Here is a 56,219-nt window from a genome sequence, read left to right as displayed (position 1 = left end):
CTTCCCACCACTGGGTGGCGGCCTCGAACGTCTGGAAGCCGCCTTCGCGCAGCGTGTGTGTCCATGCGTCGCTGTCGACCTCTTCGAGCAGCACGCGGAAGGGCAGCGCCGCCTTCTCGTCGAGGGCCCGCAGCAGCACGGTGGTCTCGATCGGTTCGCTGTCGTACGTGTAGCTGGTGAGCAGCGCGAAGTGGTCGCCGTCACTGCGCAGGCGCTTCTCCAGCGCGCGGGTGGCGTCGTTCGCGGGGGCGGTGCCCATACCGTCGGGCAGGAGGATCTCCTCCTCGGGGCAGCCGCGGGCGACGAGCCAGGACTGTGCCATGGACGGCAGCGGCAGCATCTCGCTGGCGAAACGGAAGGTGCGGGTCACCGGGTCTCGCTTGAGGTGCAGGGCGGCGATCTGGGGTTCCCCCGGGATACCCCAGGTGACGGCCCGGTTGTGCATGACGAAGAAGCTGTGCTCTCCGTCCGCGCTGTGTTGCTCGGCGAGCACGGTCATGTCGTCCTGCTCGATGCCGATGCTCCCCCAGAACTGTTCGGCGACGTTGTTGTTGACGGCTTCGTATCCGTCGAGACGGAAGTCGGGTTCGTAGCTGGGCATCGCGGCTTTCGTTCGATGACGCCTGGGCGCCGTGCGCGTGGCGTGCACGGCGCCGTTCAGCGGCGGGGACGGGAAACAGCTGGAAGGGCCGGTGGCGGAGAGGGCGCGGCACTGGGTGGGCCGGCGCGGCGGGGAGCGGTCAGGGCGGCTCGGCCGGCGTCGGTGAGGGTGACGGGCTGTCCGGCCTGCATCGGTTGCGAGCTGTCGCGCTGCACGAGGCCGTTCGCCTCCAGGCGCTGCAGCTGGGCGTAGGAAATTCGGGTGCGCGTGGGCGTCGCCACGGCCAGCCGGTGGGTGACGAGGTGTTCGTGGAGCTTGGCGCCCTGGGCGATGGCCAGCAGGGCCGCGACGTCCTTGGTCGGGATCTGTCGGGGCACCTGCCGGGGAGCGCCGGCCTCGATCGGCTCCAGCGCCGCGGCTGCCGTGGTCTGCTTCGCATCTCGCAGGCGGGCGGCCTGGGCCAGCTGGTCGAGGGTGCGGTCGATCCGGGCGAACAGTGCCTGGTCCACGGGCAAATCGCTGGAGGCAAGGCGGGCGATCCGGACGCGGTAGAAGCCGACGTCCCGCTCGGCCGCCACGAGGTCGCGGTGAGCATCTGCCAAGGCGGCATGCGGTGCGTCGAGGAGACCGTCGTCGCGGTGCTGCCGCAGCTCCTCGACGCTCCGGCCCACTGCGGTCTCGATCCGGTGATCGAGAGCGGTGCGGGCGGGCCGGTCGGGAGGGGATGAGGTCATGGCGGAGGGATTTCTGGATCCGGAGCAGACGCGTCCAGAGCGACGCGGACCTCGACGTACGCGCCGTCGCGGGTGTGCCGGGCCGGGCCCAGCCTGTCCATGAGGCGGAGCATCGCTGTGTTGGACGCCTGCGTGAACGCGGCGAGGGTGTGCGCTCCGCTCGCGCGGGCGTCGGCCGATGCCTGCCAGGCAAGGGCCGTGCCGATGCCCTGACGGTGCCGGTCGTCGGCGACTTGCAGTCCCAGGTCGGCGACGCCTGGCTCCCGGCTGACGGGCCCGACGCAGACGAGGGCCAGTGGCCGCCCGTCGGCGCCGAGCCCGATCCAGCATCTGGCCTGGTCGAGTAGTCGTGTCAGGTCACGAGGCAGGAGGCGAGTTCGGCCCCAGCGGCGCAGCAGGTTCGCCTCGGAGCACTGCGCGTGGAAGGCGGCGACCAGGTCCCAGTCCGCCGCCGTCACCAGGCGGGTCTGCGCAAGGGCGGGGGGCGTCAGCAGGGTCAGTCCGCGAGGGCGGCCAGCAGGTCCGCGCGCCGGAACGCCCGGTAGCGACTGCCGTCGGCCGCCCGCGGCCTGTGGGACTGGACTCCGTAGGTGCGCCGCAGGATCAAGGACAGCCGCAACGCGTTGAGGTCGGCGTAGCGCCAGCGCGTATCGGCGTGGCCGGGCAGTTCACGCAGGCGCTCGACCAGCTCCGCGGAGCTGACGTACTCCGGGGAGCCGTGGGCGTCGAAGACATCGAGGCAGGCGTGGACGATGGTCTGCGGGCGGCTGGGACAGGACAGGAAGTCCTCGACCGCCTCCTCGTGGAGGTCGTCGAATTCGTCCATGCCCTCCAGGTCCTCGAAGTCGTCGAAGCCCTCGAAGTCCGGGTCGAAGTCGGGCTCGTCGTCCTCCGCCGGGTCGTACTCGCCCGGCGGGTCGGGCTCGAACGCGGCGGCGCAGCAGCAGGAGGTGGACAGCAGTGCGCTCAGCTCGGCCCCCGCTGCCATGCGCTCGACGAGCAGGTCGGTCAGCGTGTCCAGCTGCTCGCCGGCGCTGACCCCGGGCAGGTCGGCGGCGGCCAGCTCGGCGAGCTGCCGGTCGAGTTCCTGGATCTCGACGAACACGTTGAGGATGGCGCGGTGCTGCGGGTTCTCGGTGACCTCGGCCGGCGCCAGTACGGCGGCGGCGATCTGGTCGATCAGGGTGGGGAACTGCGTCAACGAACAGGGCCCTTCAGGGGTGGGGAGGCGGGTCGGGGAAGGCCGGGCACCGCATAGGGCGGTGGACCGGGCTTGGGTACGGGCTGCCGCGTGGTCAGCTGCGGTGAGCGGGTGCGAGCGGCATGGGGGCGCTCTCCGAGCGGGCGCCGCCTGATGCCCAGGCGGGCACGGGCGGTGTCGTACACGTCGTGGGCCTCGCGCGGACGTACGGCCACGACGTGGATCTCGGTGGTGTGCGTGGAATTCGCGGGCGCCGGCCGCTGGGCGTAGACGATGCGCCAGGCGTTGCGGTGATCGACGTAGACCTTGCGGCATCCGACGAGATCGCGAGTGAGCTTGGTGCCGAAGAGGCGTGCGTCGACCACGTCCTGGAGCTGGGCGAGGGCCAGGTCCCGGATGTCGCTGGGGGCTTGGAGCAGGTCGGTCAGGGCGCGGGGGTCGAAGGAGAGGCCGAAGGCCGGCCGGTCCTCGCGGCCCGTCATCCGTCGGCCTGGCCGAGTTCGCTGTTCTCCTCGGGCTCCTCGGGCTCCTCGGTCGTGTTGGTGGTCCGGTTCGAAGGCGGCGGGCCGGGCAGCAGGCGGTGCGCGGGCCGGTCCGGGTCGGTCATGCACGCGGACAGCGGACCGCCGGCCGCCCGCACGGTGGCCATGGCGTGGGTGAGGAAGTCCCGGTGCCAGACGAACAGACCGGCTGGCCCCGCCTCCGGGTCCTTGTGCTGCTGGTAAGCGAGCCATAGTGCGTGGAGCCAGGCGACGACATCGGCGTGTTCCTGCCACTGCTCGCACCACGGGGCGGCGGTCGTGACCTCCGCCCCGTAGACCCGGACGAGGAAGTCATCCACCCAGTCGGACAAGGAGTCCAGTTCGTCTTCGTACTCCTCGCCCTCCAGCTCAAGGATCGGGCGGGGCTCGGGCGGGGCTGCCGGAGACGGCAGGCCCGCGAACCCCGACATGCCCGGCATCCCGAAGGCGCCGAACGGCGAGTCCGCAGGCGGTGGCGCGGAGGCGAGGCTGTCGAGCTGGCGGGCCTGCTCCGCGGACTGGTCCAGCAGTTTGCGGACGCTCGCCTCGATGCTTTCCAGGTCGGAGTCCGGAAGCCGGACCGGTTCCATCTCCCCGTCGTCCGGGGGGTTTATGGATTCAGGCACGAAAAAGGGCCTCCTTGAGCCGCAGCCATAGGGCGTGAATTACGGCTCCTACCATCCGGAGAATCCCCGGTTTCGGTAACCGGGACTTGGCTGCTATAACTCTGCGCGCGGCACGAGCGGGCACATGCAGAGCGCGCTCCGAGCTGCGCCGCCCGAGCAGAAGACGCCTCAGACCGTGAGAGTCAAGTCGTCCTGGGTAAGGGTCTTTTGCTGCGCCTCGGTGAGCCGGTCGGCAGCGATCTCGGCATAGGTCTTGCTCTTCTCGACACCGATGAAATCGCGGCCCTCCAGCAGGGCCGCGACGCCGGTCGAGCCGGATCCGCAGGTGAAGTCGAGCACCGTGCCTCCCGGCGGAGCGATTTGCACCAGCTCACGCATGACGGAGACGGGCTTCTGTGTGATGTGCTGCCGAGCCTTACCGCTGGGCTGCGAGGCACTGTAGAGGCCAGGCAGGTAGACGGGGTTGCGGGCTGCGTCGATCTGCCCGTTGCTGGCCCAGATGATGAATTCGCAGTTCTGGGTGAAGCGTCCCTTCTGCGGCCTGGCCTGCGGCTTGTGCCAGGCGAGCACGCCGCGCCAGAGCCATCCGGCGGCCTGGATGGCATCCGTGGTGATGGGCAGCTGCCGCCAGTCGGTGAACAGCAGCGCCGTGCCGCCGACCTTGGTGAGCCGGTGCGCCTCGGTCATGATCTGGGTCAGCCAGAAGCCGTAGCTCCTCTGGTCCATGTTCTCGCCTGTGAAGTCCGGCAGCTCGTGCCCGGCGTCGGCGGAGGTGTACTTCTGCTTCGCGGACCGGGAGGTCCTCTCCTTCGCCGTCCGCCCGCCGCTGTTGTACGGCGGGTCGGTGATCACGGAGTCGACGCAGTTGTCCGGCAGCTCGGCGAGGACGCCGAGTGCGTCGCCCTGGTGCAGGGAAAAAGGCAAAGAGATACCCCAATTCGGTTCGGGTGGGGGGATAGACGCTCCGGCTCGCCTGGATGAGACCCGTTGAACTGAATGCGGGCAGGAAGGCTCCGCGGTCCGCGCAGCGGGGAGGCGAGGGGAGGAGCCAAAACTGTAGGGCACGATCCCCGGTTGAGGGCTATCGACGCCGAAAACCCCGAGACAGGGCCTCGATCAGAGGCGATTTCGGCAACCGGGGATCCGCCCTTACTGTTTTGGAACTGCCCGACGAACACCGTCGATGGCACATCCCCGTCCCTGCCTTCACGGAGATTTCCCATGTCCTGGCACACCTGACCCGACGCCCCGTGCCGGTGCGAGCGGCAACTCGCACCCGTGCACCCGGGCCCCGATCTACCCACCACCCCGGCCGTCGCGCCCTTTCCTCAACGACGCACGCGCCGCCGGGACTTCACCAAGGAACTCGCTTGTGACATCGCTCTACCCTCCCCTGCCCGCTCCCCGTGACCGTCTGCCGGGAGGCAGGCCGGATTGAAGGGCATAGCCGCCGGCCTCGGCGTCGTCGTCCTCACCCCGCTTCTGCTCTCTGGCACCGCCATGGTGATGGCGTCCTCCAGCGAAGCCGCGACCACCGCTTCGTTCAGCGGATGCCTGACCGGCCTCGACACCGCCGAGGTGACCAAGGAGGTCACCAAACTCCTCGACGGTGCCTCCGGTAAGGACATCCACATCCAGGGCCTGGACCTTCCGGCCGAGCAGATCCCCAACGCACAGACCATCGTGGCCACCGGTCTGAGCCTCGACGTGCCCAAGAAGGGCCAGATCGTCGCCATCGCCACCGCGATGCAGGAGTCGCGGCTGCGCAACCTCAACTCCGGAGACCGGGACAGCCTCGGCCTCTTCCAGCAGCGCCCCAGCCAGGGGTGGGGCACCGCGCAGCAGATCCGTGACCCGGTGTACGCGTCCGAGCAGTTCTACAAGCATCTGCTCAAGGTCGACGGCTGGCAGCAGATGAAGGTCACCCAGGCCGCGCAGGCCGTGCAGCGGTCCGGTTACCCGGACGCGTACGCGCAGTGGGAGGACCTCGCCACCGCGTTGCAGAAGGCCATCGCCACCACGTTCCCCAACGCCGGCAAGGACGAGCCCGTCAAGGGCAAGGACAAGGAGTCCGCGTCCAGCACCGACACCTGCAAACCCGACAAGGACGGCACGTCCTTCGGACGGATCCCCGAGGGCAAAGTCCCGAAGGGATACAAGATCCCCAAGGACGCCGATCCCAAGGCACGCGCAGCCATCGAGTGGGCCATGCACCAGCTCGGCACGCTCTACCAGTGGGGCGGGTCGTGCACCGACTCCCACGGCCCTGACCCGATGAAGCGCTGCGACTGCAGCTCGCTGATGCAGCAGGCGTACGCGCACGCCGACGTGAAGCTCACCCGCACCACGTACACGCAGGTCAACGAGGGCAAAGCCGTCTCGGCAAAGAACCTCAAGCCCGGAGACCTGATCTTCAGCCGCGGCACCGCCGCCCGGCCTGAGCATGTCGGGATGTACATGGGCGAGGGCCTCGTCATCGAGGCACCACGCACATCAAAGCCCACCCGGATCGCTCCGATCAAGGACTGGGACATCCTCGCCGCGCGCCGCGTCCTCTGACGCCGCACGCCGCCCGGACACCACCCGGGCGGCCCCGCCGGGCCTACCTCTCGCGCCCCGCGCGCCACTCCCCCCTTCGCTCATCTCTCTCGCCGGCCCCTGCCCGGCCCGCGTACGCAAGGAGCCCTGCCACACCCATGCCCATACCTCTTGCAGACCGCGCCGTCGTCTTCCTCGCCTACGACCCAGGCATCTCCCCCAAGGGCGGCGGCCTGCCCGGCCTGGCCGTGCTGAAGAACGTCGTCAACAGCATCAACATGTTCGGGATCATCGCCGTCGTGGGCGCGTTGGCCGTGTCCCTCGGCGTATGGGCCTGGGGCCACCACACTGGCGGCCACCAGGCCGAAGCCAACGGCAAAAAGGGCGCCGTCGTAGCCGCGGGCGCCGCGCTCGGCCTCGGCGCCGCTAACGGCATCGTGGCCTTCTTCTCCAGCCTGGGGTCGCAGGTCCACTGATGCAGAAACGATTCCCCTCCCTGTCCGGGTACGGCGTGACCTGGTCGGCCAACAAGCGCGTCGCGATCGTCGCCCTGGTCATCACCGCGCTGCTCATCATCGCCGCCACCACCGCCTGGTTCACCGGCCGCGGCGAGCACGACCAGAGCACCGGCGCACCGTCCCCGTCGAGCAGTTCCTCACCCTCCGAGGCCGCCCCGAAGCCCGCGGCCGGGTCGGGTTCGGTTCCCAAGCCACCGCAGATCAGCGAACCGGTCGCCTTCGCCAAGGCGGCAGCGGCGATGCTCTGGTCGTACGACACCCGCGACACCGACCGTGACCAGCAGCTCGCGGGCATGGGCGCGTGGATGACCAAGGAGGCCAAGTACGCCGACTGGGCGTCGGTCTCCGGCCAGGTGCCCGACCCGCTGCTGTGGTCACGCATGGCCGACCAGAACCAGCACGCCACCGGCACGGTCACCGAAGGCCACTACCCCGGCGCGTTCAAGCAGGCACTCGCAGAGGACCCCTCCGCGATCACTGAGGCGTACATCTACGTGGTCACCGTCAACGGGCGGCAGCAGATCGAGTGGAAGAAGGGCGGCGGCGGAGCCGAGGAGCGCGCCGTGACCCTCGCCGTGCAGTGCCGGCCCAGCCACGACTGCCGCCTGGCCGCCATCGCCCCCAGCGTCACGCAGTGACCCACCCCGCCGATAAGTAAGGAGGCCAACTTCTTTTGGGTTTCTGCGACTTCCCTCTCGCGGACAAACTGTGCGCCGTCGGCGAAGCCGTCGACTTCGCGAGCGATCCCATCAAAGCTGTCGGCGACTGGATGGCCAAGAGCGTCGGCGAACTCGCCGCCGCGGCAGCCGACCTGGCAGCCGAGGCCGTCAACCGCACTACCAAGGTCGACCTGCGGGCCGGATGGTTCGTCGACAACTACGAGATGCTGCTGCCGATCGGCCTGATCATCCTGGTCGGGACATTCTGCGCGCAGCTCATCCGGGCCGCCGTCAAACGCGACGGACAGGCCCTTGCCCAGGCATTCACCGGCACCATGTCCGGCGTCCTGTTCGCCTTCTGCGCCATCGCCCTGACCACGGTCGCCATCGAAGTCGTCGACGCCCTGTCCGACGGCCTGTTCGCCTCATCGCACCTGAACATCGAAACAGCCGTCCGCCGCATCGTGAAGGTGTCCCAGATCGGAGCCCTGTCCGGCCTGGGCTGGCTGGTCCCGACGTTCGCCGGACTCGGCGCCGCCTGCGGAGCCTTCCTCTACTGGTGCGTCATGATGGTCAGAAAAGTGGGCATTCTGGTCATGGTCACGCTCGCAGTCTTCGCCGGCGCGGGTGGCGGCTGGGAAGTCGCCCGCCGGTGGCGCCGCGGCTGGATCGAAGCCACGGCCACCCTCGTCGTCAGCAAACTGCTGATGACCATCATCTTCGTGCTCGGCATCGCCGCCATGGGCAAGACCGAAGCCAAGGACGGCCTCGGAGCGCTCGCCGACGTCATGGCGGGCATCGTGATCATGGTTCTGGTCCTCCTCTGCCCGTACGCCACGTTCAAATTTGTGCACTGGGCGGCCGAGGGCACGGACGGAGAATCGATTCACCGCGCTGGTGGCGCCGGCGCGCAGCTCGCCCGGCAGCACGCCGAGAAGGCCGGCCGCAAGGCCGCTGCCGCTGCGGCCACCGCCGGAACGGGCGGCGCGGCAGCAGGAGCGGGAGCGGGCGGCGCCCCGCAGGGCCCGGATGCCGCCGGAGGCGGCGGGTTCCCGGGCGATATCGCCGCCAACCCCACCGGAGGCGACAGCGGCAAGGAAGGCCAAGGCTCGCAGGGTTCTTCCGGGGCCGAAGGGCTCAAGAACGGCCTGGAGAAGGCCGTCCAGCCGCCCCCGACCAGTCCCAGCGACGACACAAGCGGTCAGGTAGGCGGTGCCCCCGGAGGGGGCGGCGGTTCCGGATCGCCCTCCGGGGGAAGCAGTGGCTTCATGTCGCAGCCCGGCGCCGGAGCGTCCTCGCCCCCGCCCCAGGGCGCTCCACCGGCACCGGACTCAGGCAGTACCTCCAGCGGGGCCGGCGCGCCGCCGCCCCCGCCCGCCGGCCTGTAGCCCCTGCCCGACTCCGGGGCGGCACGCGCCGCGCACATGCCGCCGCGTGCCGCCCCGGCCACCTCCCGCCCACCCTCGGAACGGCCCTTGTCTGATCTCACCGTCACACCGCTCACCGTCAAATTCCCCCACCGGTCGAAGCGCGGCATCCTGCTCGGCCTGTCACTGCCCCAACTCGTCTTGGTTTCCTGCACGTTGGCGCTTCTGCTGGCCACCGTGGTCTCCACCGGCCTGCTCGGCGCCATCGCCCTGGCACCGCTGTGGGCCGTGGTCGCCGCCTTGGTCGCCATCCGTCGACATGGCCGCTCGCTGATCGACTGGGCGCCGATCGTCCTGCGTTTCGCCCAGCGGCGCTGCACCGGCCAGACCCTGTGGCTCGCCCGACCAGTCACCCGGCCCCGCCAGGACGGTGTCCTGCATCTGCCCGGCACCGCCGCCTCGCTGCGCGTGGTCACCCCGGGCGACTCCGCCAACGGTGCCGCTGCCGTCCACGACCCGCACCACCAAACCCTGACCGCCGTCGCCCGGATCTCCAGCAGGGCCTTCGCACTCCTGGATCCGGCGACGCAGAACCACAACGTCGCGGGGTGGGGACGATCGCTCGCGGGCATCGCCCGTACCGGACACGTCGCCACCGTGCAGGTCCTGGAGCGCACCGTGCCCGACAGCGGCGACACCCTCTCCCGCCACTGGAGCCAACAGGGCCACCCCGAAACGCCGGTCGCCGGACAGGTCTACAGCGAACTGGTTGCCTCCGCAGGGCCCGCCGCCGCCCCGCACGAGGCGTACGTGGCGATCTCCCTCGACCTCAAGGCCGCCAAGCGACTCATCAGCCAGGCCGGCGGCGGGCTACCCGGCGCCTTCACCGTGCTGGAACAGACCACCAGCTCCATCGCTCAGGCCGCGCGCAGCGCCGGACTCATGGTGACCGGCTGGCTCTCTGCGCGCGAGATCGCCGCCGTCATCCGCACCGCCTACGACCCCAAGGCACTGTCCGCACTGCAGCAGTGGTCGGAGTCCGGACGGGCAGAAGCCGACCCGGCCGCCGCCGGGCCCGTGGTCCAGGTCGAGGAGTACGACCGGCTCGCCACCGACTCCGCCCGGCACGCCACCTACTGGGTCGAGGACTGGCCCCGCACCGAAACGAGCGCCGGCTTCCTGCACGGCCTGATGTTCACCGCCGGAGTCCGGCGCACCCTCTCCCTTATATACGTGCCCCAAGGGCTCGAGTCCGCGATGCGCGACGTCCAGCGCAAGAAGGCCGCCATCGTCGCGGACGCGAACGAAAGGTCGCGGCGCGGACAGGTCGACTCCGAGGCTGACAGCGTGGAGTACGCGGACGTCAAGACCCGCGAACGCCAGCTGATCGCCGGACACGCCGATGTGGCCCTGACCGGGCTGCTCACCGTCTCCGCCGAGACCGACGCCCTGCTCGACGCCGCCTGCGCGCAGATCGAGACCGCTGCCGTCACCGCCCAGGTCGACCTGCGGCGCTTGAACTTCCAGCAGCCCGATGCCTTCACCCTCGGCGCCCTGCCGCTCGCCCGCACGTCCCTGTAGCCCCCGCCCGGCCACCCGCCGACGTCCTGCCACCACGGCAGGAAGGAACTCTTCCCCTTTGACCTCTGCCACCCCCGTCGGCGACGCGTACCCGTACCTACGGGCCGCCAGCGCCGGCATCCGCCACCACACACGCGCCCACGCCCCGCGCGCTGAACACCCCGCCTCGCCCGCAGACCGCGTGCACCTCGACGTGCTGCACGCCCATCTGACCTCGCTGCACCAACTGCTCGACCAGCTCGCCGACACCACCCGGCCGCCGCATCCCGCCACCAGCCGACATCTGGCCACCGCGCACACCCGACTGTGGCAGGCCACCGCCGCCGTGCACGACGCCTTCCACCTCCTGCCCGTGGCGGACGCGGCCCCAACGGAAGCCGAGTGCCACCCGGAGCGGCTCCCCGAGGGACCGCCCGTCCTGACCATCTGCCAGCGCCACCTCGCCGTCGGCCACGCCGTCCGCCGCAAGACCACTCCGGCAGACCTCAACGCCCCGGCACCCGGCCACACCACCACCTGCGCCCAGTAACCCGCTCCACCGAAAGGCCCCGCATGCGCAAGCTCAAGCGCTCCACCTCCACCGCCGCCCTCCTCGCCACCCTCGCCGGCACGGCCGCGCTGGCCACCGCCACGCCCGCGTCCGCCGCCAGCTACCACTGCACGACCAGCAGCTACACCGTCGACGACCCGTCGTACACCGGCCCCGACTCCGACAACTGGGACTTCGACGTGCGGCTCTGCGCCAAGCGGAGCGGCGGCTACATCTACACCACCGCCACGGTCAACTGGGACGGCCCCTACGCGGCCAACCAGCACAGCAGCCTCACCTTCAACAAGGCGCGCTTCCACCTGCAGACCAAGAAGTCCACCGCCGGCACGGACCCGGTCGTGAAGTACGCCAACTACACCGGCTTGGAGCACGCGCTCGAACACAGCAGCGGCAACGGCAACGGGAGCTACAAGACCGGAACCCTCAAGACCAAGGCCAGCGGCCGGTACCAGTACCTCGCCGACGGCTACATCGAGCTGGACTGGTCGGGCGACGGCACGGGCTACCGCGAGCCGCTCCTGTTCAGCGCCTCCCCCCGCGTCTGACCCCCGCACCGCCACAGACCGCCACCTTGTGAAAGCCGCCCTGCCATGAGTCACCGGCCCGCGCGCCGAGCCCGCCGCGCCAGCGCCAGCCCCCTGTTCACCCCGCATGGCACCGACCGCGCCGCCCGCAAGGCCGCCCGCCGGCAACTCGCCGAGGCCGCCGCGAAGGCCCGCGTCGAAGCAGCCGCCCACACCACCGGAGCCGGGGCGGAGGAGCAGAATATGCCGTCACCGCTCTTCCCGGCCACAGGCCGCCCCGGCCCGGCGTCCTCCCGCAACAACAAGATCAAGCTGCCCGCCCACCGCATGACCACAGCCACCGCGAGCGGGGCGTACCCCTTCCTCGCCGAGGGCGGGCTGGGGGCCGAGGGCATCTACATCGGCCGCGACGTGCACGCCGAAGCCTCCTTCTGTTTCGATCCGTTCGCGCTGTACGGCAAGATCGACGGCTTCACCAACCCCAACGTGCTGATGGCCGGGGTCATCGGACAGGGCAAGTCCGCGCTCGCCAAGAGCTTCGCGCTGCGCTCCATCGCCTTCGGATACCGCGTCTACGTTCCATGTGATCCCAAGGGAGAGTGGACGCCCGTGGCGCAGGCGCTGGGCGGCACCTCCATCGCGCTCGGGCCGGGGCTGCCAGGCAAGCTGAACCCGTTGGACGCAGCGCCGCGGCCCAACAGCGTCTCCGAGGCCGACTGGGCAGGTGAGATCCGCAAAAGGCGTCTGCTGCTGCTCGGCTCCCTGGCCCGTACCGTGCTCGGGCGGGACCTGCTGCCGATGGAGCACACCGGCCTCGACGTCGCCCTGGACGCCGTCGTCACCCGCGCCGCCGCGAGCGAACGCACCCCGCTGCTCGGCGACATCGCCGCCACCCTCAACAGCCCCGACGTACTCGACACGGCGGGCGGCGTCATGTCCGGCCGCCTCGGCGACGCCTCCCGCGATCTCGCTCACGCCATGCGTCGCCTCGTCCACGGCGACCTCGCCGGAATGTTCGACGCCCCCAGCACCGTGGCCTTCGACCCCAACTCGCCCATGCTGACGATCGACCTGTCACGCCTCGGCGGCTCCGGCGACGACACCGCACTCGTCCTCGCCATGACCTGCGCCTCCGCGTGGATGGAATCCGCGCTGTCCGACCCGAACGGCGGTCGGCGCTGGATCGTCTACGACGAAGCATGGCGGCTGATGCGCCACCCCGGCCTGCTCGCGAGGATGCAGTCCCAGTGGAAGCTGAGCCGCGGCCTGGGCATCGCCAACCTGATGGTCATCCACCGACTGTCCGACCTGCTCACCGCCGGCGACGCCGGATCCCGCGGACGCGCCTTGGCTGAGGGCCTGCTCGCCGACTGCTCCACCCGCATCATTTACCGGCAGGAAACCGACCAACTCCACGCTGCCGCAGCCCTATTGGGACTCACGTCAGTGGAGACGGACGCCATCTCTCACCTCAACCGCGGACGCGGCCTCTGGAAGGTCGCCGGACGATCCTTCATCGTTCAACATCTGCTACATCCGCACGAATTGGCACTTTTCGACACTGATGCCCGAATGCATTGAAGCCACCGCCTCGCGAAGGACGTGTCCATCATGACCGGTCCGCCGGACTACTACGAGTACGACGGCTCTCGCCGCGTGCCCCGTTGGCTGCCGAAGAAGACACCCACCAAAGAAGTCGGCTACGAACAGCCGCCCGACTCGGGGATCTCCGTCAGCGCCGCGACGGACGCCCTCCAGGCTGCTCCCGATCTTGACCGGTTCACCGAGGTGTTCGACCACACCGTGGACGACGGGCACGGGGCCTTTGCCCAGATGCACCAGTTCCTGGAAAGCGCGGCCAACTGGTGCCACAGCCACGGCGCTTTCGGCGCCGCGGACGAACTGGGCCTGTGGGCGATCCGTCTGGAAGAGCTGATCGAGGACGTCCGACTGCTACCGGAAAGCCTGTCTGTCGAGTTCGCCGAGGCAGCCACCCGGCCCCCGCCCGCCGCAGCCACCCGTAGCCCGGCGACGACCCAGCCCGCTGCCGCCAACGTGGCGAAACCAGCCAGCAAGCCAGCCACAAGGACCGGTCATGGATTCCCCCCCCCACCTCCCCTGCCCTCCCCGGATCCCGCCACCGCTGACCCCATGCTGTGGCGGCAGCACATCCCGGCCCTGGCCGCTGCCGCCGACGGCATCAAGCAGGCGTCCGACGCCTGGGACGCGGTCTCGGACTCCTTCTGCGACCACTACAGCTGGCCCATCGACGAGAAGGGCTACGCGGACGGCAAAGTGAAACGCGACGCAGAAGCGTGGAAATACGTCGAGGTCTTCCTCGCCCACGGCCCCGAGGTGCTCGCCGGTGTCCGCGCCGCCGCCAGCGGTGCCGACTACGTCGAAGGGCCGGTCAGCGAGGACCTCCGGAGGCTGCGCGGAATCGACACCACCCTGGAACGAGCAGGCCAAATCCGGCACGAGTGGGACCAGGTCATGGAGCTCATGGACTACTCGCTCCCTGGCTCACGAGACATCTACGCGAGCCAGGCCCAGGAGATCCGCAACTCCGAAGGCTGGTACTACGCGGACGAGTTGGCCTTCCAGGGCCCGGCGCTAGCCCGAGCAGCTGGCTACCTGGCCAACCGGGCAGGCCCCGACCGGCCCTCGCAGACCGAACGTGCCCAGGTAGCTCACGCCCGCTCCACTGCCAGCAACCGCGGGACCTCACTGGCTTCGCCTCCCGCGCCACCGGCATCGAGTCCGACGCCCTCACGTCGTTCCCGCTGACGCCTTAGCACCGGCTTGCGGCACGTCCAAACCGGCCGATCGCCGGATCCTCGTCGAACGTCACACCCCGCTACCAGCAGCACACGGCCCAGGCCCGTGCCACCGACCGCCGGGACACACGGCCACGGAGGAATCCCATGCGCCACGATCAAGTTCCGGTCCCTCTTCAGCAGGAGGACACGCACGTCACCGCTCGGAGCCGGGCATCGGCGTGAACCTGCGCCACGCCGCACCGACCACGGCCACGGTGCCACCGGCCGCGCCACCCACGGCTGCACGCGGCGGCGTCCGCTGACCGCACCGTCCCGTTGCCCCCGTTCAGGAGCTCGGCGCAGGACTCCTACGCCGAGCTGGAAGAAGGGGCGCGAGTCTTCGCCCACGGTTTTGGTGCCAGCCTGCACGCACCCTTCCCGCGATACCGCCTCCTCCCTCGCGTAGTTGAGGCCCGTTTCGCCACCCGCTCCCCGATCCCACCGGAAGAACCATGCCCAACGACCCCGGCCAGGACAGGCCCGGGGAGGAGATCCTCATCTCTCCCCGCTATCTGGCCGCCAGCCTCCCCACCGACCACCAGCAGCTCCTCGACATCTTCGCCGAGGAAACCGCGTGGAGCGCACACACCGACGCGTCGTCGTTGACCGTCACCAGCCCCTGCCGGCGCATCACGATCCGCCACGACCAAGCAGCCGTGGGCCGAGGCCCTCACATGGTGATCACGGCACGTACCGACGAAGAAGCGGTTGAGCGCTGGCGTGCGGATATCGGGGGTTTCGTGCCGATCGAATGTGTCGCCAGGCTCCTCGGCACCCTGGCCAGCGAACTGGCCGCCGATCCGGATCACGTCGTCTACGGCATCGGCGCCGAGCCCGGCCTGCTGGAGCTCTACGTCGACGCCGACTCCTGGATCCACTTCGACGACTTCGGACTCTCCGGATTCATCTCGCACGACGGACACGCTGCCGTGGTCAGCCGCCCCGTGGACTCGTCGGCGCCGCCCATCCACGGAGACACATCCGTCACCTGGCACCTGGCCGCCTCCCCAGAAGACCTCGGTCACCTGTGGGACATCTCGTTCACGGACAAGACGCCGCCCTTGCTCCTGCACGCGGTCGCCGCCGAAACGCTCGATCCCCGGCCCACTCTGCGCTCCACGTCCTTCCCGTTCCCCGCCGCCGTCGCCCCGCTGGTGACCATCGAACGCCTCTCATCGCCATCCCTGCGTTCCTTGGCACAGCCTCCCCACGGCGGGCCGCCACGCAGCCCCGAGCCCAAGCGCGCCCCGAAGACCCTCTGAGCCCTGCCCCTCTGGACGAACACGCTCCTGGGGACTCGACCCACCAGGACCTTGATGCCCAACCCCACCGCTGAGATCACCCTCACCACCAGCCGCCACCTGGGCCTGGTCGCCATCACGCACGGCGAGAAGCACCAGCAGGCCAAACGCGCGCTAGAAGAAGCCGGATTCGCACGCCTTCCCAACGGCGCATTCACGGCCCCGCTGATCGATCCGCAGGCCGCCCGACGCACCGCCAGCGCTCTGGTGCACCACGCCCACGCACATGGCGCCACCATCACGACCAGCACCCGGCCCTACCTCGGCGACATCGGCACCGAGATCGCCGCACTACTGCCCGGCACCTGGAGTGCCGAACTGGAGATCTACTCCCACCCGCTGTGGCAGGAAGACCTCTGGCCCATGTTGTGGGAGGCCGGCGAGATGTACCTGGCCCTCGAAGACCACCGCATCCCGTTCGCGTCCGTCCTGAAGAACGGCTCGGGCACCGAGCTGCTGCTGATCGAACGCCCAGGCCACCACAGCGGCTACCTCCTGGGCGCGCTCACCGACCGGGAGCAGAAGGATCCGCACGATGACCCGACCACGCCGCACAGCATCGTGCTGCCCGCCGATCCCGGTCTCGCCGCCCGGGCCGTCGCAGACACGTTCCTGCCCGCCCACCGGCGCGCCCTGCACCATCAGGACCTGAACACCGTCCTGCGTGCGCTGGAAGGCATCCGGGAAGAACACCAGACCCTCCAGGTGATCAAGGAATCCGGCCGGTACAGCGATGGCGTCCCGCTCCGCGACTCCCGCCTGATTGCGGGAATGGAAAGGGACTTCGCCGACCACGCCTGGCTGTCCTACCGCATCGTGCTCGAACACGCGCCGCTCCTGCTCACCCGCTGCCGTCCCGACGCCACGCCCTGGCCCGAAGACACGGCGGCCCTGACCCGTCTGCGCCAGGCTCTCGCCTTCAGCCAGGACGCCTGGGACGAGTGGAACGACCTGCGTCAGGAGTTGTACTCGATTCCCCGCACACTGCCGGCCCATGAATGGAGTCAGGTCCGCGGGCAACTCGGCCTCGCCGTCCTGCCCGCGATCGAGACGTGGCTCGCCAACAGCGAAGCGTTCGAGCGCCAGGCCCGCGCCGCCGTACCGGGTGGGCCGGCCGCGCTGTCCGCGCCCACCCCGCGACTCCTTACCGCCCGCCCCGCGCCGCTGCCCGCCCCGCGCTCCGCGCCGGCGCACCGCTGACCGCTCACAGAATGGATTCGCCCCTGTCTGACCACTTCCGCTTCGGCGCCCATCCCGACCACGGCTTCGTGGCCGCCGCGACCGCGAACATCCCCGCGCACCTCGCCGACTGGTTCCTGGTCCGTGAACAGTTCGAGCCCGTCCCCGACACCCCGGGCCTGTACCGGCTCGCCCACCCCGAGCAGGACGGTATCCGCCGAACCCGCCAGGCCGTGCACGACCTTCGTCGGCACGGTTACGAGGTCCAGGCCGACTACTCCCTCGACCCGGGCCGCAGCACCAGCCCACCGCAGCCCGCTGTACGCAACGGGCTGATGGAGCGCCGCAACCGCATCGCGCATGCCGCAGCCACCCGGTCCCCGCAGCGACTCACCGCTCCGACCACGATGCCCGGGGCTGCGCCGCAACCCGCCTCCGTCCCCATCAACGGCCACGCCCAGACGGCCGGGAAGGGGCGAGGCCGATGAGCGGCGACGCGATCCGCATCATCCGCGGCCGGGGCGGCCAAGTCGAAGTCGAAGGTGCGGTCGACGCCTTCGGCGCGAGTGTCCTGGCCCGCGCCGGGTTCGACACCTACCCCACGCTGCGGGGTGTGTGGATCCGGTTGCCCTTCGACCTGGGCCGTACCTGGGAGAACGAGCACGCCAGCTGGGCGGCCGAGATGCTCACCGCCGCCCGCTACCACGTCGACCTCGACCAAGACCTGCGCGTCGCCCCGCCCTCGGCGAGCGCACCGTCGGCGCAGCGCCGCACGAGGGCCGCCATGACCGTGCAGACCGCGCCTCCGGGCGCCTCGTGGCGGCAGCGCCGCTGATCCGACGCCCCCGACACGAAAGCCCGCCGTCCTGACTTCCTCCGCCGCCATCACCCTCCATCTCGCCGCAGGCGACACCATCGTCGCGCTCCCCAGCGGCGAGCGGCACCGGTGGGCCACCACCGCCCTGGATCTGGCCGGGTTCACCCGGCACCAGGACGAGGCTCATCGGCTGCCCCTCGGCGACTATGCCCAAGCACGTGCAGCGCTCACCCAGCTCCACGAGACGGCCTGGGACTGCCAGGCCAAGGTCATCACCAGTGAGCGTCCCTATCTCGGCGACATCGAGCACGTCGTCGCCGAGGGCCTGCCCGGCCCGTGGAAGGTGGACATCGAGCACTCCCCGGACGGATCCATCCCGGCGCACCTGCTGGACTGGGTGTGGGAGGCCAGCCCCGTGCTGTCCGCGCTGCCGAAGTACCGCACCTCCAGTGCGGCGATCCTGCGCGACGGCGGCGGCACCGAACTCCTCCTGACCGAACGTCCCAGGGACGGCAGCTACTTGGTCGGCACCCTGCCGCCCTCCCCGGACCACGTCCACGTAGTCGGAACCGGCGCTCCGCGCACCATCATCGTCACCACCGCCCACGGGGCCGCTGCCGACGCGCGCTCGCGCCTCCTGCCGGAACTCGAGCAACTGGTGCTCCTGACGCGGCTGCCGCGAAGTGCAGGAGGACCTGCACTGGGTGCGAAATGCCGAGCCGGGGACCGTGCCCGCCTTGGGCCCCGGCCCGCTCGCCGCGACCGCGTTCACGGCGCTGCCGGACCTCCTCCTCACCGCTCTGATCACCAGCGCGTTCCTGACCCTGGACGCGCTCGCCCCCGCCGGCACCCGCACCGAGGCGTACGCCTGGCTGATCGCCGCGGTCGGCACCGGTCATGCCGCAGGCACGGCCCTCGCAGGCGTCCTGCCAACCGGCCCGTCCGGCGCCGCACTCCCGGCCGCCGGAGCCGTCGCCTGCCTGGGAGTACTGCTCGGCGCCCGCCATCGCTTCGCCGCCCCGGGCAAACCGCGTCCCCGTGGACGACACCGCCGCGCCCCGGCCCACGCCGCGCATCGCTGACCCTCGCGGGAATGGAAGCTCCGGGCCCGCCTCGCCTTCGCCCAACACCCCACCGCTTTCCCGCCACCACCGATAGGAGATCCGCCTTGCCCGAAGCACCAGCAGAGCCGTTCATGACGATCCGGCACACCATCACCGGCGAGATCACCACCACCGGCTACAACGCCGCCGCCCGGCGGATCCTGCTCCAGTCCGGCTTCGAAGAGACGCCAGGCTGCGCCTGCCGATCGACGGAACCCCGTACGGAGCAGACGCACGGGCCTGCTCGGCAGCCAGCGAGCTGCTCGTCGCCGACCATCCCCTGCACCTGGACCGAGCCCTCGGTCGGCCGGTGAGCGCCGACGGTACGCCCCGGTTGGCCCGGTCGCCGATGTCGGCACAGTCCGCGATCCGCTCCGAGAGCGGCCAGCCTCTCCAGTGCATCGCCAACCCCGCCCGCACCCCCACCTGTTGAAGGGGCCTCGTTTTGACCACACCCGGGACGCCTACCAGTCCAGCGCGCACCAAGGGCGGCGAACTACGGGCCAAGGTGGCCCGACTGCTGGCCGACCAGCCGGCGGACACGCTCACCATCGGGGACATGGCCAGGCAGCTGGGCCACTCCCACGGCGCCGTCCGCAACGCCGCCCTCACCCTGGTGCGACGCGGCGAGGCCGACCAAGGCGGAACCGGACAACCGGAGTTCCGTGCGAACGCGAAAACCGCCGCAGCCGCGCAGACCGCTGTGATCAGCCCACCGGGCACCCACTCCCCCCGCGCCCAGGCGGCCACGGCCCGCACGACCACTCCCGCGGCAACCACGCCCAGGCAGACCGGCCCGATCCGCCGCGCGGGGGGCCAGCTCTACCACCCCCGGGAGCTGGCCGATCTGCCCGACGTCGAGGCGCTGAATCGCCTGCGCGACGCCGACGTGCCGGTACTGCTCTACGGCCCTCCGGGCACCGGAAAAACGAGTCTGGTCGAAGCGGCGTTCCCGGACCTGCTCACCGTCGCCGGCGACGGCGACACCACGGTCGGCGACCTGATCGGCGAGTACACACAGGCCGACAGCGGAGGCTACGTCTTCCAGTACGGTCCGCTGGTCACCGCGATGACCGAGGGCCGCGCCCTGCTGATCGACGATGCCACCTTGATCTCACCGAAGGTCCTGGCGGCGCTGTATCCCGCGATGGACGGGCGCAGGCAGATCCAAGTCAAGGCCCACCGGGGCGAGACCATCAAGGCCGAGCCGGGCTTCTACGTGGTGGCGGGCCACAATCCCGGCGTCCACGGGGCGGTTCTGACGGAGGCGCTGTCGTCCCGGTTCAGTGTGCAGATCCAGATCGGCACGGACTATGACCTCGCCAAGGCGCTGAGGATCGATGCCCGGGTGGTCCGGGTCGCCCGGAACCTCTCCCGCCAGGTCGAACTCGGCGAGCTGGGCTGGGCCCCCCAACTGCGGGAACTGCTCAGCTACCAGAAGACCGAGGCCGTCCTCGGCACCAATGCCGCGCTGGCGAACCTGGTGGGCATCGCTCCTGTGGAGGATCGCGACGCCGTCGCCGACGCCGTCATCAAGGCCGTCGGCGTCCAGAAGATCGCGCCCCTCACCCTCGGCAAGCAGCTCCCCGCCTCGGCCGTCCGGCAGCCCCCGGGCAGCGCCGGCTCCGCGCACCGGGGCCGCTCGCGATGAGCGCCCACCACCACGTCCAGTCCCCCGCCACCACGCCGGACGACGACGCCGACCTCGCGCGCTGGGACGACGACGGCGCCCCGCCCGCGCAACCCCGTTCCTCCCCAGACGCGTGGCTGCGCGTGGGAGCCGAACTCGGCGACCGGCTGGTCGACCTCTCCGGCCGCCAGGACCTCCTTGTCACCTGCCGCCCCGGCACGCGCAGCGGCGCACCAGCCGCGTTCTTCCCCGCCCTGGGCGAGGTCGAGTTCGACGCCGGCCTGTTCGCCCCGCTCCAGCCCCACGAGATCAATCCGCGGATCGTGGGCGACGAGGAGCGGTATCCCGCCGCCTGGGGAGTGTTCGTCCACGAGGCCGCGCACGCGGCCCACTCTGTCTGGACGGAGCCTGCCGGAGCGGACCCCCGAGTCGTCGAGGCCGCGCTCCTGCTGGAGGAGAGCCGTGTCGAAGGCGCACACCTGATCACGCGGCCCACGGACCGCACGTACCTGCGCACCAGTGCCCGAACCCTGGTCATGCCCGACATCGCCCACCCCACCCTCCAGGGCATCGAGCACGCCGCCGGCGTGGCGGCCCTGGTCCTCGGCCGCCGTGACGTCGGCATCCTGGACGCCGGCGAGACCCGGGCCGTCGCCGATCTGTGCGAAAAGGTGCTGGGCGCACCCCTGCTGGCCACCCTCACCCGCATCTGGACCGCAGCCCACCAGTGCGCCGACCACGACGCCACGACCATGCTCGCGCACGCTCAGAAATGGTGCGACGCTCTGGACACCGCGGCCCCCGCCCTGCCCGTGCCGGAGAACCTCACCGATCTGCTGTCCGGCGCCGTGGGGGTCGTCATGGACAGCACGGCAGCCACCGACGCCGCCGACCTCGCGGCACAGGCCGCAGCGAACAACGCCATGGCCGCGCAGTCCAAGGCGCAGGCTCAGAACCGCGCCCAGCGGGCCGGCCAGCGACGCAAAGCCGCCGCCACCGCCAAGTCGGTCTTCAACGCCCGTGGCACCACCGTCACCCCCGACGGCACACCGGCGCCCTCCGGCAACCCGGTCACCGGCACCCGCAGGCCCACCGCCGCCGAGCAGAGTGCCGCCGCGCGCCTGAGCCGCGCCCTGCGTGCCGCCGCCTACCGCGAGCGGACCGAGGAGCGGACCACCAGCCCCACCCCGCCCGGCCGCCTCAACATGCGCGCGGCCCTCGCCCGCGACGCTCAGCGCGCGGCCGGGTCGGTCCCCACCGCGGAACCGTTCACCCACACCCGCCGCCGGAACTCCCCCACCCCACCGCTGCGTGTGGGTATCGCCGTCGACGTCTCCGGCTCCATGCGTGCTGCCTGCGCGCCCGTCGCGTCCGCTGCCTGGATCGTGGCACGCGCAGCAGCCCTGACCGACCCCGACTCCCTTACCGCCACCATCGCCTATGACCTGCACCTGACCGCATTGACCCGACCCACCCACCGAGCACCAGAGCGCGTGACGATGTTCGATGCCACCGGCGGCCACCACAACCTCGGCGACGCCATCGACGCACTCGACCACGGCCTCGAACTCAGCCGCCCCGGCGCCGGCCGCCTCCTCGTGATCGTCACCGACGCCCGGTACGGCAGCGACGAAACCGCTCAAGCCGTCACCCGCGTCAAGCAGCTCACGACCGCCGGCTGCGCCGTACTCCAACTCACCCTCACTGCGAAGTCCCGCCACTTGCCGGGGACCACCTTGCTGCACCTGCCCCAGCCCTCCAGCGCTCCCGCCGCCATTGCCACGGCGGCCACAGACGCCATCCGCAGGACACGCTGAAACGACGCCAGAAGACAGAAAGCAGGAACAATCACGTGGCAGTCCGAACGACCTGGAAAATTGTCCATAGTTGTGGACACGAAGTGACGCACGATCTGTCCAACCGTCCGGCCGACCGGCGCGTCGGATTCGCCCGCTGGCTCGAAGGTCGCGACTGCACCGACTGCTGGAAGGCCGCCCGCGACTCCGACGCGGAATCCAAGGAGGCGTGGCTCGCCGCCAAGCGCGCCGAGGAGCAGCAGGCTGCCCGCGAGTGGGCCGAGCAGTTCGACATGCCGCCACTCGAAGGCCCCGAGAAGGCGCTCGCCTGGGGCGAGCGCTCCCGACATCAGCTCGTCACCACCGCGTACGGCGCGCTGGTGAACGAGGGCACCTGGGACGAGGCCGACTGGGCCGTCCTGGAAGACAAGGTCCGCACCGTCACGCGGGCGGGATGGTGGATAGACCAGCGCGACGCCGAGGGCGCTGACCTGCCCGAACTCCTTGACGCCGCAACGTCCGACGACATCGGCACCGAGAACCCGTTCCGGTAGAACGCCGGGCCGCATACCCGACGATCCCCGGTTACCGAAACCGGGGATCGTCCGGATCCTTGTTCCTCCCACCGCCTCCCCGCGCACCTCGTGGAAGGAACCTCCTGCTGTGCCCGAGTCCCGCCACCCGCATGCCCCAGGTGACATCGTCACCCCCGAACGCGACATCACCCACGCCCACTTCCGGCCCGGCGACCAGGTCGTGATCCTCAAGGGCGTCGCCGGAAGCGAACTGTGGGGCGATGCCTACAAGATCGTCACCCCCTCGTGGCACACCCCGACCGCCGAGGACGGCTGGCGCCTGTACGACCCGGCCGGCGGCGACCGCACGTACATCACCGCGCACCCGCGCTACCTGGTCCACCTCTCCAGCCGCTGCCCAGACTGCCTCATCTACCAGCAAGCGCTGCGCACGTACCTGGTCCCGCGCCTGGCCAATGCCGACGAGGACGTCGACTGCGGCTGGTACTCAGTCACCCACCTCAACCACGTGGTGCACGTCGCCGACACCCGGAGCGGCCAGTGACCCAGACACTCAGCTCGGAGCGCGCCACGGCCCTGAACGGTGCGGCCTCGGCGGCCATCGAGGCGATCACCGGGAACCAGTGGCCGACGCTGCTCGCCGAGGCTCTGCGCCAGATCGAGGCCACATGGCAGGAGTCGGCCGAAGTATGCGCCGACGTCGCCTGGCAGGCCCGCGCCGCCGGCAACGGCACACTGGTCGCGCTCTCCCCCGAGCACGTCACCGACGCCAGCCCCGACCCCGTGATCTGGCGGACGTACCGGCACCTGTACCTGACCGGTCTTCGCTATGACTTCCGCTGCCGCGACATCGAATCGCTCATGAACAAGGTACCGGTGAGCGTGCTGAACGAAGACCCGTACAGCGAAGCCCTGTACGGCTTCTCACGGTTGGGGCAGTCACGCTCCGACGGCCTCGCCGTCCTGCACCGGGTCCTCGTGGCCGCACCCGGCCACCCGAAGACCCTGCACGTCCTGCTGCACGGCGTGTGGCTGGGCACCTTCCTTCCCGGCCGAGCACCCCTGCTACTGATGTTGGTTGGGCTGCTCCCCAAAGGCGGACTCGACGATCCGATCGCACTGTTCCGCATGGCCTCGGCCCGGCGCGCTCTGGGCCACTATCCCGAGGCCCTCACCGCCATCGACCACGCCCTGGAGCTGCTGACGCCCGGCGAACTGGCAGTCCACGCCGACCTGGTACGCGAACGCGCCCTGATCACCACGGCGCACGACCTGACCCTTCTCATCACCCGCCGCCCGGACTCCAGCTCGTGATCATCCGTGTCAACTCGCGCAACGACAGCCCCACCGAGTCGCTCACCCAAGCCCTCGGCCGCCCTGTCAACAGCCAAGAGGGCCTGACCGACCACGCCCTGGTCGCCCACTGGCCGGGGCTGGACAGCCACTACACCTCCCTTTACGAACACCACCGGAACTGGACATACGCCGACTGGGTCGAGCATCTGGCCGAACCCACCTGGCAGCTCAACACAGCCGATACCTCCGAGGGTCGCCGCGCCATCTGGCACGCGGACGTGCGGCTGCACCCGGACGACCGGGAGCTGACCCGCCCCGAGTGGACTGAGATCGCCCACCGGATCGCCCGCACCGCCGGCATCCAACACCCTGGCGACGACCACGGCTGCCGCTGGATCGCCGTGCAGGCGCAGCCCGGCCGCCTCGATCTGATTGCCAACCTCATCCGCCCCGACGACACCTGGACCGCACAGCCGCACCGGCTGTTCGCGCTCCTGGCGGCGGAGAGCCGACGCATCGAGGCAGAGCTGGGCCTCATCTCGCCCCGTAGTGGACCAGATCCGCAGCAGCCCGTCCAGCAAGCCCGGTTCGCAGGGCGCCGACTGGAAGCCGGTCCCGCCGATGCCGCTTGTCAATTCGGCGTACTGCTGCGACAGCTCGCCGCCGAACGCACCGGGCCGCTGTCCACGGTTCGTGGCCTCATCGAGCACGCGGCCCACCGCCTCGATGACCTGCCGGATGCGTACGGCCCCGACATCGCGCACCGGCTGGAGATGGTGGCCCGCCGCCTGTACGGCATCCAAGAGAGTCTCGAGTCTCTGGCTGCGACCCTGCCACCCCCCTCGCAAGCGCCCCTTGCCGGGCCAACACCCCATGCACCCACGCGGATCGTCGCACCTGGCCCGTCCGGCGCCCGGCTCTCCCGCTGAGCCGACTGAAAGAACCCTTCTTGGCCCTTGCCGATCGCTTCCTGACCTTGAGGCGCGACGTGCACTCCAGGGAAGTCCTCGGGCCGCGGCGGGGATCCCGAAGCCCACAGCATCCTTGAGCGCAGCGGCTCCGTCCCCGTCGTCCACCTCCACGAGACCTATTACCGCCTGCGCATCGGCCTTGACGAAGCGAGGAGAAACGTCTCGCCACCCACGCCGTCGCCCGTCTGCGTGCCATGAAGTACGGCGATGACGCCTTCGACACCGAGATGCGCGAGCCGCGCTACCTTCCGCTCGGCTCCTCCATCGCGCACCTGGCCGAGCGGATCCGCGACGCCACCAGCAGCGACGAGGTCGCCGACGTCCTGACCGAGCTGACGGCCTCCCACGACGGTGTGCTCGGCGTCCTGTGGCCCGACCTCGCGCACATCCGCAACGACCTCGCCGACCGGCAGCAGGACAATCCCAGCGCCGTGCGTGCACCGCCGAGGTCGGACTGGAGGAACGCGAAGCCTCCGCCGTCTGCGCCTGCCCGGCGCCTCCGCCGCGCCTGACCACCAGCCCCGTCGCCGTGCCCGCCGCACCCGCCCCGGCACGCCCGCGGCGCTGATCGCGCCCTACCCTTCCGAGGAGCCCATGCACGACCCCACCCCCGACACCAGCCTCGGCTCGTTCGCTGCCGTCCTCGCCGGCGAGCTGCCGGGCACCTGGACCAGCGCGTACCACCCTGACCGTGGCGGCCTCAACGTCCACCACGTCCTCACCGACGCGGTCTGGGACATGAGCGAGGTCGCTGAAGCCCTGGCCAAGCACCCCGTGGACCACTGCGCTGTGCTGCAACGGCACGACGGAACGCGCCTGTTCGTCACGGCCCAACCCGGCCACGCGGAGGGGTACCTCATCGCCGCACTGGCCCCCGACCACGTACCGGCCGAGGCATTCCGTGGCGTACGCGAGCCCGACGGTCTCGCGGTCGACGCCGATCCGTTCAGCGCCGCCGAGGACGTCACCGTCGACCTGCTGCCCCGGTACTACGTGGCGCTCACCCAGGTGCGCGACAACGCCGACCGGCTGGCGCTGCCACAGGCCGACCCGCAGCGCGTCGTCATGACCTGGTCTGACGGCTCGCTCGACGTCGACAAGCCCGACCGCGCCGACATCGCTCGGGCCCTGACGGACAGCGGCTTCACCTTCGACTCGGCCCGCGACGTCCTGGTCCTGTCCGGTGACGACACCGCCCACCAGGCCGCCTCTGCACGAGCCGCCGGGGCTCGCCTGGACGAACTGGGCATCGGCGTCGTCCTGCGGCACCCGCAGGCCCGGCCGGCACCGGGCACCGCCTCGGTCGCGCCGCCGACCCCGACGGTCGCCGCCCCGCACCGAAGCCGATGACGCGCCGCGACGACGAACCGACCTTCTTCGCCCTGGACTACGTCGTCTTCACCCGCGACCCACGTACCCAGCTGGTCGTCGCGATCGACGGCGACCCCCGTGCGGCGGGCATCCTGCAGACCACCGGCGATAGCCCTGACCAGTAGGAGCCACCCTCACGTGGGAAACCGTGCCGACGACGAGGGCACCGACGTCACGATCTACCGCAAGGCCCTGACCGACACAGTCCACGCCGACACCCCAACCGGCGCGCCCGAACAGCTCCTGGCCCTGCTCGACCGCCTCGGCTTCGAACGCCAGACTCTGGCCACCGCCGGGCGGGTCTACATCTGGCACGAAGCGCCCGGCCACCTCGACGAGGCCGCGAAGAAGCAGCTCGCCACCCATGCGGTGCCCTGGCTGCACAAGGCCGGATACATGGTCCACATCACCGATGACGTCTGGGACTCCGCCGCCTACATCGACGCCGCCACGGCGATGCGCAACCAGAACGTCCCGGCACCGCCGCCGGCCGTGGCCGCAGTCCAAACCACCGAGCGTCCGCCAGGCACCCGCCGCCGGTGAGACGACCAGCACCAGGAGCATGCCCCGGCCTCCGCACCGCGCGCTGCGCGTGCGCGCTGTACCCGCTGGCCACCCGACCACGCCGGCCCCGCACCACCGGGGCCAGCAATCACCCTCACCAGGAGCCCGCGTCACCGACGAACCCGACCGCACACCACCGCCCATCAGCACCAGCCGCAAACCCCGCCTGGCCACCGTTCTGTTCCGCCGATACCTGCGCGCCGTAACCGTCGGCAGCGGTGAACGCACCATTCCGCTGGTCGGCGGACGCCCCGAGGCAGCACTCGACGAAGCCCGCCGCCGCGACGCCCTCCTCCTCGTCGACAGCTACCGCCTCCGCCGCCACGACTAACACCCCCGAACCGCCCTGTTCAGGAGGCCCATGACCGACTCGAACCTCCCTTCCGTACAACTGGCTGAAGCCATCGCCGGGCAGCTCGGCCAGCTCCGTCGCCACCTCGCCCTCGCGCCGCCGCACGAGGCGGCCCAGATCCTGGCAGGCGTCCTCGACTACGACACCGGCATCCTCGGCGAGGTCACCCAACTCGTCGAAACCGGATCGCGTTTCGCGAAGGTCCACTCCGAGCACGGCGTCCTGCCCCCCGAGGTCTGGCTGGCCCTCGGCCGCGCCGCCAACGAACTCGACAGCGTGGGCGGCGACCTCGCCGAACACACCGACACGATCAAGCAGGTGGCCAAGCCCACCGCCCCCTCCAGCAGGCCGACCACTGCTCCGGTCGCGTCCGCGATGGTCATCAGGCGGCGCCGGTGAAGAAGAACCAGCAGTGGGCCGGCTGGGGCCCCACCAGCCAGCAGCCCCAGCAGCACTACCTCATCGAGCCGCGCCACCTCGCCGGCGGCGGCGACGTGCGCCACGTCACCGAGTTCCTGCGCGCCTCCGGGTGGAAGGACAGGTCCAAGAACGGCGGACCGGCCGTCTTCGACAGCCCCGACAAGTCCGTGCGCATCGGATACGACCCGTTCACCCAGCCCGGCGGCTGGACCATCAGCGGGAAGCAGACCGCGACGCAGGAGGCATGGCACGCCACCCTCGGCCGCCAGGTACCCGTCGAGATCGTGGCCGGCGTCGCCGACGCGCTCACCCGGCCCCGATCCGCGCACGCCCCCAACGTGTGGGAACCCCTCCAGCAACAGGGCTGGGAAGCCGAGCGAGGACAGCACTTCACCGCGCGCAGCCCCGACGGAGACGCGTTCGTCCGCTTTCACCAGTCCGCTCCCGGACAGGCGCACTGGTGGGCCGGCGCCCGTAATGAACACGGCCGGGTGTGGGAGGCCGTGTTCACGCCGACCACACCGATGCACCTCGTACAGGCGTTCAGCACCGCGCTCGCCGATCCGGAGCCGGTGATGCGGCCTCTCGGCCACGTTCCGCCCTCCCAGAAGATCCGCACCACCTCGGTGTCCGTGCTGCCCTCGCAGCTCAGCGCCTGGCAACAGGCCCGGATCACCGCGGCCCGCGCCGCCACCTGGGCCAGCAACGCCTTCGCCACCAACAAGGCGCGCCCTCAAGGCCCTGGAGCACGCCCGTACGCCAAGGCCGGGCGGACGCGATGAGCCACGAACGCTTCTACTCCCGCGTCAACGGCCCAACCCTTTATCGCGTCAACGCCGTCCGCTGGCTGGACGAGGGCTCGCCGCGACACCTGACTGGCGGAGGCGCCCCCGGCATGTGACCGAGCACCTGCTCGCGTCCGGCTGGAGCACCCACTTGGTGCCCGGCTTCCCGCACGTCCTGCTGGAGAGCCCCGACCACTGCCTGCACCCCACGCTGGAGCCCTAACCCGACGCACACAGCGCCTGGTGGCGGATCCACCCGGCCAAGAACCACATGTGGTCCGCCCGACGAAACCGCTACGGCCGCCGCGCTCACTGGGTTCGTCACCGCGCTCACCAAGCCCGGCCCGCTGCTGCGCGACGAGGGCCAGACCCCGGCCCTCACGTTTCGGCTACATCGACTCTCACCGGAGCGTCGTCACCACGGAACAGCACCGTCGCCAGCATCTGCAGCGCCTCGAAGCCGCTCCGCGTCCCGGCCCGCCCGATCCATCACCGTCAGCATCGGCCCCGCCCCCTCCCCAGAGGCGGTCCCGCCACAAGAAGCACCGCTGACCAGGCGCGCCCGTACGCCTCCTCTTTCCCCTTTCACGAAGGACGTTGATGCCCAACCCCTCTGTGCCCAGCACTGACCAGGTCGCGCAGGCGACCGCCACCCTGGCCCAGGCCAAGGACTACCTGCGTACCCATCCGCCGGTATCCGACGTACTGCCGCTTCTCGCCGGGCTCCTCGACGAGGACACCGGCGTGCCCATCCTGCTCGGCGATGTCCTGCGCAGCGCCGCGCGCCTCATCGCCCAGCAGACCAGCGCCGAGGCCGACGAGATCCGCCTGATCATCACCGGACTCCGGGAGGCCGCCCAGGAGGCCACCGACTGGCATGTCCTGCACTGGGACGTGCAGCGCCTGCGCGGCTACACGTTCGAGGCAGCCGGACCGCCGCCGACCACGTGACGCGTCCCTACATTGCCAGCCAGGCCGACGCCCCCTGGTCCCGAATCTGGTTCGACACCACACCCCGCCACCTCGCCGGACCCGGCGACCCGCGCCATGTCACTCAGGCGCTACGAGCCGGCGGATGGAAGAACTTCGGCGATCCCGACTTCCCCCACGTCGTTCTCGCCAGCCCCGATTACCGACACACGCTGGTCCTGGAACCCACACCGGAGACGTACGGCTCCTGGTGGCGCATTTCCTCGACGCCGTGGGGCGGATGGCACGCGTCCTTCGGCGGCAACACGCCCGCCGAGATCATCGCCGGATTCACCGAAGCGCTCCTGCACCCCCCGCCCGAGACCGAGCCGGACATCTGGCCCGTGCTGCAGGCTGCCGGCTGGACGTACGAGCGCGACGGACGAGGCAACGAGCATGCACGTCACCCGGACGGCATCACCACCATGGAGCGGTCGGCCACGCTGACCAGCGACCACTTCGCCTGGACTGCCGAAGTCGCTCTGCCCACCGGGCTCGGCGGCCACAACCGGCTGTGGCACGCGTACTTCGACGACCGCACCCCTCGCCACCTGCTCGCAGGCTTCGCCGCCGCCCTCACCGATCCGGCCCCCGTCTCCCGTGGCCACTACGACGTCCCCCACTTCCACCTGGTCACGCAGGTGGAAGTGGGGGCCCAGGGTGATCAGCTCGCTGCCGCCCACGACGCGCGGCTGAAGGCCATCCGGACCGACGCCCGCAAGGCCCGCCGCACTTCCGCACCCACCACACGTCCGGCCTCGGCGCTCGACGCCGAGGCGACCGCGCCTGCGGCCCGAAGCCGCTGAACGGTGCGGAGCGGCCTCAACCGCTCCGTACCCCGCACCGACCACCACCGCTCGCCCGAAGGCCCTTCTTGACGATCTCACTCGAACCCGGGAGCCAGGAGCACCGGCTCTACCTGAGCCAGCTCGCGCTCTACCTGCGTCACAGCCGGCAGATCCTCGCCGCCTGGGACCACTACTCCGCCCGGCACTCCGACCCCGAAACGTTCCAGCCCCACGACGAGGACGCCTACGGCCTGCGCCAGCAGCAACGCGACGCCCACACCCTGGCCGTCTTCGGCCGCGTCTATTACCACGCCGACGAACTGGTGTATGTCGCCGAACAGCAGCTCGCCCAGCTGTCGGGATCCGACCGTACGCGGCGCTTCGCCTGGCAGGTACGGGAACTGCATGAGGCCACGGAATGCCTGTACGCCGTCTACGACGACTGGCTTACCGTACGCGCTGCGCTGCCCGAGAGCGCCCGGCCCGGCACGCCGGCGTACGAGGAACCGCTCGCCGAGAGCTACGCGGAAGCATGGCCCTACCTGGATCAGTGGGCGATCCACGGCCAGGCCCTCTTCGCCGTGAACGCGCTGGCCGAACAGCAGTCGCGGGCAGCCGCACCAACGGCGGTCGCAGCCCCTCCGGCACCCGCCGCTGTACGGCGGTGAGCGCTGTGGCCGAGTCCATCGAGCAGACGTTCATCTCGCCCCGCTATCTGGCCGGTAGCGGCGACCCGGCCTGGGTCACTGTTCCCCTCCGTCGCGCCTGCGGCTGGAGCACCGCCGGGGATCCGCTGGTGCCGCGGGTCATCCTCACCAGCCCCGACCAGCTCGCCCAGCTGCGGATCGCGCCGGACCCGGACCCGGCCGAGCCGTGGTGGACCCTGCGTCATGCGCGTCACGGTGATCAACGCGCCTGGGAGATCACCTTCGACGCCCAGACTCCGGTCGAGATCATCGCCGCGGTCACCGACACGCTCACCGCCCCCGCCCCACCGCCGACGGCGTCGGTCGACCCGTACAATCCGCTGCGCGCGGCAGGCTGGCATGCTCCCCGCCTCCACGACGGTCTCACCTCGCCCAAGGGGATGAGTTCCCCCGACGGCCTGGCACGGGTCGACCGGATCGTCGACGAGCGCGGGCGCAGCGCCGGCTGGATCGTCGAAACGTCCGTCCATCGCCTCCCCGCCATCTGGCGCGCGTATGCAGACGGCAACACCCCGTCCCACCTGGTCTCCGCGTTCTTCGGCGCGCTGGCCGACACGACGCCCCTCATCCGGCATCCACACCGCGTTCCCTCTCTGGCCGTGACTCACGGCAGTACCAGCACCCGGCAGGTCAGCGCAGAGTCCGTCGCCTTCGCGCTCAGGAACCGCACCACCGCCCTCGCCCAGCGGAACCCCGCATCGTCGCCGTCGGCGCCTCCCGCTCCGCCGCACGCCCCCACGGCGCGTCGAGCCCGCTGAACGTCACCACCGCGCCCCACCTCCACGCTCCCTGGAACAGCCCCTTGCCCCAGCCCAACTCCACGTCCACCGACGGATACGACATAGCCTTCCGCGTCCTGGGCGTCGCCCTTGCCATCGCGGTCCCCCTGGCCAACCTGGCCTGGGTGGGCGGCACCATCGCCGCCCGGATCACCGACGCTGACACCGGTGCCCCGTACCAGCCCGTCGCAGCCCTGCTCCATCCCGAGCAGCTGTGGCCCCACCTCGGTGAAACGTCCCTGCTGATCGGGACACGCATCGTTCCCGGCGCCCTGCTGCTGTCCCTCGCCGTCACCGCCGCCGTGCTCTACAAGCGGCACAAGGACGGCGGAAGCGGACGCAAGAAGCGCGTCGTGGGCATGGCCAAACACAAAGACATCGAACCTCTGATGTCCAAGGCCATCACCGCCAAGGCCCGTTCTCTGCGACCGAGTTTGAAGGACACCAAGCACATCGACCCAGCCGATTCCGGCATCCTGCTCGGCAACCTCCAGGGCACCAAATACGAGGTGCGGATGGGATACGAGGACGTGGCCGTCGCGATCATGGCGCCCCGCTCCGGAAAGACCACCAGCCTGGCGATCCCCTCCATCCTGGCAGCACCCGGCCCAGTCCTGCTCACCTCCAACAAGGCCGCCGGGGATGCCTACACCGCGACGATCGACGCACGGGCAGCCGTCGGCCGGACCTGGTCGATGGACCCGCAGCAGATCGCCCACGCCGAACGGGCGATGTGGTGGAATCCCCTGGCCGACGCCAAAACCCTCGACGGTGCCGGGCGCCTTGCCGGCCACTTCCTCGCCGCCAGCGTCGACGCCAGTCAGCAGGGTGACTTCTGGTCCAAGGCCGGGTCGAACATCCTGAGCCAGCTGTTCTTGGCAGCCGCGCTCGCCGAGCGACCGATCACCGACGTGATGGCCTGGCTCGCCTTCCCCGCCGACCGAACCCCGCTCGACATCCTGCGTGACCATGGCTTCGCCGCAGTCGCCGCGCAGCTCAAGGGAACGGTGGAGGGGCCGCCTGAGACACGCGACGGCATCTATGAGACGGCCCGCCAGTACGCCGCAGCCCTCCTGAACACGGAGATCGCCGCCTGGGTGACCCCGCAGAAGAACGTGCCGGAGTTCACGCCGTCCACGTTCGTCACCTCGAAGGACACGCTCTACCTGCTGTCGAAGGACGGCGGAGGCGGTGCCAGCGCACTGATCGCCGCGTGCGCGGACAGCGTGATGCGGGCCGCGACCGCTCAGGCCGAACGTGCTGGTGGACGCCTCGACCCGCCGATGCTCGCGATCCTCGACGAGGCCGCGAACGTGTGCAAGATCAGCGACTTGCCCGACCTGTACTCCCACCTCGGCTCGCGCGGCATCATCCCGATGACGATCCTGCAGTCCTACCGCCAGGGCCAGAAAGTGTGGGGCGACGCCGGCATGGACGCCATGTGGAGCGCCTCCACGATCAAGGTCATCGGCTCCGGCATCGACGACCCGGACTTCGCGGACAAGCTGTCCCGCCTGATCGGCGACCACGATGTCGAGACAACCTCGACCTCGACCTCGACCTCGGAGTCGGGGAAGTCCACCTCCGTGTCGATGCGGCAGGAACGAATCCTGGCCGCCGACGCCATCCGCGCCCTGCCCAAGGGCACCGCGCTCGCGTTCGCCACCGGCATGCGCGCGGCCATGCTCGACCTGCGCCCCTGGTATCTCGAGCCCGGCGCCGGCGAACTCTCCGCCGCCTCCGCCCGCGCGTCCAAGGGCATCACCGAACGCGCCATCGCCAAGGCGACACCGAAGCAAAGCGACTTCGGCCCGGCCGCTTAACCCGTCACCGCGCCGGCCGCCCCACTCGACTGGAGAAGAGACTCATCACCCCCTGCCCGCCCATACGGCGGCGCTCATGACAGAGCCGCCCGCCGAAGCCCTACTGTTCGACGTCCCGCCGCCGCCCACCCCCGTCGAGCGGCTGCTCCATCTGGCCGACCAGTACACCCAGCACAACGACGCACTCGATCTCCTCCTGCGCACCACCGCCCCGTCCGAGCCGGACACCCACGCCGACTCGGCGCTGCGCCTGGCAGCCGACACCCAGTCCGCGATCAAAGCGATCCAAGGCGAACGGCTCTACGAGAGCGTGGAGCTGGCCGAGACGGTCATGCGTCTGCAGCAGCTCGCCTTCCTCGCCACCGCCTCCGGGGGCCTTCGTGCCGGGACGGCTCGCGGGCTGACCGCCCTGGCCCCGGAAGCGGCCGTCAATTGCGCGGTGACCTTGGCCGCCGAGACGCGCCGGCGCCGCTGGGCCTCCGCTCCGGTCGCCGATCAACGGCTGACTGCCGTTCAGTGCGACGCCCTGGCCGAGATCGCCCGCGGACACGTCGTGGCCGGCAGTTCTCTGGACCGCGAATTCACACGCTCCCGCGAGCCCAAGGTACTGACGAGCACCCTGCGTGCCCTAGAGGCGAAGGGCCTGGTCGAGAGAACCGTGAACTCGGCGCACGCCGCCTACATCGGCGGCCCTCCCCAGGACCGCGTGCGCCTCACCGCGCCAGGCATTACCTCCCTCGCCTCGGTCATCGAACTGCCCCCGGCAAGACCGAGCGCCGCACCCGGGACGAAGCCCCGCCCCCTCCCAGCCACCGCGCAGGCCACGGCCCGAAGCCGCTGATCCAACCCAGGAGCCACCCATCCCCACGCCCTCGACCGATCTCCACGAAATGGCCAGCCAACTGCGCCAGTTGGCCCGTGACTTCGAAGCTCTCAAGGCGCGCGTGCACGCCGTTTCGTACACGCCCGGCACGGACGCGCTGCGCCGCATCGGCCCCCTCCTCTTGCAGGCCCAGGACCTCACCGCCACCGCCATGGTTCGCCTGACCGCGCTCGACAACAGCGCGTACATCCACGCCGCCGGCAGCCGTGCCAGCCTGGGCCTGCTGTCCTCCGTCGTGTCCTCGTCATCGCTCGCCGGCACGGACCTTGCCCACGTGCTGCTCGCCAACCCGTACGAAGGGGCGCAGTTCGCCGGGTACCCGGCCGACAACGAAGCGGTACGCGCAGCCCGGCACGCCGAGGCCATTCCGAAGATGAGCGAGCACCTCAACGATGCCGTCCATCAGCTCGACCTGTGCTCGACCGGCTGCCGCCACCTCGCCCACGGCATCGCCGAGGATCTCGCCTCCGCTCAAGATCACAAGCCGTCGGCCGTACAGCAGACGGCAGGGGCCGCGCTCAGTCCCGCCCAGTACGACGCCCTCACCGCGCTGGCCGTCGGCGGAAGGCTGTATGAAAGTTCAACCCGCGGGCTGGGTGTGACCCGGGTCGCCACCAAGGACAGCACCCGCGTCTCCATCGCCACCTACCGGACTCTGGCCAAGCGCAGACTGGTCAACGCAGACGCAAGCACCTCGCTGTTCCAGGGCCAGAAGATCACCGTGACCGATCAGGGGCGACGTGCACTGGCTCAGCACCGCCCTCACACCACATCGTCGACGACAAAGGCCGTCGCACCGAAAGCCACAGTGACGCAAGGGGTACACCGTTGAGTCAGTACGCGCACGACGACCGGGTCCTGGTCCCACCGCAATACGTGTTTGGAGCGAACGCTGTGGCTAACCGGCTGTCGTCATGGTTCGCCGACCAGCGTCACCGCCGGTGTGCCACTGCCAACTCGATTAGGTAGCGCTTGGTCACCTGACCGCCGTACCGTCCGTCGATCAGGCTCGCAATGCACCCCAGCAGTCCTTCCCTGGCAGCTTCTGGAAGAGCTCGGTGGCCGGAGTAGGTCTGAAGCACCTCCAGGTACTCCGACGTGGTGTACGTGAGGTCGTGTTCGTATCGGCAGAACACCGTTGGACCGAACGCACCGCTTCGCGCGACCTCCTGGGCATGGTCCGAGCCGTCGACGCTGGCGGCCGCCGGCGGCCGTGTCCCGGGCAGCGTGTCCGGATCAAAGCGCTCATAGCAGCGCTGGACCTCTATGAAGAACTCCTCGGTGCCGCCACTGACATGCTGGGTTCGCACCACGGCAAGCGTCCCGCCCGGGCGCAGCGCCTCGGCGGCCTTCACCATCCTTACTGCCGGATCGATCCAGTGGAAGGCAGTCGCTGCGAAGACCACGTCGAACGAGTCCTCCGGCAGCGGCCAGCTCTCGAAGTCCGACGTGATGATCTCCACTCCCGCAGCGCCGTCCAGGTTGCGGCGGGCAACTGCGGCCATGCTTGGTCCCGCCTCGACGGCCGTGATCCGACAGCGTCGGTCGGCCAGCGGCACTGTGGCCTGGCCGGTCCCACAGCCGACCTCCAATACCCGGCTGCCAGGGCGGGCACCGGCAAACTCCGCAAGGTCTTCATACATCTCCGGCGGATAGCCCGGCCTGGCCCGGTCGTACAGCTCCGCATCCTCGTCAAAAGTCTGGCTCAGGCGCAACCGTCGGGATTCCTCAAGCCGGTCGTCGCGCTTCGCGTGCGAGATTTCGTCGGGCATGCAGAGCAGGCTAGGCGATGTCCACCTGCCCATGAGCGGAGATAGCAGCTTCAACCTCCCCCGGCATCCGCCACACCCGCCTCGCCCCAAAGCCAGAACGGCGCTGGCTGGGCGGTCGACTTTCGCACCCTCCGGCGGACGATTCCTTCGGCTGCCTTGGAGTTGAGAACGCGCCCAGCGTCGGCCGCCTCACCTCGCAACAAGACCATGAACCGCAGAAAGGGAGCATTGCTCTGCCAGCATCAACCCGCCTCACCCGTTCAAGCGAAGTGCCGAGAAGCGAGGCACCTCTGCACCCCTCTCGTACCTCTCTCGGCGAAGCGCCGATCGCTCACCTCGCCGACGCCACATGGGCCGCCATGCGGCTGGAACTCGGCAACCATGAAGACTCGGCCCAGCTGGACGAAGGCGTCACAGACAGGTGCTCGCCCCGGGCCTGCCGCGGTCACACGGACGCGATGACGCGGGGCGCCTTCGGGCTGGCCACGTGATCGTGCTCGACCTATTCGCCGGCCCTGGCGGATGGAGCCACGCCCTGACCCTTCTCGGAGCGCGCGACATCGGCCTCGAATGGGACGAGTGGGCATGCAAGACCCGCGCCGCAGCACACCAGCTGACCATCCGAACCGATGTCGCGACGTACCCCGTTATGCCCTTCGTCGGACGAGCCACCGGGCTTATCGCCAGTCCTCCCTGCCAGGCATGGTCGATGGCTGGCAAGCGCCTTGGACTCCTCGATCAGCCCCTGGTCCACCAGGCCGTCGCTGACCTTGCGCTTGGCCGCGACACCCGCGAGAAGCTCCTCGCCGCCTGTCAGGACGAGCGCTCCCTGCTCGCCGCCGAGCCAATGCGTTACCTGCACGCCCTCCACCAGCACGGCCAACCCGAGTGGATCGCGATGGAGGAGGTCCCCGACGTCCTGCCCCTGTGGCGTCAGTACGCCGCGATCCTGCGCGGCTGGGGGTTCTCGGTGTGGACTGGGATCCTGAACGCTGCGGACTACGGGGTACCGCAGACGCGGCGGCGCGCGATTCTGCTTGCCTCCCGCACTCGCACTGCCGAGCCGCCGCCGCCCACGCACGCCAAGGTCGCCGAGCCGGAGTCGCTGTTCGGGCCGGGCCGCGCTCAGTGGGTGTCCATGGCTGAAGCCCTCGGCTGGGGCGCCACCGACCGTCCGGTGCCGACCGTGTGCGCCGGCGGGGGCCCGGGAGGCGGCCCGGAACCCTTCCCGTCAGGGTCACGCAAGACGCTAAGCGACGCCCGCGACCGCGGGACTTGGAAACTCCAGAGCGCACTCATACCTCAGTCCCGCCAGGAAGACGCGAGGTGGACTGCTCGGCACTGCGCCAAGGCGGTCCGGCCGGCCGACGAGCCCGCCCCCACGTATACCGGCGAAGCCCATCGCTGGTCGTGGTCGCTGCGCAGCAACAACCAGTCCAACGCGACCGTGCGCCGGTCCGACGAGCCGGCCGGCACGCTGTTCTTCGGCCATCGCGCGAACGAATGCGTCTGGGTCGCCGAACCTGCTCCCAGCGTCACTGGCAAGGAGGAGCCGGCGCCGGAGTCCATCCGGATCACCGCCCAGGAGGCTGGCCGCCTGCAGACCTTCCCCGCCGACTACCCCTGGGCCGGGAACAAGGGGCAAATGTTCTCCCAGATCGGGAACGCCGTGCCGCCCCGCCTCGCCGTCCACCTGCTAGCCCCGCACCTCGGCAAGGCCCTCCACCCCGACGACTTCACCCTGGCCGCGTAAATGCCACACTCCACCGACCCGTACGAGACGACTTGAACGACCTGCCCCCTCCGCGCCCCGTTCACTACGCCGAACAGTCCCTGCTCGGTGCACTCCTCCTGGAGCCCCACCGGCTCCCCGACATCCGTGCCTTGGAAGCGGAGCAGTTCAGCAACCACGCTCACGGCGCCCTATTCCAGGCCATGCGCACGGTGCCGCCACCTGACCCTGCGACCCATCGGTCCGATCCAGCCTGGCTCAACGCCGTCCTCGAGGCAGCGCGCGCCCGTGCCCCCGTGCTGACCGTTTCCTATCTCCACACCCTCATCCAGGTCTGCCCATGTTCCCAGCACGCGCCGACGTACGCCCGGATGATCCGAGCCGATCACGCGCGGCGCACGCTGCTCATGCTTGCCCAACGCCTCGCCCAGACCGCGATCGACGTCACGCTGCCTCAGCCGGCCGCCGCAACCCTGGCTCAGGCCGAAGCGCTCGCGCAGTTCCTGGACACGCTCGCCGGACAGTTCGCCCCGCACCCCGGCTCACTGCCGCGCACCTCCCTGCCGCGCCCCCCCCGCGGGGTGCTGCAGCGAGGAAGCATTCGACGAGGAACGACTCCTCCTCGCCGCCGCCACGGCGCACCCGGCAGCGCTGAAGGACATGCGCTGGCTGCAGCCCAACGATTTCACGCAGTCCCTGCACGCAACCGTGTGGGAGTGCCTGACCTCGCTGGTCCACCGCGCCGAGCCCGTGGACCCGGTCACCGTTCTCTGGGAAGCCCAGCACCGCGGACTCCTCGCCGACGGCTTCGCGGCCAGTGACCTGATGTCCTTGGTCTCCACACCCGTCGGGTCACCCGAATACTGGGGCGAACGGGTCCTTCAACGCGCCCTACTGACCTGCGCGTTCGACGTCGCCGCGCGGATCGCCGTCTATGCCGAGGGGCCGGCTAACACCCCGCACCAGTTGATCACCGGTAGCCGCCGCGCTCTGGCCGACCTCACCGCCGTCCGGACCCGCTGGCAGCGCAGCACAGCCACCACACCAGCGGCACCTCGCGCACCGCGCAGCCCGGCCGTCTCCCGCGCGGGCCCGCCACCCCGAGCCATCGCAGTCGGCGCACGAACACTCCGATGAACCCACCCGCTCCGGCCGACCTAGCGTCGGCCGGAGTGAAGCGGCGGGGCCATCCAGAGCGCCACGTCCTGTCAGGAAGCACTCGAACCGACCGTAAGGCCACGGGGCCCTGACCGCTCTTCGGCATCGCAGAGCGCCTCGACGAGCGCCTCCTGCACGGTATCCTCGGACGCCGTCAATATGGTCGCTCGGTGAAGGTGGGCTGCGCAGTCTGGAACGGCCCCGGATGAAGCAGCGAGCCGTACAGATTCAGGCTCAGCTCGCTGAGCCGCCCGCGTTCGACGAACCTCCGGATGACAAATGCGGTGACGGTCTTCTTGCCGCCGATCACGTTGCCGCACCAGGCAGTTTTCGTCTCGTCTGCCACACTGCAATGATGATCGTCAGACCCGCGCAGGAGCGTGACTTCCCCAGCTTTCTTGCCCTGGCTGGCCAGGTCGAGCACTGAGCAGTTTCCAACCTGACGGGCGGTTGGACGGCACCCCCGGCGGCGGGCATGAAGAAAGCTCCTGGTAGACGGGTTCACGACCAAGATCACCAGTCCGCCAGGAGCTTTCGCGTGCTTGTCTACCCTTCCGGTATCGATCTGTCCAGCCGCGGTCTGCAGCACCTCTCCGGTCTCCTCGCAGGTCACCGCCGTCGGATCGGCTCCCGGTGGCGTCGCCTGACCTGTGGCCGGCAGGCCCTGCTCGTCCTGGCCCACCTTCGCTGCGGTGACACCTACGCCCGCCTCGCAGCAGGCTTCCGCATCGGGATCGCCACGGCCTACCGCTACATACGCGAGGCCGTCGACCTCCTGGCTGCCCTCGCGCCCACGCTGGAGCAGGCCATGACGACCGTGCGGAAGAAGGCGTACGTGATCCTGGACGGCACCGTGCTGCCGATCGACCGCATCGCCGCCGACCGCCCGTACTACTCGGGGAAGAAGAAGCACCATGGGATGAACGTGCAGGTCCTCGCGGATCCCGCCGGCCGTCTGATCTGGGTCTCGGACGCGCTACCCGGAGCCGTGCACGATCTGACCGCGGCCCGGACCCACGGCATCCCCGACGCTCTCGCCGTCGACCACATCAAGTGCTGGGCGGACAGTGATGATGGTTCATGGCGTCACCGACAGATCTGTCCCTTGGGCTGACTGACCGGAACCTCGTGTCCTTGCCTTGATCCGTCGGTCTGTGGGTGACGCGATCGCGCGTGGCCGGCCAGGGGCGTCGTGACTTCATAGGTGCTTGTGCAAGAAGACCCGTCACTGTCGTGTCCGCCTGCTCCGACCGGCCCGTGTTGCCCTGTCAGCACGATGAGAAGGCAGCAGCTCCCACATGATCAACCAGCAGCCCGAGAAGGAAGTCTTCGCCGGAGTCGACACCCACACCGACACCCACCATGCCGCCGTCGTGGACCCGCTGGGACGTCCACTCGGCGACCGAGAGTTTCCCACGACCACCCAGGGATACCGCGCCCTGTTGATGTGGCTCATCACGTTCGGCCACGTACAAGTGGTGGGTGTGGAGTGCACCGGCTCCTACGGCGCCGGACTGACGGCGGTGCTGAGCGCGGCCGACCTGACGGTGGTCGAGGTCAACGCCCCCGACCGGGGCACCCGACACACCCGTGGCAAATCCGACCCGATCGATGCCTATGCCGCCGCCCGCGCAGCAGCCTCAGGACGAGCCACGGCCATCCCCAAGTCCCACACCGGCACGGTGGAAGCCCTTCGCCAGCTGCGTGTGGCCCGCGCGTCCGCGATCAAGGCCAGAACCCAGGCGATCAACCAACTCATCGGCCTGCGGGTAACCGCTCCCGAGCCTCTGCGCGCGTCGCTCACGGGGCTCACCCGCACCACCCTGGTCAACCGCTGCCTTCGGCTGCGGCCAGGAGCTGACCTCACCTGTCCCACGGAGGCCGCCCGCTACGCACTGCGGCAACTGGCACGCCGCATCCGCATGCTCACCGAGGAGATCGACGAGGTCACCGAACGCCTGACAATGCTCACCACGTCCGCCGGTCCTGAGCTCGTCGCACTATTTGGCGTGGGCACAGAGACCGCCGGTCAGCTCCTGGTCACGGCCGGCGACAACCCCGAACGGCTGCGCACGGAAGCCGCGTTCGCCGCTCTATGCGGCGCCGCTCCAGTTCCGGCTTCCTCCGGACGCACCGACCGACATCGACTCAGCCGAGGCGGAGACCGCCAGGCCAACCGCGCCCTCCACATGATCGCGGTAGTGCGGATGCGCTACTGCCCCCGCACTCGCGCCTACGTTGCGCGCCGCACCCAGCAGGGACTCTCCAAGAAGGACATCATCCGTTGCCTTAAACGCTTCATAGCCCGCGAGGTCTACCACGCGCTCACCCGTACCCACAACGGCAGCACCGCTCCGTCGACTTGACTTCTATAGGAGCATCAAGGCGTACCAGGGCGCAGGTCCTGCGGTCCGTGTCCCGTTCCGGGGCAAGAATCTGCGCGGCTGGCGTCGGCGCCACAACCGCGATCACGCCAAGATCCGCAGCCTCGGCGAACGCGCCATGGCCACCCTCAAATGCTGGCGGCTCCTGCGGAAGCTCCGCTGCAGCACCACTCGGATCACCGCCGCCGTCCGAGCCGTCATCGCCCTCGAACTCGCCACCTGACCAAGATGGAAAAGGCTCACTGGTTCGGCCCGATGGTCGAAGATCTCGACTTCCATGACGCCGTGAACAAGCACATTCGTCGGTCGACTGCGCTCGTGGCCGTTTCTACGGGATCGGGCGTCCTCGGCGGATTGTTGCTTGGAGTGAAGGAGCCGGTCGTTCACGTCGATTGGCTGGTGGTCTCGGAAGAAGGCCGCGGCAGAGGCGTCGGTCGTGCGCTCATGGATGAGGCATCACGCAGGTTCGTGCGGGGGCCGGGCAGCATAGAGGTGGTCACCTTCGGGGCTGACCACCCAGGCGCTGTTTCCAGTGGCGCGCGCGTCTTTTACGAGTCGCTGGGCTTCACCCCCGCCGAGGCGGCCGAACCGGGACCGGAAGGCGGGTCACGGCAGATCTACCGCCGGACCATCACCTAAATCACCCGCCGTTGGCCCTAGCCACGATCTTGCCAAGGTGCTCGTCCTGGGCGTGGCCGTACCGCCAGATCACGCGGCGGCGGATCATGCTGCCCTGTTCCTTGTGGCTCGCGTGGGCGGTACGAAAGCGGCCCCGGGACCAGAAGGCACGCGACCAGATGCCGAGCCGGCGCCATGCTGGCGCAGCCTCGCAGCAGTTCCATTTCGCTACGCCCCGCTTCCCGCCTACTGGGGGGAACCGTTCACGAGGCGCTGGCGAGCGCCGTGCGTTCCCGTCGCTGCCGAGCGATGTCGCTGCTTACCCTGCGGTGAAGCAACCACAGGCGCGGATCCAGCCGCCTTGCTCGTGCGCGGCGGTCCCACGCTCGTGCCCCTTGGACAAACTGCTTCGCTCGAAAGGTAACGAAGTCGGCGTTCGGCCGGACGAATTCGGGTTGAAAGAATGGCGTCTCACCAAGTCGCCCGATGGTCATGGAGCCCAACGTGGCGCCTTCGCGATGACGGCACTCGATCCATAGGCCAGCCGCGGGGTTGGACACTCGCACGCTGTGCTCCCCGACCTGCTCTGCCGTAGCACGCTCCCAGCCCCGCACGTTACGAATGGCGCGCGCAAACTCATCCAAGCGGTGGGTAATACCGGAAGCGGCGGCGATTGCGTCCTTCATTTGACCTCCATAGCTCAGCGGCGCCCGGTCAGAGGGTGGCGTTGCGGCTGTTGCGCGGCTCCAGGTCGGCGAGGCCGGAGATCTCGATCAGACCGGCGGATATCGCCTTTGGCCCGGCCGTCTCGCCCTCGGACGCGATCGCGCGGATCAGGCTTGTCTTGCCATGGCGTCATCAGCAGGCCCGCCCTGGTTCGCACCCAGATCATCACGTCGACCTCCGACCGTCGATCGTTCATGACGTCATGACGACTGGGCCGTCGAACTCGAACAGGCTCACGGCGTCCCGCATCGCCGACTCCACGAGGTATGCCGCGGAGGTCTCCAGCATGTACGTCGCCCGTAGCGTACCCGTCCGGTACACCGTCGACGCAGGGCTTGGGGTGATCCGGCCCAGAGGCCCAGGCAACTTGACTCGTGCGCAGCATGGCCACCTCCGCCGCAGGCTGCGAGAACTGCACCAACCGGCCAACCCGTGGCGCCACCAACAAGTAGGAGCACGCGGCACAACCATCGTACATTTGTCCGAATTCCGCTCTACTGCCATGCGGTAGACGCGAGTTAACTCAGACCTTTCGCCCGGAGCCGGGCGGGAGAATCCGAGAGGAGAGCACAGATGGCAGACAGGACATCCGCACAAGTGGGGGCCAGCCCCGCCCTTCTGATCGCCGTGGAGGAGCTGGCGACAGCACACGACCGCAGCGAGTCCGAGCGGTCCGATGTCACCAGCTCGCAGAACAGTGCGGGCGATGATGGCGACAACCGAGACCTGAACCTCCCGAAGGAGTAGGGACACCCCATGGAGCACCGGCTCATTACCCACATCGAGAAAGCTCTCGGCTGGGACGGGCCGGGTTCCGTGGGGACCGCGTTCGCACGCGGCCGTCTCACGGACCCGGAGCTGCCCACACGGCTGTTGACCCCACACAAGCTGCTGGACCTGATCAAGCACCGTCACCTGGCCAACCCGCAGCTGCGCTGCTACGCCCAAGGCGACGAAATTCATCCGTCCACGTTTCTGTCCACCAACGTCAACCGGCGCAGGCAGGCCGTGAGCCAGGCCGACATGGCAGCCCTCGGACGGATCCTCAACGAGGGCGGCACCGTTGTCCTGGACCATGTGGACTTCTTCGACCCGACACTGGAAGTCGCCTGCCGAGCCCTGGGCTGGTGGTCGGGCGAACTGACCTCCGCCAACGCCTACCTCGCGGTCGGTGAAACCGACGGATTCCATCTGCACTGGGATGATCACGAGGTCATCGCTGTACAGATTTCGGGCGAGAAGTCGTGGGAGGTCCGCGGCCCGTCTCGGTCGGCGCCGATGTACCGCGATGCGGAACGCAACCGCACGCCCTCCGAGCAGGTCCTGTGGAAAGGCACCATGAGGGCCGGGGACGTCATGCACATCCCCCGCGGCTACTGGCACACCGCAACCCGCCTCGGATCCGGCAGCAGTGGCCACTCACTCCACGTGACGTTCGGGTTCACCAGACGGACTGGCGTTACGTGGGCCAACTTCCTCTCCGACGCGGCCCGCGCCGATGAGGCGTTCCGCCAGAATCTGGAGAGCGCGGAAGAATCAACGCACAAGGCCCTGACAGACAAGCTCAGCGCCCTGGCCACCGGCTACAGCCCCGAGCGCTACCTGGACGAATTGAGGTCCAGTACCCCGCCCGCACGCCACATGCCGCACATTGCTGCCTTCGGCCGGCCAGATGGAGTCGCGGCCGTCACCGAGTTCGCGCCATCCATCGTCCGATCCGACGACACAGTCCAAGTCAGCGGAGGCGGCAAGCGGCTGACCTTCCACGAGCACGCAGAACCGGGCCTCCGCGCACTCCTGTCGGGCCACCCGGTCCACCTCGACGGCGCATCCGAAGACATCACCGCTCTGGCCGACCTGCTGATCACGGAGGGGCTGTGCGAACCACTGACGCAAGTATCGTCCTCGGGCTACACCGGTCTGGTCATTCCCGTGACCTACTCGAAGCAGCCTCCGACCTCGGCATAAGGCGAATCGATACCGCGTCCAACTACCTACGCCATCGCTCCCACGAGACCCTCAAGAATACGGCCGGCGACCTGCTGCCGAACTTCTCGGTCTCCACCAAGGTCGGATTCTTCCCCGAGGGCCACAGCCTCGATCCCGCCCGACTGCGGATCGCCGTCGAGCAGGCAGTCAGAGACCTCGGACATGAGCCTGACCTGGTATTTCTTCACAACCCGGAGCACTCGACATCCGACGCCGGGACACTTGGGCCGGCATGCGCAGCCTTGGCCGACACCGCACGAGCGGGGCTCTGCCGTTCCTGGGGTGTCTCAACCTGGGATCCGCGCCCGCTCGTAAATCTCGACGTGCCGCGCCCTGATGTCCTCATGGTCCGGGCGGGGCTACTGGTGGGGGCCGACGTCCTCGAAGCAGCCGAGGCCCTGGTGACCCGGTGGCGTCCTTCGCAGGTTTGGGGAATGAGCCCCTTCGGGGGAAGTACAGCCCAAGAGGTGTGGGAGCGGTTCGATCCAGGGGTCTTCCTACGACGATCCGCGTCGGTCACGAAAGTCCAGGCCGCGTTCCGCTCCTCCTACGCCCTGCCCCGGGTCGACACGGTCGCTGTCGGCACGGACAACGTCACCCACCTGCGGGAGCTGACCGAGGCCCTGGCACACGAGGTCGACATGAACGTGGTCCAGGAATACCGACAGCTCCTCAAAGCCCGTCAGCTTGCCTGAAGCTCCTGTAACAACTGCTCCGCCGTTCTCCGCGCAGGGACCAGGCGGGGGTCCGCGGGATCAGAGTAGGGGCCGAGGATCTTCGCGGCGACGAACAGCACCATCAGCTTGCCGTCCCGGGTGGCCAGATCGTTGCACCGCTCTCTGCGGACGCGGTCGGCCAGAGCCGGGACGGCAAGGGAGGCCCCCCACAGGTTTGCCGCATCCAGGCCGCACGGGGCCATGCCCCAGTCCTCCCAGTCGAACACGCAGAACACCGGCGCCGTCATATTCGCCCAGTTGAGATCTGCATGGGCAGGCCGCCAATCGGCCACTGCCGTATCGACGCCGGGGAAGACACTGTGGATCGTTGCCGTGACCAGTTCCTGCGTGAGGGTTTCGGTGTCCGGTGTCGCGATCCGGCTCGTTTGTTGCACAGCGAGGGCCTCTAGTGAGGCATTCAGCGACGCCCACCATTCCTCGGCCAGTCGCGGTGGCTCCGTCACCACGGCGCTCCCCACTGGTACACCTGGCAGCAGTCCCGTCTCGTCGGCCCGCCACACCACCGGCTCCGACTCGTCCCGCCACGCAACACCGGCGAACCAGGCTGGCTTGTCGACCCCTCGCAGAGCCTCAGCCGACGCAATGCCATCCCCGCCCTGAACCCCGATCCGGTCGAGCCCTCGCCGCTCAATGCGCACCCACGTACCGCGGTCCGTGGGTGCGCCCACCGACCGACGCTTACGCACCACGGTCTCGTGATCAAGGCGCACCCCCAGCATTCGCTCCACACGGTCCAATACGTCTTCCACAGGCTCTTTGCGCAGATCCACCGAACGCAGCGTCATACGCCAGAAAATACCAAGCCCCAGCCGCAGCAGTCCGGCCCTTCGAAACAGCTTTACGCCGGCTCCATCAGGCTCTTCCTCTGGGTCCGGAAGGCGTGCACGAGCATCGCCAAGGTGATGTGCCGGCATCAACTCAGGTAACGGCGTGCCGCGCACTGCACAAGTCCCGGTCCACCGCAGGCCGTCCCGCATCGAGGGCGCTCGCCACTGTCCATCAGTAGGCAGTGCGCCACGATCTCTGCCCCAGCCGACCGAGCCCCTGGAACCGGATGCGCACTGCTGGTTCTCCGAAGCGCACGCCTCATGGGCACAGGCCGCCGTTGAGCGGCGTGAGCGCCGAGTGCGGGTGCGCGACGGGGCGCGCAGGGCCAATGCCTGTGAACGCGCAGACGAGCGCTCGCAGGCGGAGCTCGACAAGCGTCGGTGCCTGACCCGGAGATGGGCTCAGCGGCGTGCGTCGTCCAGGTGTGCCATGACGAAGCCGTGCTCCTCTGGATGACGTGCCAGGCGTGCCATCGTCCACGCAGTCCGCGCGTCCATTCCCTCACCGAAGTCGGCAGCCAGGCGCCGTGCCTGCCACGTTGTGCGTGGGGCGAGTATCCACCGTACGAGCGGGAACCGGATCCTGTCGATGCCGGCGGTCGTCCGTCCCTCCCCGTCGTGTGATTCCTCGGAGGCGAGATCGGGGATGTTCGGGTCAGTCACGATCGCGAGTCTGGTGACGGCCAGGCCGCTGTGGCGGCCCACCGGGTGGATATCACCGAAACGGGCGACCTCCGAGCCTGGTGGTTGACGTCTGCCGGGCGTGGCTCGACAGGCAGCGGGCCAAGGCGAGTCGACTTCTCGGATCGCGCCCGCTCAGGCCCAACTGCGCCGTACGGTCATTCCACGGATGGCAACCGGGCGGTGACGCCAGGTTAGAAAGGGGAGGAGATCCCAGGATGGTCAATGCCCGTACGTACCCGTTGTGGCGGGATCTTGCGATGAGTGAGGACCTCCCCAAGGAAGCCCTCAAGACGGTGATCGAGGCCCTGTGCGCCCCGGCGACAACTCCGGGCGGCTTCGACTCCCGGGCCGACCAGTGGCGGGAGGAAGCCCTCAAGGCCGCACTGCCCGCGCTGCTGGCGCGGACGTCTACCAAGCGGCTGCGGGGCCGGCTCCTGGTGCATGGCGACGAGAAGTTGCTGGCCGATCTGGCGGCCGAGGGCACGGTGACAGCAGCCGACGTGCCCGCCATCGTTCGGCACCGCCGGGTCTGGGCCGGACTGGTCTCCGCTCTGGCACGACACCGCGACCAGGTCCAGGCCGCGATCGCTCTCCTGCCCCGGCTCGCCGACCATGAAGTGGAGCACGTCGTCCGGGACTGGGACCTCGACCGCTACACCCGCACCGAAGGAGACGCGTCGGCCCCGCCGCTGCCGCAGGAACTGTTCGACGCCGTCCTGGAAGCCTGCCTCACTCCGCTCGCCGCGTACCTGCTCAGTCCGGAGCCCGAAGAGGGATGGGAAGCTGTGTCCGCGTTCTCGAAGGACTGGTCCCTGCAGCTGGGAGGCCACAGCGGATGGACCATGCTGGCCCGGTGTCCCGAGCGGTGGAAGGAGCTCGCCGCACACCCGGTACTCGGGACGGCCGTCCAGCACCTGCTGCTGGACCAGGCGGAGACGCAGGCCGTTGAAGACGCCCGGTTCCGCGCCGCCACCAACACCGACCCGGACAACAAGGAACTCCCCGCCGAAGACCCGGCTCCCGCCCTCAGCGAAGACCTTCTACTCGCATGCCTGCCGGCGCTGTGCCTACCGGAGCTGGCCAAGCTGCCCAACCCGCAGGTGACTGCCCGCAGGACCCTGCACCACATCGCCCACCGCATCCACAACAACCCGCGCCTCCCCAACCTCGCCGCCGACCAACTGCACGCGGCCACCGACGCACTCGTGGCCCGTGGCCAGCTGCTCAGCCCCTTCGAGAAGCAGGCCAACGACCACGAATTCGACGGCGGTGTCCTGCGTCTTGCCGAGGATCTGGCCCTTCTCAGCGCCAACCCCGACCATCTCGCTGGGGCCTGCGCGCAACTCGCCTGTCTGGATCAGCCGGCCGTCGTCTCCCCCGCGACGAGCCGGACCCTGATCCGCATCGTCGACGACAGCCTCGACCCTGACTACGACCGACCGGCCCGGCTCCTTGAACGCCACTCGGAGCACCGCCGGGTCCAGGCCCTGGCCGCCCTAGCCGCCAACCCGCACACCCCGCACGCCGCCGTCAGCGACGTCCTCCACGGGCTGCACCCCGCCGAGCTGGCCTGGATCGCCGAGAAGACTGGCGGCCCCGACTGGTTCCTGACTTCGGCAGCATCCGTCCCGACCGCTGAGGACGAAGACGACGGAGTACTGCGGCTGCTGAGCGACGACGACCTCGCCCAGCACTCCGACCCCGCAGCCATCCTGCAGTCCTGGCTCAACTCCCCCGCCGCCGATGAAATCCACTCCCGCTCCGAGGTCTACCGGGCAGTCGTCAAGTCCCGCCACCACACCCTGGAACACCTGCGTCAGATCCCCGCCGACGAGATCCTCTGCCGCCACGAACCCGAGATCGCCCTGAAGATCCTGCTGGACCACTGCGGACGCAGCACCGGTCGATGGACGGCACTCGCCGCCGCCGTGACCTTCGCATATGACGAAGAGAAAAGCACCTTCGGTCAGCTCATCGACTCGCTGGACGGCGCACCTGCCCAGGCGCAGGCCCTCTGCCCTTCGGTGTCGATCCTGGGTCCGGAGAGCAGTTCTTCGTCCGTTGGAGGCGCTGGCTGGCCACCGGTCGGCCCGGCATGACTGGTTCTTTGACGGGCAGGCAGCGGGTCGCAGCGGTGATCATTCGGGACCGGCATGTCTTGATGGTGCGTGAGCGGGGCAAGGGCCCATCGGGCCGCCACGACGGCCAGGAGTACTGGACTCTTCCGGGAGGTGGCATCGAGCCCGGCGAGTCACCGGAGGACGCGGTGATACGCGAGGTGGCCGAAGAGACCGGCCTGACCGGGGTGTCCGTGCGATACGTGTACGACGTGCCATACCCGTCAGGATGGACTGCCTGCTACCGCATGGACGTGGCACCGGGCGAACCCCACCTAGGCGTGGACGACGGGCTCGCCTGTGACTGTCCCCGGATGACAGGTCTCAGCTGGGTACCCCTACCTGAGAACCCATCCAACAACGCGTACATGGTGCCGCCTCTGCTGATGTCCACCGACCACACCGGCTGAGTTGCTGCCGACTGGTCAACCAGCCACGCTCCCGGCCGACCCGCCCCCAGGATGTCGGCGCCATCCGGTCTCGTTGTCACACCCTCCCGGAAGGAAATCCTGTGCCGACTGTGGTGATCGTGTCCGGCCCTCCCGGGACAGGCAAGACCTGCCTGTCCCGCCAGCTCGCTACCCGTCTGGCCCTGCCCTGGTTCAGCCGCGACACCATCAAGGAGGCCCTGTTCGACACCCTCGGATGGTCGGACCGCCAGCGGTCCAAGGAGCTTGGCGCAGCGTCCGTGGCTGTGCTGTTCTCCCTGCTCTCCGACACCCTGGGAGCCGGAACGAGCTGCCTGACGGAATCCAATTTCCGCCGGCCGCACTCCAGCCCGGACTTCCAGCAACTTCTCAGTACCACCGGCGCCGAGGCGGTACAGATTCAGTGCAGCACGGACGGCGTCATCCTCCTCAACCGCTTTACCGCCCGCTCTTCCTCCACCGAGCGGCACCCCGGCCACTGCGACGACCAGAACATTGACGAATTCCGCGGAGAACTCCTCGCCGGCCACTACGAGCCCCTGGACCTGCCAGGGCCCCTCCTGACTGTGAACACCACCCGCTTCGACCACGTCAACATCGACGCACTGGCCGCCCAGGTGTCCGCCCTGCTCCACCCCGACGCGCTGTAACCCGCCCCGGGGCGGCCTGACTCGTCCCCCGGCTACCAATTGGATTCCCACCCCGCTCAGCAGCTCCCGGAAGTCCGTGGTGACTCCCCAGGACGGGGTGGTGCTGGGCAAGTCGGCACTGGCTGGCCAATCCGCGCGAAGACTTGCCGAGGAATTGGGGATCAGCGCGGTCGCCGAGGACCTGAGGCTGTGGTCGTTTCAACCGCGGCGAGAACGGCATTGTCGGCCTGACCTACCTCGCCCCTGCCCTTCCCGAGGCAACATTGCGCGCGGACTTCACCGCTGCCGCAGCAACTGAGCGTGTTCAGGGCCGTGAACCCGCGCTCGACGACATCGCCCTGGTGCGTTCACCAAACGAACTGGCCGCTGACGGGGCAGCACGCGGACTACCTGAAACCAATCGTTCGCCGCTTCGCCGGGTGCCGCTGAGGTCAGACACCGGCGAGTAAGTCGCGTCCCCGCCCCTCAAGATCGGCCACAGGCCCGAAAGCGTGCGAAGTCACCGCACATACGGGAGACCGCCTTCCGGGTACGGACAGAGCCGACACCGTCCGTACGGTCGATTGCCCGGTGCCAGGTGGCGCGCGCCTGCGGCCGAAAGCGATCTCCAGACCGGCTCGATACACGCGACCTTCCCGGGCCCGGACGAGGACGGGCGCGATGTATTGAGCTGAAGGGGCCGACAGGCCACCTCATGAAAGCGCGAGGTTGACCCTGCTCGGCGACCGGCGGTTCAGGGGGCGATCGCCAGGCCGAATCAGGCACCCGCACTGCCCACAGGTTGGTAGCGTCCCCGTGCCGTGTCGGCCGGCACGGCACTCGCCCCGCAGAGAAGGCAACCATGCCCACGAACATCCGCCGAGCCGTCATCCCCGCCGCAGGTATCGGCTCCCGGCTGCTGCCCCTGACCAAGGCCATCCCCAAAGAGATGCTGCCAATCGGGGAAAAACCCGTCATCGAGCACACCGTCTGTGAACTCGTCGCCTCCGGGATCACCGACATCACCATCGTCGTATCCCAGGGGAAGAACCTTATCCAGGAGCATTTCCGCCCCTCCCCTGCACTGGCCGAACAGCTCAGGGCCGACGGAAAGGCCCACCTCGCCGACGCGGTGGACGAGGTCGCGGACCTGTCCCGCCGCGGCCACATCACCTACCTCGACCAGCACGGCCCGTACGGCAACGGAACACCCGTCCTCAACGCATCCCACAACTTCCGCGACGAGCCCATGCTCGTGTTGTGGCCCGACGACGTCTTCGTCTCCGAGGTCCCCCGCGCGCAGCAGCTGATCCGGGCATACGAGGCGATGAGCTGCCCCGTGCTGGCCCTCATGCCCATGGACCGGGCCCACTCCTACCGATACGGCGTCCCCGTCGTCAAGGAAGACATGGGAGGAGGGACGCTGCGGATCACCGGTCTGGTGGAGAAGCCGAAGCCGGCAGACGCACCGTCCGACTACGCCGCCATCGGCGGATACGTCGTCACCCCCGGCATCATCGACGAGCTGCGCGAACAGACCCGTCGCTGGCACGCCGCCGGGGACCCGACCGCGGAGGTGTACCTCACCGATGCCATCAACGCCTACGCAGCAACCCGCGCCGCCTACGGGCAGGTCATCCAGGGCCGCTGGTTCGACACAGGAAATCCAGCCGCCTACCTCGAAGCCCAGTTCGCGACCGCCCTACAGCACCCCGAATACGGCCCGCGCCTGCGCGAACTCGCACGGAGCCTGGACACACCCGACACCTGATCCGCATTCCTTCCGCGCCGGCGGCGCGAGGTCTTGACACAGCGCGTGACGTCCGGCGGCTCGCTTGATGGATGCCACTTGGCCGCAATCGCCATACTTCCTGTCATGCCGATATCGCACAGCCCAGTCCCTCCGCCCATCCCCGAGGTCTCCCTGCTTGCGCTGGATCTCGACAACACCCTGATCAACAGGAACGCCGCCTTTCGGTCAGCCGCCACAGTATTTCTGGCTGAACAAAGGAGGTCGCCCGTGGACGTCGAGATGATCATGGAGCTCGACCGGAGCGGGCACGCCCCTCGGCCCGTCGTTGCCGCAGCGCTGGCTGACCGGTGGGAAGGAGCGGTTTCGTCCGACACGATCGCCGAGTTCCTGCACCGCGGTCCAGCGGCCTACGTTGCCCTCGACGAGACGGTTCGCCGTGCGCTGCTCGCCGTTAGGGCCGCGGGGGTGCCCTGTGTGATCGTCACCAATGGGTGGACCGACCAGCAGGAGGAAAAGATCCGGACCGCTGGACTCGACAGCCTCGTCGACGGCTGGGTGATCTCTGAGTCGGTTGGCTCCCGGAAGCCTGGCCCTGAAATCTTTCACGCAGCCGCTGCTGCCGTCGCATTGCCGGCGTTGGACCGGGCCGCCACCTGGATGATCGGCGATGCCGGGCACACTGATGTGCTGGGAGCGGTCAACCTGGGTTTACGCAGCGTCTGGGTGTCCGGGGGCCGCCCGTGGGTCGAGACCTCGTTCCGGCCGACCCATATCGCGGTCGACGTGGTAGAGGCCATCGCCCATGTGCTGGAGGGAGGGGCCCGGCGTGACTCGCGACCGGGTGGCGGAAGTGGTGTGTCAGGCCGAGGGGCGTAAGCCGGATGTGCGCCAGGCGAACCGGTCGGGTTCCACAGCCAGTTTCGGGATGCTGCGGTCGAAGGTGACTTCGTCTCGTGCCGCTGACGCTGAGACTCCAGGCGTATGTGTGCACCAGGCGGTGCTCCCGGGGGCGATGTACGCATTCGCCACCGGGGTTCGGGATCGGCCTGCTATTCGCCGGAGGTCCCTCGATCTGAGGCGGAGGCTTGGAGTGTATTTGGCCTCTCATTGGAGGGGCGGATTGGCATACGTATTCTGAGCGAGGTTTGCCGATCGCAGTTCAGATGCTGGCCGACCGTGTCGTCGGTCGGCGCCCGTAGGTCACGCGGTGACGGCCGATACGAGGGACTTGTGCCGGTGAGCCAGGCGCTGGGAACTGACGGACCCGATGAGCCCTTCGGCTTGGGCGAGAAGTTCCCGCGCCCTGTCGTTCTCACCGCACTGGTACACCGTGTCGGCCAGGTCAAGAACGGCGTAGAGGTGGTCGCGCGGGTAGTCGGGCGAGGACGCCCCGATACGTCGGCTCAGGTAGGGCACGGCCCGGGCCGGGTGGCCGCAGGCGAGCCAGGCCCGACCGGTGGCGGCGTCCATGGAATCCCTCGTCAGCCATGTCGCCCACCAAGGCGCGAGCTGGTCTGGTGTGTCGAGGTGCAGCAGTGCTTCATCGCGGAAGCGAAGTACCCCGTCAGTATCGTGGCGCTGCCCCGCGGCGTAGACGCGCCGCTCGCTGATCACTGCGGCCAGGGCGGAAGGGAGCGCCGGGGTTCGCGCGGCTATGTCGAGAAGTGCAGCGGCATCGTTGTGGTAGCCCAGCCATGCGGCCTGGTACGCAGCGGAAGCCACAAGGTTTGCCGTTGAATGCCGGGTACTCAGGGAATCTCCTGCCTCACGGGCCAGCCGCATGCCCGTGTGGTAGACCCGCTGGGCCTGGGGGTGCTTGCGTGCGTCAAAGAGCATCCAGCCGACTTGCTCGCTCAATTCGAGATAGGCGGTCTGGAGTCGGTCGACAAGGGGGCTGTGCCCGCGTGCCTGCGCTACAACTCGAGTGGTGCTCTGCCAGATTCCCATACCCCAGGTGAGATCGACCTTGGCGCTCCCGGTGGAGTCGTCCATCTCCCGGAGGCTTCGAGCAGTCGTCTCGATCGACAGAACGAGGTTCTCGCTGAGTCGCGTGCCCGTAGGCGCAAGTGCGGCGTCCGCTGTTGGGCCGAGCAGCAGCGCCAGAGCGGGGGCGGTAGCCGCTGCACCGGTGAGCAAGAGCAGGTTGCGGCGGTCCATGGTGTCTCCTTGGCTGATTTCGTCGAGCAGAGCCTCCAAGGGCGCGTCTCCGGGCGCGTCAAGGTGGCGACGCCGCGCCCGTGGTCGCGGCAGATCCCATCCGATGTCGGCCGCGGTGATACATCGTCCGGCTCTGGCGGTGAGAACGGCCAAGGCATCTGCCTGGTTGTCGGGCTGCGGGCGAGAGGGCACATCACGCAGCCACGGGTAGGCCGCCTTCAGGCTGAGTGGAGAGCAGCCTCGGCGGGCGCGCCGTTCGTTCATGCGAGCGATCAGCTGCTCCGGCCGCATCCCTAGCTGTTGCAGAAGGGCGGCGAGCACCGTCACCGGCGGTACATCTAACGCTGCAGGCTCCATGGGCACTCCCAGTCCGGCGGTCCTGGGCGGAAGGTACCACCGCGAAGGGGACCGACAGAAGACGGGACGAAACGGGCCTGGTGTACGTACACCAGGCGTTGAATTCGGTGTGCGTAAACCGAGTTGGTGCGCACACCGTGTACACCACCGCAGCCCCTCGCGATCACGGGCCGACCTCCGCTTGGCTGTCTCACCTCGCAGAAATTCATGGAGGTGAGCAATGCGAGCAGTGGTTATCGGCGCGTCAGGGCTCCTCGGACGCAGCGCGATGCGCGCTTTCAATGGTGTGGCCGTGACGGGCACCAGCTTCAGCAGGACCGAACCAGGGCTGGTCCGGATCGACGCGACGTCGGCCGGCGACATCGAGCACCTGTTCAGCCAAGGCCAGCCGGACGTCATCCTCAATTGCGTGGGTGAGCGCAGACCCGCCGTATGGGCCAGGACACCCGACCGTGCTCAGGACCGGAATGTGCTCGCGGCCCAACTCATCGCGGAGGGCTCCAGCCGGTGGGGCGCCCGCCTGGTCCACATCAGCAGCGACTACGTCTTCGACGGGACTTCGGCGCCGTACCGACCCAACAGCCTCCCGAACCCGCGGAACGCCTACGGCCGCTGGAAGCACGTTGCCGAGCAGGCCGTACGCGCAGCCTGTCCCGACGCGGCAATCCTACGACTGCCTGTTCTCTACGGTCCGGCGCAGTTCGCGGCCGAGACAAACCTGACCGAGATCGCTCACCAGATCAGTACCGGGGACCGCGTCGTGCTGGACGACGTGTGCGTGCGCTATCCAACGCACGCGGACGAGGCCGCCGAGGTATGCCGTCGGCTCGCCGAGGCTCTCGTCCAAGGCCAGCACCTTGGATCCGTTGCCCACTGGAGTGCGCAGCAGGGCTACACCAAGTACCGGATGGCGCTGCTGATCGCGCGGCAATTCGGCTTGGCCGCCAATCGCATCCACGCGGGGGAATCAGATGCGGTGTCCGGTGACCGGCCGGTCGATTGCCGACTCGACTGCAAGGGCCTTCCGGCGGCCCTCCGCCCCGTCCGACAACGGCTCTTCAGCGCCGAGTTCCCGGCTGTGGTCGCGCCCTGGCTGCTCCCCACCCGAATGAGCCACAGAAGGGATGTTCCGTGACCCTCACCGTGTACGAGGACTTCACCCGCGCGTACCTGACCGAGGTGAATGCCGCAGTCCGCCGCATGCTCACCCGCAACGCTGAGGCCGCCGCCTTGCTGAGGGAAGCCGTCGACAGCGGCGCTCAGGTTCGTGCCTTCGGCAACGGAGGCTCGTCGGCGATCGTTCGCTCCGCACTCCTGCAGCTCCACACCTACGCCGGCCTGTCGGTCAACGACTGCATGATGACTCCGGCGGCCATGGCCTATGGCGCGCAGCAGCAGACCTTCCGCACGGTGTTCGCCCAGTCGCTCGCCCCTGACATCAACGAGGTGGGCCTGGTCGTCGTCGCTAGCGTCAGCGGCCGGTCGGCCAACATCCTCGAGACCGTACGTCTCTGCGCAGACAACAGCGTGCCGGTTCTGGCCCTGGTGGGCGGAGACGGCACCCAGATGGAGGTGGCAGACGGCATGGTCTGGGCCACCGGCACCACCGACCAGCAGATCAGCGAGGATGCCATGCTGACCGCGCTGACTCTGGCCGCCGACGTCTTCGGCACTCGCGACCAGTCACCTCCAGCCATTCAGGAACGCCACCTCCACGCCCTCGCCACCATGGGCTCCGCCTGGCTGGGCAACTTCCTCACGGAGGCCACTGCGGCCGTGTCCGGCGCGATCCGAACCAGGCGCCGAATCTTCGTGCTGTGTCCCGACGGTGGCCCCCTCGCC

At 69.3% G+C, this 56,219-nt stretch carries 63 protein-coding genes and 4 pseudogenes (2 of these 67 running past the window's edge); 52 read left to right on the top strand and 15 right to left on the bottom strand.

Annotation, left to right across the window (positions count from 1 at the left end):
* From ACGFZA_RS09850 to ACGFZA_RS09820, 7 genes are all read right to left on the bottom strand, one after another.
* Positions 1-601, bottom strand: the 5' portion of a protein-coding gene (locus ACGFZA_RS09850) for a hypothetical protein (RefSeq protein WP_330830008.1). Its footprint begins 119 nt before the window's first position; the window shows 601 of its 720 coding nt (coding positions 1-601); its start codon is at positions 599-601; its stop codon lies off the left edge, out of view.
* 56 nt (positions 602-657) lie between these two features.
* On the bottom strand, positions 658-1,335 hold the full coding sequence (locus tag ACGFZA_RS09845; RefSeq protein WP_393678564.1) for a hypothetical protein: 678 nt from the start codon (positions 1,333-1,335) through the stop codon (positions 658-660).
* A complete protein-coding gene (locus ACGFZA_RS09840) occupies positions 1,332-1,793 on the bottom strand; it encodes a GNAT family N-acetyltransferase (RefSeq protein WP_330830006.1) in 462 nt (153 codons plus the stop codon). Before ACGFZA_RS09840 ends, ACGFZA_RS09845 begins: the two co-directional genes overlap by 4 nt.
* Positions 1,794-1,831: 38 nt before the next feature.
* Positions 1,832-2,536, bottom strand: coding sequence for a DUF3631 domain-containing protein (locus ACGFZA_RS09835; protein WP_393678563.1), 705 nt, complete (start codon positions 2,534-2,536; stop codon positions 1,832-1,834).
* Positions 2,533-3,018, bottom strand: a complete 486-nt coding sequence (locus ACGFZA_RS09830; RefSeq protein ID WP_097921513.1) for a hypothetical protein — start codon at positions 3,016-3,018, stop codon at positions 2,533-2,535. Before ACGFZA_RS09830 ends, ACGFZA_RS09835 begins: the two co-directional genes overlap by 4 nt.
* The gene (locus tag ACGFZA_RS09825) at positions 3,015-3,647 is read right to left on the bottom strand and encodes a DUF4913 domain-containing protein (protein WP_330830371.1); all 633 of its coding nucleotides are present in this window, start codon (positions 3,645-3,647) and stop codon (positions 3,015-3,017) included. The genes ACGFZA_RS09830 and ACGFZA_RS09825 overlap by 4 nt, the downstream gene beginning before the upstream one ends.
* 204 nt (positions 3,648-3,851) lie before the next feature.
* On the bottom strand, positions 3,852-4,607 hold the full coding sequence (locus tag ACGFZA_RS09820) for a DNA-methyltransferase (RefSeq protein ID WP_393678562.1): 756 nt from the start codon (positions 4,605-4,607) through the stop codon (positions 3,852-3,854).
* Between the two features lie 510 nt (positions 4,608-5,117).
* On the opposite strand from ACGFZA_RS09820, the gene ACGFZA_RS09815 reads away from it, so the two are divergent.
* The 13 genes from ACGFZA_RS09815 (at position 5,118) to ACGFZA_RS09755 (ending at position 17,554) form a co-directional block, all read left to right on the top strand.
* Positions 5,118-6,242: a C40 family peptidase gene (locus ACGFZA_RS09815; RefSeq protein WP_330830002.1), complete on the top strand. Its 1,125-nt coding sequence runs from the start codon at positions 5,118-5,120 to the stop codon at positions 6,240-6,242.
* A gap of 137 nt (positions 6,243-6,379) precedes the next feature.
* Positions 6,380-6,697, top strand: a complete 318-nt coding sequence (locus tag ACGFZA_RS09810) for a DUF6112 family protein (RefSeq protein ID WP_053928743.1) — start codon at positions 6,380-6,382, stop codon at positions 6,695-6,697.
* Positions 6,697-7,377, top strand: coding sequence for a hypothetical protein (locus tag ACGFZA_RS09805; RefSeq protein ID WP_267080742.1), 681 nt, complete (start codon positions 6,697-6,699; stop codon positions 7,375-7,377). Before ACGFZA_RS09810 ends, ACGFZA_RS09805 begins: the two co-directional genes overlap by 1 nt.
* Before the next feature lie 35 nt (positions 7,378-7,412).
* Positions 7,413-8,786: an ATP-binding protein gene (locus tag ACGFZA_RS09800; protein ID WP_393678561.1), complete on the top strand. Its 1,374-nt coding sequence runs from the start codon at positions 7,413-7,415 to the stop codon at positions 8,784-8,786.
* Positions 8,787-8,873: 87 nt separating this feature from the next.
* On the top strand, positions 8,874-10,346 hold the full coding sequence (locus ACGFZA_RS09795; RefSeq protein ID WP_393678560.1) for an SCO6880 family protein: 1,473 nt from the start codon (positions 8,874-8,876) through the stop codon (positions 10,344-10,346).
* Between the two features lie 58 nt (positions 10,347-10,404).
* Positions 10,405-10,875 carry a DUF6238 family protein gene (locus tag ACGFZA_RS09790; protein WP_330829997.1) on the top strand — a complete coding sequence of 157 codons (471 nt, stop codon included), beginning with the start codon at positions 10,405-10,407 and terminating at the stop codon, positions 10,873-10,875.
* A gap of 23 nt (positions 10,876-10,898) precedes the next feature.
* Positions 10,899-11,441, top strand: a complete 543-nt coding sequence (locus ACGFZA_RS09785) for a hypothetical protein (RefSeq protein WP_393678559.1) — start codon at positions 10,899-10,901, stop codon at positions 11,439-11,441.
* A gap of 45 nt (positions 11,442-11,486) precedes the next feature.
* Positions 11,487-13,001, top strand: a complete 1,515-nt coding sequence (locus ACGFZA_RS09780) for an ATP-binding protein (RefSeq protein WP_393678558.1) — start codon at positions 11,487-11,489, stop codon at positions 12,999-13,001.
* A gap of 570 nt (positions 13,002-13,571) precedes the next feature.
* Positions 13,572-14,207: a hypothetical protein gene (locus ACGFZA_RS09775; protein WP_330830370.1), complete on the top strand. Its 636-nt coding sequence runs from the start codon at positions 13,572-13,574 to the stop codon at positions 14,205-14,207.
* A gap of 484 nt (positions 14,208-14,691) precedes the next feature.
* Entirely contained in the window at positions 14,692-15,501 is an 810-nt protein-coding gene (locus ACGFZA_RS09770; protein WP_330829993.1) for a DUF317 domain-containing protein, read from the top strand.
* A 54-nt stretch (positions 15,502-15,555) separates the two neighbouring features.
* On the top strand, positions 15,556-16,740 hold the full coding sequence (locus ACGFZA_RS09765; RefSeq protein ID WP_393678557.1) for a hypothetical protein: 1,185 nt from the start codon (positions 15,556-15,558) through the stop codon (positions 16,738-16,740).
* Positions 16,741-16,751: 11 nt separating this feature from the next.
* Positions 16,752-17,207 (top strand): hypothetical protein, encoded by a 456-nt coding sequence (locus ACGFZA_RS09760; RefSeq protein ID WP_393678556.1) that lies wholly within the window; start codon positions 16,752-16,754, stop codon positions 17,205-17,207.
* Entirely contained in the window at positions 17,204-17,554 is a 351-nt protein-coding gene (locus ACGFZA_RS09755) for a hypothetical protein (protein WP_393678555.1), read from the top strand. Before ACGFZA_RS09760 ends, ACGFZA_RS09755 begins: the two co-directional genes overlap by 4 nt.
* A gap of 270 nt (positions 17,555-17,824) precedes the next feature.
* Here ACGFZA_RS09755 and ACGFZA_RS09750 read toward each other — a convergent pair whose 3' ends face one another.
* On the bottom strand, positions 17,825-18,016 hold the full coding sequence (locus ACGFZA_RS09750; protein ID WP_393678554.1) for a hypothetical protein: 192 nt from the start codon (positions 18,014-18,016) through the stop codon (positions 17,825-17,827).
* A gap of 224 nt (positions 18,017-18,240) precedes the next feature.
* On the opposite strand from ACGFZA_RS09750, the gene ACGFZA_RS09745 reads away from it, so the two are divergent.
* The 22 genes from ACGFZA_RS09745 (at position 18,241) to ACGFZA_RS09640 (ending at position 35,141) form a co-directional block, all read left to right on the top strand.
* Complete coding sequence (locus tag ACGFZA_RS09745) at positions 18,241-18,618, top strand: hypothetical protein (protein WP_330829987.1); 378 nt, start codon at positions 18,241-18,243, stop codon at positions 18,616-18,618.
* A gap of 113 nt (positions 18,619-18,731) precedes the next feature.
* On the top strand, positions 18,732-18,953 hold the full coding sequence (locus ACGFZA_RS09740; protein ID WP_330830369.1) for a hypothetical protein: 222 nt from the start codon (positions 18,732-18,734) through the stop codon (positions 18,951-18,953).
* Positions 18,954-19,147: 194 nt separating this feature from the next.
* Complete coding sequence (locus ACGFZA_RS09735; RefSeq protein WP_393678888.1) at positions 19,148-20,290, top strand: AAA family ATPase; 1,143 nt, start codon at positions 19,148-19,150, stop codon at positions 20,288-20,290.
* Positions 20,287-22,086 carry a hypothetical protein gene (locus ACGFZA_RS09730; protein WP_330829985.1) on the top strand — a complete coding sequence of 600 codons (1,800 nt, stop codon included), beginning with the start codon at positions 20,287-20,289 and terminating at the stop codon, positions 22,084-22,086. Before ACGFZA_RS09735 ends, ACGFZA_RS09730 begins: the two co-directional genes overlap by 4 nt.
* An 83-nt stretch (positions 22,087-22,169) precedes the next feature.
* A complete protein-coding gene (locus ACGFZA_RS09725; RefSeq protein ID WP_329539273.1) occupies positions 22,170-22,619 on the top strand; it encodes a hypothetical protein in 450 nt (149 codons plus the stop codon).
* A gap of 109 nt (positions 22,620-22,728) precedes the next feature.
* A complete protein-coding gene (locus tag ACGFZA_RS09720; RefSeq protein WP_330829981.1) occupies positions 22,729-23,145 on the top strand; it encodes a hypothetical protein in 417 nt (138 codons plus the stop codon).
* Positions 23,142-23,915, top strand: coding sequence for a hypothetical protein (locus ACGFZA_RS09715; protein ID WP_393678553.1), 774 nt, complete (start codon positions 23,142-23,144; stop codon positions 23,913-23,915). The genes ACGFZA_RS09720 and ACGFZA_RS09715 overlap by 4 nt, the downstream gene beginning before the upstream one ends.
* The gene (locus ACGFZA_RS09710; protein WP_330829978.1) at positions 23,912-24,826 is read left to right on the top strand and encodes a hypothetical protein; all 915 of its coding nucleotides are present in this window, start codon (positions 23,912-23,914) and stop codon (positions 24,824-24,826) included. The genes ACGFZA_RS09715 and ACGFZA_RS09710 overlap by 4 nt, the downstream gene beginning before the upstream one ends.
* A 236-nt stretch (positions 24,827-25,062) precedes the next feature.
* Positions 25,063-25,380, top strand: coding sequence for a hypothetical protein (locus tag ACGFZA_RS09705; RefSeq protein WP_330829976.1), 318 nt, complete (start codon positions 25,063-25,065; stop codon positions 25,378-25,380).
* An 82-nt stretch (positions 25,381-25,462) separates the two neighbouring features.
* The gene (locus tag ACGFZA_RS09700; protein ID WP_393678552.1) at positions 25,463-26,218 is read left to right on the top strand and encodes a hypothetical protein; all 756 of its coding nucleotides are present in this window, start codon (positions 25,463-25,465) and stop codon (positions 26,216-26,218) included.
* Entirely contained in the window at positions 26,215-26,364 is a 150-nt protein-coding gene (locus ACGFZA_RS09695; RefSeq protein WP_330829972.1) for a hypothetical protein, read from the top strand. The genes ACGFZA_RS09700 and ACGFZA_RS09695 overlap by 4 nt, the downstream gene beginning before the upstream one ends.
* A 13-nt stretch (positions 26,365-26,377) precedes the next feature.
* Positions 26,378-26,782, top strand: a complete 405-nt coding sequence (locus tag ACGFZA_RS09690) for a hypothetical protein (protein ID WP_330829970.1) — start codon at positions 26,378-26,380, stop codon at positions 26,780-26,782.
* 19 nt (positions 26,783-26,801) lie between these two features.
* Positions 26,802-27,134 (top strand): hypothetical protein, encoded by a 333-nt coding sequence (locus tag ACGFZA_RS09685; RefSeq protein WP_330829968.1) that lies wholly within the window; start codon positions 26,802-26,804, stop codon positions 27,132-27,134.
* Between the two features lie 30 nt (positions 27,135-27,164).
* A complete protein-coding gene (locus ACGFZA_RS09680; RefSeq protein ID WP_393678551.1) occupies positions 27,165-27,554 on the top strand; it encodes a hypothetical protein in 390 nt (129 codons plus the stop codon).
* Positions 27,551-28,357, top strand: a complete 807-nt coding sequence (locus ACGFZA_RS09675; RefSeq protein WP_393678550.1) for a DUF317 domain-containing protein — start codon at positions 27,551-27,553, stop codon at positions 28,355-28,357. The genes ACGFZA_RS09680 and ACGFZA_RS09675 overlap by 4 nt, the downstream gene beginning before the upstream one ends.
* Before the next feature lie 603 nt (positions 28,358-28,960).
* A complete protein-coding gene (locus ACGFZA_RS09670; protein ID WP_393678549.1) occupies positions 28,961-29,311 on the top strand; it encodes a hypothetical protein in 351 nt (116 codons plus the stop codon).
* Positions 29,308-30,135 carry a DUF317 domain-containing protein gene (locus tag ACGFZA_RS09665; RefSeq protein WP_393678548.1) on the top strand — a complete coding sequence of 276 codons (828 nt, stop codon included), beginning with the start codon at positions 29,308-29,310 and terminating at the stop codon, positions 30,133-30,135. The genes ACGFZA_RS09670 and ACGFZA_RS09665 overlap by 4 nt, the downstream gene beginning before the upstream one ends.
* A gap of 68 nt (positions 30,136-30,203) precedes the next feature.
* A complete protein-coding gene (locus ACGFZA_RS09660; protein WP_330829958.1) occupies positions 30,204-30,785 on the top strand; it encodes a hypothetical protein in 582 nt (193 codons plus the stop codon).
* A 5-nt stretch (positions 30,786-30,790) separates the two neighbouring features.
* Entirely contained in the window at positions 30,791-31,582 is a 792-nt protein-coding gene (locus tag ACGFZA_RS09655) for a DUF317 domain-containing protein (protein ID WP_393678547.1), read from the top strand.
* Between the two features lie 44 nt (positions 31,583-31,626).
* Complete coding sequence (locus ACGFZA_RS09650) at positions 31,627-33,426, top strand: type IV secretory system conjugative DNA transfer family protein (protein ID WP_393678546.1); 1,800 nt, start codon at positions 31,627-31,629, stop codon at positions 33,424-33,426.
* A gap of 76 nt (positions 33,427-33,502) precedes the next feature.
* Positions 33,503-34,267 carry a hypothetical protein gene (locus ACGFZA_RS09645; RefSeq protein ID WP_393678545.1) on the top strand — a complete coding sequence of 255 codons (765 nt, stop codon included), beginning with the start codon at positions 33,503-33,505 and terminating at the stop codon, positions 34,265-34,267.
* A 49-nt stretch (positions 34,268-34,316) separates the two neighbouring features.
* Positions 34,317-35,141: a hypothetical protein gene (locus ACGFZA_RS09640; RefSeq protein ID WP_393678544.1), complete on the top strand. Its 825-nt coding sequence runs from the start codon at positions 34,317-34,319 to the stop codon at positions 35,139-35,141.
* A 100-nt stretch (positions 35,142-35,241) separates the two neighbouring features.
* Here ACGFZA_RS09640 and ACGFZA_RS09635 read toward each other — a convergent pair whose 3' ends face one another.
* Positions 35,242-36,081: a class I SAM-dependent methyltransferase gene (locus ACGFZA_RS09635; protein ID WP_330829950.1), complete on the bottom strand. Its 840-nt coding sequence runs from the start codon at positions 36,079-36,081 to the stop codon at positions 35,242-35,244.
* 487 nt (positions 36,082-36,568) lie between these two features.
* Between ACGFZA_RS09635 and ACGFZA_RS09630 the strand changes: the two genes are divergently transcribed.
* From ACGFZA_RS09630 to ACGFZA_RS09620, 3 genes and pseudogenes are all read left to right on the top strand, one after another.
* Positions 36,569-37,834: a DNA cytosine methyltransferase gene (locus tag ACGFZA_RS09630; RefSeq protein ID WP_330829948.1), complete on the top strand. Its 1,266-nt coding sequence runs from the start codon at positions 36,569-36,571 to the stop codon at positions 37,832-37,834.
* A 32-nt stretch (positions 37,835-37,866) separates the two neighbouring features.
* Positions 37,867-38,133: pseudogene (locus tag ACGFZA_RS09625) on the top strand (DnaB-like helicase N-terminal domain-containing protein); the annotation flags it as partial.
* A gap of 340 nt (positions 38,134-38,473) precedes the next feature.
* Positions 38,474-38,950: a DnaB-like helicase N-terminal domain-containing protein gene (locus ACGFZA_RS09620; protein ID WP_393678543.1), complete on the top strand. Its 477-nt coding sequence runs from the start codon at positions 38,474-38,476 to the stop codon at positions 38,948-38,950.
* 175 nt (positions 38,951-39,125) lie between these two features.
* On the opposite strand, the gene ACGFZA_RS09615 is transcribed toward ACGFZA_RS09620, so the two are convergent.
* Positions 39,126-39,395, bottom strand: coding sequence for a hypothetical protein (locus ACGFZA_RS09615; RefSeq protein WP_393678542.1), 270 nt, complete (start codon positions 39,393-39,395; stop codon positions 39,126-39,128).
* 114 nt (positions 39,396-39,509) lie between these two features.
* Here ACGFZA_RS09615 and ACGFZA_RS09610 point away from each other — a divergent pair.
* The 4 genes and pseudogenes from ACGFZA_RS09610 to ACGFZA_RS09595 all read left to right on the top strand — a co-directional run.
* Positions 39,510-40,037 (top strand): annotated as a pseudogene (locus tag ACGFZA_RS09610) (transposase family protein); the annotation flags it as partial.
* 232 nt (positions 40,038-40,269) lie between these two features.
* Positions 40,270-41,337, top strand: coding sequence for an IS110 family transposase (locus ACGFZA_RS09605; protein ID WP_393678541.1), 1,068 nt, complete (start codon positions 40,270-40,272; stop codon positions 41,335-41,337).
* A 16-nt stretch (positions 41,338-41,353) separates the two neighbouring features.
* Positions 41,354-41,578 (top strand): annotated as a pseudogene (locus tag ACGFZA_RS09600) (transposase family protein); the annotation flags it as partial.
* A 5-nt stretch (positions 41,579-41,583) separates the two neighbouring features.
* Positions 41,584-41,994, top strand: coding sequence for a GNAT family N-acetyltransferase (locus ACGFZA_RS09595; RefSeq protein WP_393678540.1), 411 nt, complete (start codon positions 41,584-41,586; stop codon positions 41,992-41,994).
* Position 41,995: 1 nt separating this feature from the next.
* Here the strand turns inward: ACGFZA_RS09595 and ACGFZA_RS09590 are convergent.
* Positions 41,996-42,115, bottom strand: a pseudogene (locus ACGFZA_RS09590) (transposase); the annotation flags it as partial.
* Positions 42,116-42,236: 121 nt separating this feature from the next.
* Positions 42,237-42,659: a hypothetical protein gene (locus ACGFZA_RS09585; protein ID WP_393678539.1), complete on the bottom strand. Its 423-nt coding sequence runs from the start codon at positions 42,657-42,659 to the stop codon at positions 42,237-42,239.
* A 613-nt stretch (positions 42,660-43,272) separates the two neighbouring features.
* Here ACGFZA_RS09585 and ACGFZA_RS09580 point away from each other — a divergent pair.
* The 3 genes from ACGFZA_RS09580 to ACGFZA_RS09570 are packed head-to-tail and all read left to right on the top strand — an operon-like array spanning position 43,273 to position 45,383.
* Positions 43,273-43,446 carry a hypothetical protein gene (locus ACGFZA_RS09580; protein WP_329539298.1) on the top strand — a complete coding sequence of 58 codons (174 nt, stop codon included), beginning with the start codon at positions 43,273-43,275 and terminating at the stop codon, positions 43,444-43,446.
* A 9-nt stretch (positions 43,447-43,455) separates the two neighbouring features.
* On the top strand, positions 43,456-44,667 hold the full coding sequence (locus ACGFZA_RS09575; protein ID WP_393678536.1) for a JmjC domain-containing protein: 1,212 nt from the start codon (positions 43,456-43,458) through the stop codon (positions 44,665-44,667).
* A complete protein-coding gene (locus tag ACGFZA_RS09570; protein ID WP_330829938.1) occupies positions 44,577-45,383 on the top strand; it encodes an aldo/keto reductase in 807 nt (268 codons plus the stop codon). The genes ACGFZA_RS09575 and ACGFZA_RS09570 overlap by 91 nt, the downstream gene beginning before the upstream one ends.
* Here the strand turns inward: ACGFZA_RS09570 and ACGFZA_RS09565 are convergent.
* Positions 45,371-46,210: a hypothetical protein gene (locus ACGFZA_RS09565; RefSeq protein ID WP_330829936.1), complete on the bottom strand. Its 840-nt coding sequence runs from the start codon at positions 46,208-46,210 to the stop codon at positions 45,371-45,373. The genes ACGFZA_RS09570 and ACGFZA_RS09565 overlap by 13 nt on opposite strands.
* A 444-nt stretch (positions 46,211-46,654) precedes the next feature.
* Entirely contained in the window at positions 46,655-46,915 is a 261-nt protein-coding gene (locus tag ACGFZA_RS09560) for a hypothetical protein (RefSeq protein WP_330829934.1), read from the bottom strand.
* A 278-nt stretch (positions 46,916-47,193) separates the two neighbouring features.
* Here ACGFZA_RS09560 and ACGFZA_RS09555 point away from each other — a divergent pair, with 278 nt between their 5' ends.
* From ACGFZA_RS09555 to ACGFZA_RS09535, 5 genes are all read left to right on the top strand, one after another.
* Positions 47,194-49,035: a hypothetical protein gene (locus tag ACGFZA_RS09555; RefSeq protein ID WP_393678533.1), complete on the top strand. Its 1,842-nt coding sequence runs from the start codon at positions 47,194-47,196 to the stop codon at positions 49,033-49,035.
* Positions 49,032-49,463: an NUDIX hydrolase gene (locus tag ACGFZA_RS09550; protein ID WP_329539305.1), complete on the top strand. Its 432-nt coding sequence runs from the start codon at positions 49,032-49,034 to the stop codon at positions 49,461-49,463. The genes ACGFZA_RS09555 and ACGFZA_RS09550 overlap by 4 nt, the downstream gene beginning before the upstream one ends.
* Before the next feature lie 101 nt (positions 49,464-49,564).
* Positions 49,565-50,131 carry an AAA family ATPase gene (locus ACGFZA_RS09545; protein WP_330829925.1) on the top strand — a complete coding sequence of 189 codons (567 nt, stop codon included), beginning with the start codon at positions 49,565-49,567 and terminating at the stop codon, positions 50,129-50,131.
* An 841-nt stretch (positions 50,132-50,972) separates the two neighbouring features.
* Entirely contained in the window at positions 50,973-51,881 is a 909-nt protein-coding gene (locus ACGFZA_RS09540; protein WP_330829923.1) for a UTP--glucose-1-phosphate uridylyltransferase, read from the top strand.
* Between the two features lie 105 nt (positions 51,882-51,986).
* A complete protein-coding gene (locus ACGFZA_RS09535; RefSeq protein ID WP_393678529.1) occupies positions 51,987-52,739 on the top strand; it encodes an HAD family hydrolase in 753 nt (250 codons plus the stop codon).
* A gap of 324 nt (positions 52,740-53,063) precedes the next feature.
* Here the strand turns inward: ACGFZA_RS09535 and ACGFZA_RS09530 are convergent, their stop codons facing one another.
* Complete coding sequence (locus ACGFZA_RS09530) at positions 53,064-54,347, bottom strand: XRE family transcriptional regulator (protein ID WP_393678527.1); 1,284 nt, start codon at positions 54,345-54,347, stop codon at positions 53,064-53,066.
* Between the two features lie 250 nt (positions 54,348-54,597).
* Here ACGFZA_RS09530 and ACGFZA_RS09525 point away from each other — a divergent pair, with 250 nt between their 5' ends.
* Together ACGFZA_RS09525 and ACGFZA_RS09520 are read left to right on the top strand one after the other, a co-directional pair.
* Positions 54,598-55,512 (top strand): SDR family oxidoreductase, encoded by a 915-nt coding sequence (locus ACGFZA_RS09525; RefSeq protein ID WP_330829917.1) that lies wholly within the window; start codon positions 54,598-54,600, stop codon positions 55,510-55,512.
* 8 nt (positions 55,513-55,520) lie between these two features.
* Positions 55,521-56,219 carry the 5' portion of an SIS domain-containing protein gene (locus tag ACGFZA_RS09520; RefSeq protein WP_393678525.1) on the top strand. Its footprint extends 510 nt past the window's final position, so 699 of the gene's 1,209 nt are visible here — the first part of the coding sequence; its start codon is at positions 55,521-55,523; its stop codon lies beyond the right edge, outside the window.

It is taken from the genome of Streptomyces sp. NPDC048211 (genome assembly GCF_043202315.1).
GTDB lineage: Bacteria > Actinomycetota > Actinomycetes > Streptomycetales > Streptomycetaceae > Streptomyces.
This window is presented reverse-complemented; position numbering and strand designations above follow the sequence as displayed.

Coding starts and splice junctions, on each gene's coding strand:
- ACGFZA_RS09605 (WP_393678541.1), top strand. CDS start 40,270: ATGATCAACCAGCAGCCCGAGAAGGAAGTCTTCGCCGGAGTCGACACC.
- ACGFZA_RS09595 (WP_393678540.1), top strand. CDS start 41,584: ATGGAAAAGGCTCACTGGTTCGGCCCGATGGTCGAAGATCTCGACTTC.
- ACGFZA_RS09640 (WP_393678544.1), top strand. CDS start 34,317: ATGGCCAGCCAACTGCGCCAGTTGGCCCGTGACTTCGAAGCTCTCAAG.
- ACGFZA_RS09525 (WP_330829917.1), top strand. CDS start 54,598: ATGCGAGCAGTGGTTATCGGCGCGTCAGGGCTCCTCGGACGCAGCGCG.
- ACGFZA_RS09805 (WP_267080742.1), top strand. CDS start 6,697: ATGCAGAAACGATTCCCCTCCCTGTCCGGGTACGGCGTGACCTGGTCG.
- ACGFZA_RS09685 (WP_330829968.1), top strand. CDS start 26,802: ATGCCCCGGCCTCCGCACCGCGCGCTGCGCGTGCGCGCTGTACCCGCT.
- ACGFZA_RS09565 (WP_330829936.1), bottom strand. CDS start 46,210: ATGACGCTGCGTTCGGTGGATCTGCGCAAAGAGCCTGTGGAAGACGTA.
- ACGFZA_RS09780 (WP_393678558.1), top strand. CDS start 11,487: ATGAGTCACCGGCCCGCGCGCCGAGCCCGCCGCGCCAGCGCCAGCCCC.
- ACGFZA_RS09755 (WP_393678555.1), top strand. CDS start 17,204: ATGAGCGGCGACGCGATCCGCATCATCCGCGGCCGGGGCGGCCAAGTC.
- ACGFZA_RS09785 (WP_393678559.1), top strand. CDS start 10,899: ATGCGCAAGCTCAAGCGCTCCACCTCCACCGCCGCCCTCCTCGCCACC.
- ACGFZA_RS09705 (WP_330829976.1), top strand. CDS start 25,063: ATGAAGTACGGCGATGACGCCTTCGACACCGAGATGCGCGAGCCGCGC.
- ACGFZA_RS09810 (WP_053928743.1), top strand. CDS start 6,380: ATGCCCATACCTCTTGCAGACCGCGCCGTCGTCTTCCTCGCCTACGAC.
- ACGFZA_RS09670 (WP_393678549.1), top strand. CDS start 28,961: ATGCCCAACCCCTCTGTGCCCAGCACTGACCAGGTCGCGCAGGCGACC.
- ACGFZA_RS09695 (WP_330829972.1), top strand. CDS start 26,215: ATGACGCGCCGCGACGACGAACCGACCTTCTTCGCCCTGGACTACGTC.
- ACGFZA_RS09585 (WP_393678539.1), bottom strand. CDS start 42,659: ATGAAGGACGCAATCGCCGCCGCTTCCGGTATTACCCACCGCTTGGAT.
- ACGFZA_RS09700 (WP_393678552.1), top strand. CDS start 25,463: ATGCACGACCCCACCCCCGACACCAGCCTCGGCTCGTTCGCTGCCGTC.
- ACGFZA_RS09620 (WP_393678543.1), top strand. CDS start 38,474: ATGCGCTGGCTGCAGCCCAACGATTTCACGCAGTCCCTGCACGCAACC.
- ACGFZA_RS09730 (WP_330829985.1), top strand. CDS start 20,287: ATGAGCGCCCACCACCACGTCCAGTCCCCCGCCACCACGCCGGACGAC.
- ACGFZA_RS09540 (WP_330829923.1), top strand. CDS start 50,973: ATGCCCACGAACATCCGCCGAGCCGTCATCCCCGCCGCAGGTATCGGC.
- ACGFZA_RS09680 (WP_393678551.1), top strand. CDS start 27,165: ATGACCGACTCGAACCTCCCTTCCGTACAACTGGCTGAAGCCATCGCC.
- ACGFZA_RS09825 (WP_330830371.1), bottom strand. CDS start 3,647: ATGGAACCGGTCCGGCTTCCGGACTCCGACCTGGAAAGCATCGAGGCG.
- ACGFZA_RS09845 (WP_393678564.1), bottom strand. CDS start 1,335: ATGACCTCATCCCCTCCCGACCGGCCCGCCCGCACCGCTCTCGATCAC.
- ACGFZA_RS09535 (WP_393678529.1), top strand. CDS start 51,987: ATGCCGATATCGCACAGCCCAGTCCCTCCGCCCATCCCCGAGGTCTCC.
- ACGFZA_RS09550 (WP_329539305.1), top strand. CDS start 49,032: ATGACTGGTTCTTTGACGGGCAGGCAGCGGGTCGCAGCGGTGATCATT.
- ACGFZA_RS09830 (WP_097921513.1), bottom strand. CDS start 3,018: ATGACGGGCCGCGAGGACCGGCCGGCCTTCGGCCTCTCCTTCGACCCC.
- ACGFZA_RS09555 (WP_393678533.1), top strand. CDS start 47,194: ATGAGTGAGGACCTCCCCAAGGAAGCCCTCAAGACGGTGATCGAGGCC.
- ACGFZA_RS09635 (WP_330829950.1), bottom strand. CDS start 36,081: ATGCCCGACGAAATCTCGCACGCGAAGCGCGACGACCGGCTTGAGGAA.
- ACGFZA_RS09575 (WP_393678536.1), top strand. CDS start 43,456: ATGGAGCACCGGCTCATTACCCACATCGAGAAAGCTCTCGGCTGGGAC.
- ACGFZA_RS09580 (WP_329539298.1), top strand. CDS start 43,273: ATGGCAGACAGGACATCCGCACAAGTGGGGGCCAGCCCCGCCCTTCTG.
- ACGFZA_RS09765 (WP_393678557.1), top strand. CDS start 15,556: ATGCCCAACCCCACCGCTGAGATCACCCTCACCACCAGCCGCCACCTG.
- ACGFZA_RS09760 (WP_393678556.1), top strand. CDS start 16,752: ATGGATTCGCCCCTGTCTGACCACTTCCGCTTCGGCGCCCATCCCGAC.
- ACGFZA_RS09645 (WP_393678545.1), top strand. CDS start 33,503: ATGACAGAGCCGCCCGCCGAAGCCCTACTGTTCGACGTCCCGCCGCCG.
- ACGFZA_RS09770 (WP_330829993.1), top strand. CDS start 14,692: ATGCCCAACGACCCCGGCCAGGACAGGCCCGGGGAGGAGATCCTCATC.
- ACGFZA_RS09740 (WP_330830369.1), top strand. CDS start 18,732: ATGACGATCCGGCACACCATCACCGGCGAGATCACCACCACCGGCTAC.
- ACGFZA_RS09775 (WP_330830370.1), top strand. CDS start 13,572: ATGCTGTGGCGGCAGCACATCCCGGCCCTGGCCGCTGCCGCCGACGGC.